Raw genomic sequence first — 53552 nt, 5'->3', positions numbered from 1 at the left:
TCCCCGCCCTTGATGACGTGGAGGCCCATGCCCTCTCCGGATGGGAAGATCGCGAGCACCACGTCATAGGCGGTGATGACGGCGCGAAGCGCTTCGGCCTTGTCTTCGGCAATTTCGACGAAGACGCGAACATCGGCAGCGAGTTCACGCAGCTCGTTAAAATCCAGCACTTTGAGTTACTCCAACGCAACGATACTGAGAGGAGCTTGGAGGCGTTAGGTTACCGAAGTCTCAACGGCGCATGCCCGGTCACAGGTTTCTCGACCAGGCGCCCCGCGAGGCGATAGACAAGCGGGCATTGCCGCCCGCTCGGCAATGCGCCGGCACGGAAAGAACGTCTGGAACGGGGAGGGACGAAGCGCGCCTCATACCCCTAAGGGCGTCACACGATGCGCGCGTGACTTATGCGCGCTTTATTTGGCGTATCCCTGGGAGCGGAGCCACGCGATCTTGCGGTCGCCGTTGATCCAGTCGTCGGCATCTGCCTTGCTGGTGAAGCCCTTGATTTCGCGCTGTTCGCTGTCCGGGTAATCCGCCAGGATTTTCCAGTCGTTGTCTGCAATGCGGACGGTTTTGAAGGTCACTTTTGTTTTTGCCATGCCGCATTATGCAGGAGATGACCGGAAAAGAGAACCTGCCTTGTGACGGTCACCCGCGCGGCCCCAGGCGCAGAGCTGGGGGCCAGCCTGGCCGGCCGTGTGCGGCCGGGGCCCCCCGAAAAGGCGAAAGCCCCGCCTGGGGAAAGCGGGGCTCTCTGATGGGGGTGAAGCTTGGGGACTTCAAAGAGTTAGACGCCTCAGGGAGAAAATGGTTCAAGGCGGAAACGGCGCAAGCTGCGGCATCTTTGCCGCGGCGTCCGCCCCTCCCGCAGAACCCCCTGCTTGCGTTTTGGGCGTCGATGGGTTCTAAGCCCCGTCACTTCATGAAAGTTGGCATGAATCAGAAGCGCGTTGCGCGGTTGGACCGCGTCCTGAGCAAAGCCTGCTCGCGCGCACAGAAGGAAATTCAGACATGGCGAAGATGACCAAGACTCAGTTGATTGATGCAATTGCCGAGGGCACGCAGCTGTCGAAGAACGACGTGAAGTCGGTCATCGAGTACATGGCGACCGTCGGCTACAAGGAGCTCAACGAGTCCGGCGAGTTCGTCATTCCCGGCTTCGTGAAGATGTCGGTGGTGAACAAGCCGGCGACCGAAGCCCGCATGGGCGTCAATCCCTTCACTAAGGAGCCGATGCAGTTCGCCGCGAAGCCGGCGAGCAAGTCGGTCAAGGCCTCGCCGCTGAAGGTGGCCAAGGACTCCGTCTAAAGATTCGCGTTTTCGTTGCGGCGGCCGCTTTTCGCGGAGCGCCGCAATGATTGCTTGCTTGTGCTGAACCAATAAGGAACTCTCTTAGGGAACTCTCGGCCGTCGTCAGGCTTTGCTTCCGAAAGGGAGAAATCACATGACTGGTCTCAGCGAAGTAGAGATTCGAAACCGCGCCTATCACCTCTGGAAGGAGGCCGGCGAGCCCGCGGGCACGATGGACACCTTCTGGTACGAGGCCGAAAAGGAGCTTCTCGCCGAGCGGACCAAGCAAAGCGAAGTCCCGCCCGGGATGACCGACAATCTGCCGGTCTGACTTTGCCGGTCTAAGAGGCGGACAGAGTCGAGCGTCGACAGCTCTCAAAGCAGCCACCCGGCGTAACGCCCGGGTGGCTGCTTTGCTGTTCGGGCCATCGCTTGGATGGCGGCCGCCTCAAAGAAAAACCCCGGGCTTAGGGACCGGGGCTCTTCAAGCTGGTCGGCCGCGTCGCGACATGCCGCCAGCACCACTGCATTCGGCTTGACAACGCGATACGAAAAAAATCGTTCCGGCTGCTACTCCGCCGACACGGACACGTCGATGATCGCCGGCGTATCGACCTGGCGCTCGCGCCAGACGACGAGATCGCATTTGGGATTGAGCCACTGATACTCGGAGCCGCGCGCCTTCAGATGCGCAAGCGCTGCATCATGTGCGGCGGTCTGGTCCGGCGCCTCGACCATGATTTCCACGGTCTCCTCGATCTGACGCACCACCTCGACGGCGTAGTATTTTCTGGTCACGGTCCCTCGCTCCGGAATGACTAACGGGGAGGGCGATGGCGCGTTCCCCAAAAGAAAAACCCCGCGCTTTCGCACGGGGCCTTCCTGGCTGGCTGCGATGGGATTTCAGCGCCGCGCCGCCGGCCGCGTTCTCGAACTTAAGGTTGAAAACCCAAAAAGCAACCGCGCCGGCGCGCGGAAGGCTCAAGGTGATGCGGCGAGCGAATTTCGCGGGGAGGGGCTGGACTTGTTGTTCCTAGTTTGTTCTAGTGGGGCATCTCTTTTGGCGGTGACCAATGTCTCTTGGGAGGTGCCTATGACTGTCGAGAAACAACGCGAAGTGATCAGGCTCTGGAATCAGCTCAGGAAGCTCGAAGGTCCGGCCGCGGAAGAACTCCGCATCCAGATCCTCGAATGCTTTTCGGGGAGGGATCTGTCGGGGAAGGAGACGGTGAAGCGAGCGGCGTGATGAGCGTCGCACGGCGTCGATGATAACAGGCCATCGCGCCTGCCTTCACCGATCGTTAGGAATCGTTTTGCGCTGATCCCTCGACTCCGATTCGTTCTTTGCGAACGAAATGGAGTCGGATGCAGAACAAGCCGTGGCTTCTGTGTCGATGCGGGACACGCCTCTCCAAACCAAGCCGGCGTGATGCTTGGCACAGTCCTGTTCGCCTGTCCTTCGCTACGAGATCAGGCGAGGGAGACGCGACATGGATGCGTGCTGGTTTCTCGAGATGTTCGCCGAGATCGCAAAAGTGTTTTGGTACGACCGGCACCCGCGCTTGCGCAAAGGCAGGCCGTCGGTGCCGCAGGTGCCACCGCGATCGAAATCCGAAGACGCGATGTGAGCGCGCGACCGTTGGCGATGATGCGATCGTTTGCGCACAAACGAAGTGTTAAGACTTGCTTCGCGCCGATTTCTGCGATTCCGATTCGTTCTTCGAGAACGAAAGGCAGGTGAAGCTGGAACAAAGCCGGACGGCGGATCGCCAGAAGCTCCGCAGCCTCGGCTTCGCGCGAGCTTGAAGCGGCTCGCCGAGTTCTGACGACGCTTGGCCAACTCCTAACGGAAGATTGCCGCGAAGCCGATAACCCTATTCGGTTAGGTTAAAAGCCCAATCGCGTTGCGCTTGCCGCTGCTTGGGATAGGTGTGTCTGGCGAAGGCGCGCTCCGACTTTGCCAACAAGCGACTTTGCCAACAAGCAATTTTGCCAAGAACGAATTCATGACACCTTTTTCAGAACCGAGCTTTTATCAGGGCGATCGCCACACCTACCGGCGCGTCGCCATCGTCGGCACGCTATTTTGCCTGGCTTTCGTGGTGATCAGCATCTCGCTGCGGCCACAGCTCGAGGACACGCGTGTCGCGGTCAAGGCCGACAGGCTGATGCGCACGGCGGGCCAGCCACCGCACACGAATTAACGGTCGTCGCCGGCGATCTGATGGTCGGCGCAATTCCCGGGGCACGCGGTGCCATGTGAGGCGAGCGCCACGAAACCGGCATAACCGGACAGGTTGAGCAGGACTTCGAGCCAAACGGGCATGTCGGCCTCTTTTCTCCTTGAAGGCTACGGCAACGTGCGCGCGAAGCGCATGTTCCCGGACAAGACGGACTGGCGCCTCAAAGCGGGGTGGTGGGGTCGAGCCGCCGGCCGAGGGTGCCTACGGACTCGCTCGACGGCTCTTCCTTAAGGAACTCGGCAATGGCCCGCGCCAACTCGCCGTCGCTCATCGGCGTCGGCGGCGGGCGCAGCGTGCCGACACCGAAACTGCGGACGATCTCGTCGTAATGCTGATCGCCGGATCTGGGAACCAGCCTGCGGATACGGGCCAGCAATTTGGATATCGGCACTTTATCCTCCTAGGCGCTCCCCGCTGGCAGCAATTGGGCTGCGTTGCCAATTTGCCGTCCGTGAAACTGAAAACCCCGCCAGCATTGGTGATGCTGACGGGGTCTTCGTGCTGTTGCCTGAACCGGATGGCGGAGGCGTCCGCACTTGAACAGACAATTCGCGGAACGCGCGGCGGTTCCATGCGTGGCGGATTTAATCCGAGCTCGGTTCCACAGCCTTGCGCGCAACCATCGCAACGCGCCGGCGTTGTCTATGCGAGATACGAAGGAGGAGATTCATGATGAGGAAGACACTGGCAGTTCTGGCTACCGTTGCGGCCGTCGGCGTGACCGCGGTCGCGGCGCCTGCGCCTGCCGAGGCGCGCGGCCGCGGCATCGGTCCGGGCCTCGCATTCGGCCTCGCCGCCGGCGCCATCACCGCGGGCGCCGTCGCCGCGTCCCATCCTTATGGCTACGGCTACGGCCCGGGGTATGGCTACTATGGCGGCCCCGCCTATGCTTACGGCCCCGGTCCGTACGCCTATTACGGCGATGGACCGTACTACCGCCGCCACCATTATTACCGTCACTGGTAACGGCGGACCAAATGAAAAGCCCGGAGCAATGCTCCGGGCTTTTTTCATGCTCGGTGATCTGCTGTCGTTACGGCCAGAGCGAAGGCCGCTCCACCTTGCGCGCGTTGTCGAGCGTCGACACGAAATACTCGTCACGCTCGCGCTTGAATTTTTCCTGGGTGGCACGGAAGGCGGCGACACGGGCGGCGATCTCTTCGCGTTCGCGGATTTTACGTTGTTCGTCCTCGGTCATTTCAAATCCCCTCTGCACGTGAGTATGTGTCCTACTGAACTCAAGCACTGCCGCCGCAATCACGTTGAGTCGCGTCAACACATGCATTGGCGCTTCTGATTGGGGCGTCAATGGGGAGGAGGCATTGCAGGATTGTGATAAGCGAGGGTCGGAAAAAATTGCCGACCACGTCGTGCGCCGCAGTGGATAACCGCGTCAACAATCTTGTCGCTTGCGCATGTTGCAGCTAGCGCAAAAAACAAATCAGCAAAACCGATCGGCCAAGCCAATCGGCAAAGCAAAACGGGAGGCCGCGTTGATTGCATCGGATCTTCGCAGCGGCGTCGAGCGTCTCGGCGACATGATCGCCGAAGCCAAACGGATCGTGCCGTTCACCGGCGCCGGCATCTCGACCGAGTGCGGCATCCCCGACTTCCGCTCGCCGGGCGGAATTTGGACGCGCAACCGCCCGATCCCATTCGACGAGTTCGTCGCCAGCCAGGAGGCGCGCGACGAATCCTGGCGCCGGCGCTTCGCGATGGAGGAGGTCTTTGCGGCGGCCAGGCCCGGCCGCGGCCATCGCGCGCTCGCCTCGCTCTACCGTGCGGGCAAGGTTCCCGCGATCATCACCCAGAACATCGACAATCTGCACCAGGCCTCCGGCGTCGCGAGCGACCACGTGATCGAACTTCACGGCAACACCACGTATGCGCGCTGCATCGGATGCGCTCAGGCCTATCCGCTCGATTGGGTGAAGCGCCGCTTCGACGAGGAGGGCGCCGCGCCCAACTGTACCGTGTGCGACGAGCCGGTGAAGACCGCCACGATCTCCTTCGGCCAGATGATGCCCGAGGACGAAATGCAGCGCGCGACCGCGCTGTCGCAAGCCTGCGACCTCTTCATCGCGATCGGTTCCTCGCTGGTGGTATGGCCGGCCGCGGGCTTTCCGATGATGGCGAAGAGATCAGGCGCACGTCTGGTGATCGTCAATCGCGAGCCCACCGAGCAGGACGACATCGCCGACCTCGTGATCCGCCACGACATCGGCGAAACGCTCGGACCCTTTGTCGGTAATTGAGGCAGCAATTTGATTCGCGGCTGTGCAAGCTGTTCATAGGTTCCGCCGAATCTCTTTTTTGTCTATGCCTCGCAACCGGGAGTGTTATCTTTTGAGTCGAAAGATTCGCGTCGCGTCGAGTTGAGAAGATTCTCTAAAGACGCGTGATTCGGCGCCGCCATTCAGGCGGGTTGCATGGCATGTGTGGGGTCCGGGGTTATGGGGTCGTCCGACGGATTTGAGTCCAAGAAGGTCGGAGTTCCCGCGGTGGGTGAACACGGCGGTGGCGGTCGCGACAGCGCTCTCAGTCCATTCACCGGACTTGGTGAGAGCAGCGCCAACCTCGTCGAGGTTCATGGCGTCATCAAATGGTTCGACGCCTCAAAGGGCTACGGCTTCATCGTTCCCGACAATGGCTGGCCCGACGTGCTCCTGCACGTTACCGTGCTTAGGCGCGACGGCTTCCAGACCGCCTACGAGGGCGCCCGCATCGTCGTCGAGTGCATCCAGCGCGCCAAGGGCTATCAGGCGTTTCGCGTCGTCTCGATGGACGAGTCGACTGCGATCCATCCGGCGCAGATGCTGCCGCCGCGCACTCATGTCACGGTCACGGCGACCAGCGGGCTGGAACGGGCCCAGGTCAAATGGTTCAACCGGCTGCGCGGTTTCGGCTTCCTGACCTGCGGCGAGGGCACGCCCGACATCTTCGTGCACATGGAGACGCTGCGCCGCTTCGGCATGACCGAGTTGCGGCCCGGCCAGTATGTCCTGGTCCGCTTCGGACCCGGCTCCAAGGGCATGATGGCGGCCGAGATCCATCCCGAGACGGGATCGCCGGTCTCGTCCCACTAATTCCATTCTCGCGATCGTGAGCAGAGGCGCGCTGGCTGGCCGGCGCGCCTCTGGCTTTTCCGGCGACCGCCACGTAAGGACTGGTCCAGTCCCACGCCTCGAGAGCCATCCATGAATTTCGATCGAAAGGCCATCTTCGCCGTTGCGAAGGGCTGGCTTGCCGCCATCCTCGTCATCGCCAGCTTTGCCGTCGCGAGCGCGCCCGTCCGCGCCGCCAGCTTCCAGCCGCTCGAGATCGTCACCAGGAACGGCGTGCAGGTGTTCTTGGTGGAAATGGCGACCACCGAGGAGGAGAAGCATACCGGCCTGATGTACCGCAAAGAACTGGCGGACGGCAAAGGCATGCTGTTCGACTTCAATCCCGAGCAGGAGGTGTCGATGTGGATGGAGAACACCTATGTCTCGCTCGACATGATCTTCATCCGTGCCGACGGTCGCATCCTGCGCATCGCCGAGAACACCAAGCCGCTGTCGACCAGGATCATCTCGTCCCAAGGGCCAGCGCGGGCTGTTCTGGAGGTGGTGGCGGGAACGGCGCAGAAATACGGCATCCGCCCCGGCGACCGTGTTGGCCACCCGCTGTTCGGCAGCAAGTAGGCGGAAGGGGCTTATTGCCCCGTCCTGACGGTCTTTTGGGAAGCTTGCTGGTGCCTTTGGAAGGCTTGCTGGCGCTTTGGGAAGCGTGTATCGACGGGGCTCGCCGGACATTCGGGGTATAGCGCAGCCTGGTAGCGCGGCAGTTTTGGGTACTGCAGGTCGTTGGTTCGAATCCAGCTGCCCCGACCAGTCCGGAGGTGGGTCGGAACCGCACCTCAGAACAACAGCCAATCGGCGAGGCGACAGGCGATCCAGGCGAGCGCAGCTCCAGCCGAGCATGGCGATCCCGGCCAAGCCGACACGGCGCGTTCCGTGCCGACGCCCGGAGCTGCCAAAGCCTTACTAAACCCTCGGCGCTCATTCCCCGCGCAACGCGACTTCTGCGCGATTTTTCAAGGCATTGGGCGGGTCGGACGGGGGGAAATCGTAAAACTTTGTCGAACCTTTAGGCGTCGTTCTAGACATATAGGTGTTGGGGGATTTCAGCGCCCAATGCCTAACGGACGCCGCCAAGCGATGATATTCCGCTTGCGCGGCGTTACGCTTTTCCGACCATCAGTTCGTCGCGTACCAGCCGAACGGAAACGGCAGGAACGGCCAGGCCAGCTGATTGTCGTTGGCGGCTTTCCGGGACTCTTGCTCCGGCGTCTTCGCCGGCAGAGCAGGCGGCGTCGATCGCAGCGCCAGGCGCAGACATGCACATTGCAAATTCATCGTGGTGGCCCCCGCCCGTCAATCGTTTTCAAAAATTCGCGTCAGCCTGGAAATCACCGCGCGTCCTCAAAACGACGCGCTCATTCTCAAATCGCACACAGTCTAGGAAAATCGGCGACCGCTTTCAACCGGTCTTACCGTGCGCTCACAGGAAGTAAGGTTGATCGGTTAGGTTAAGGGCGAGCGGTTGTTGCGGCCGCCTTCGTGACTGTTATCAGATCGATCCGGCTTGCGATGGCTGCCTGAAATTCGTGCTCACACGGCATCACAGTTCGTCGCAGCGCTCGTATCCCGTGAGTACTGCATCATGTCTTTCGATCGCAACGTCCGAACCATCGGTCCGCAGGCGAGCTGGACCGATATCTGGCACCTCTGGACCGTGTTCGTGCCGCGCCGCTCGATCAACGGGCAGCTGGTTTACGGCAAGGTCTGGCGCCGCCACGACGGCCGTGACTGGATCTACAAGAAGTTCACCGAGTACGACAGCGAAGCGGCGGCCTGACGCGGCGTCGCTGGGATCCGGCGCGGTATCGCTGCTGCCCTTCAAGCGGCCTTTGCGGCCGCAGGCTTGGGCGGCGGCGGCTTCAGCGGCTTGTCCTGCTTCTTCGACCAGGAGATGTAATAGGCCACCGTCGTCATGATCGCGATGCCGGCGACGCTGACGAAGATCTGCGCGAACAGCGAGCCCGAGCTCATCGACAGCTCGAAATGACCGACGAAGGACAGGAACACGCCGACGCAGAACACGGCGAGCGACTGCTGGCCGCACACGATGATGGGGTCGAACCCTTTCCATTCCAGGCCCGGCCAGTCCTTCGGCACGAAGCGGATCACCAGGATCACGATCACGACGAAATGGATGAAGCGGTAGGGCGCGAGGTTGGTCTTGTCGTTCGGGTTGAACGCCGAGAACAGCCATTCCGGGAACATGCCGCCGATGATCGGGAAACGACCAGCCATGGTCATGACCAGCGCGAACAGCATGTAACCGAGACAGAGCCAGAGCGTGACCGGCGCATTGATCAGCGCCATCGAGCGGCGCGCGCCGCCCAGGGCGCACCAGGCGCCGAACACGAACAGCACCTGCCAGGCATACGGGTTGAAGTACCACTGTCCGGCCGGATAGGCATTCAGGTTCAAGCCGAAATGGCGAGCGGTCAGCCACAGCACGATGGACAGTGCCATCGTCAGGTCCGGCTTGCGCAGCATGAACCAGAGCACCGGCGGAAACAGTCCCATCAGCACGATATAGAGTGGCAGCACGTCGAGATTGAGTGGCTTGAAGCGAAGGAACAGGCCCTGGCGCAGCGTCTCGGTGGCGTTGTCGACCAGGCCGGCGACGTTGAACTCGTTGATCATCTCGGAATCGCCGAAGCGCAGCGCCAGATAGCTGATCGAGGCGATGTAGATCACGAACAGGATGATGTGGGCGACGTAGAGCTGCCAGACCCGCTTGGTCAGCCTCGTGGCGCCGACCAGGAAGCCGCGCTCGAGCATCATCCGTGCATAGACGAAGGATGCGGTGTAGCCGGAGATGAAGACGAACAGATCGGCAGCGTCGGAAAAGCCGTAATTGCGGGTGGTGATCCAGTTCACCACGTTGTCGGGGATATGGTCGAGGAAGATCGCCCAGTTCGCAATGCCGCGAAACAGGTCGAGCCTGAGGTCACGGCCCTTCTCGGGGAGCGTGGCGTTGATGTTCAGGAAGGACATGCGACGGGAGCTTTCGGAGGGGACGGACAGGGAGATGTCAACGAAGCAGGGCCGCCGGGCGAGACCCCGGCGCGGAAGGCGGGTACGCAATTGTCACGATGCAGCATAATGATTATACCCATCGGCGAGCCATCCCGGGGGCCGGAATCACCGATCAGTTCCCAAAAGGTGTCTCTATACTATGCCCGCGGTTTCCACCAACTGCTACCGTGACGCATCGAAATCGAACGAAAAGACGAACAAGAGGCCCGGACCATCCATGACCGCACGCATTTTCAAGCCCGCCAAGAACGCGATGCAATCCGGCCGGTCCAAAACCAAGGAATGGCAGCTCGACTATGAGCCCGAGCAGCCGCGCGCGGTCGAGCCGCTGATGGGCTGGACCTCGTCCGGCGACATGAAGCAGCAGATCACGCTGCACTTCCACAGCAAGGAAGAGGCGGTCGCCTATTGCGAGCGCAAGGGCATCGCCTACCAGGTCATCGAGCCGAAGGAATCGGTGCACCGTCCGGTCGCCTATGCGGACAATTTCTCGTTCCGCCGCGGCGAGCCCTGGACGCATTGAGGGCGGGCCACGCGTCGAGACTCGCGTCATGCCCAGGCTTGCCGTCTTCGCTGAAGCTTCGCCTGCCCAACACCGAATGCCCGGCGAAGCCTTGGCGGAGCCGGGTCCCGGGCATCCACGTTTAGCCCCCGTAAGAGCCTGCGGCTGGCCGGAATAAGCTCGGACAACCACGCGGGTTCTTCCCATCGTCCTGCCCTTGGCAGCCATTCCGCCCCGTGCTTCGCTGCCTCGCATGAGGCGACCATGACGAGGTGGGCTATGGCGGGGCGTGACCAGCTCGACGGCGTCGATCTGAAAATACTCTCCGAATTGCAGCAGGACGGGCGGGTTCGCAACAACGAGCTGGCGCTGCGCGTCGGGGTGTCCGGGCCCAACTGCGTGAGGCGGCTGAAATCGCTGTTCAGCCGCGGCGTGATCCGGGCGGTGCGCGCCGTCATCGACGAGCGGCTGCTCGGCTACGAGGTGGTGTCGTTCGTCTCGATCCAGCTCGGCAGTCAGGCCCAGCCGGTGCTGGCGGCGTTCGAGAGCTCGATCGCCGCAATCCCGCGCATCCAGCAGTGCTGGCGGATTTCGGGCGACACCGACTATCTTCTCAAATGCGTGGCGCCGAGCGTCGAGAGCATGCGCCAGCAGCTCCTGCATTTCGCAGCGATGCCGAACGTGAAGAACGTCCGCAGCTTCCCGGTGTTGGGCGTGGCGAAGGACGTGCCGCTGCCGTTGCAGGAGATCGTGGCGGCAGGATAGTTCGGCGGGGACGGGTGCCAAAGTGTGGCTCGCACAACGAAATCCAAAACTCCGAAGGCGCGGGAGTGATCGCCTTGCCGGGGATACAGGTTCGGATAAGACGGATAAAACATAAGTAACTCACCTAACTGTGACATGTGATTTGCGAAGTCCTGCAATGCGCCGAGCCGTGATTGCCGGTTCCTGGCGCCAGCCTACATGCGAGCTGTGAACCTCAGCCTGCGTCGCATGCCGAGGCCTCTTTTGTGGGACCCTGAAGCAGGAAAAGACAACATGACCTTGACCTCGAAGACGTTCGTCGCATCCGCTGCGACGCTGTTTGCATCTGCGTTTCTCATGATGACCGCGCCGGCTGCCCAGGCAGAAGACTACTGCATCACCAATGGCGCCCAGGCCGCACACGGCTGCGGCTATCCGACGATGGAGGCCTGCCGGGCCGCGGCCGGCGGCATCGGCGGCTCGTGCTCGCAGAGCGGCGGCGCGAAGACTTCGACGGACGCGCTGGCCTTCCAGCCGAAGCAGACGCAGTCGCGCACCAAGCTTCGTCCGGGCGGGCAGACCAACTCGAACTGATCGAGACTGGTTTCGAAATGTTGCGGCCTCCGAGTTGGATCTCGGAGGCCGCAACAGCATGACAGCCCGCGCGTCAGCGATACCGTCAGCGATACCTGCCGCGAAACTCGCGCGGTGAGGCGCCGGCCCAGGTGCGGAAGGCGCGGGAAAAGCTCTTCTCGTTGCGGAAGCCCGCGATCTCCGCGATCCGCTTGATCGGGCTACGACCGCGCATCAGCTCCTGCTTGGCGAGCTCGAATTTTGCCTCTTCCTTGAGATCGCGCAGCGAGGTCGCTTCATCGCGCAGGCGCCGATGCATGGTGCGGGTAGAGAGTGCCAGCTCGGTTGCGACATCCTCGGCTCCGAGGCTGCGTCCGCGCGCATTGCGGAGCACGCGGCGAACGCGCTCGACCAGGAGCCGGTCACGCCGATAGGGCAGCACCGTCAGCCGCAGCGCGCCCTTGAGCATGTTGTCGAGGTCCGCCGCGCTACGGGTGAGCGGCAGCGACAGATAATGCTTGTCGAAGGTGATGGAAGCTCGGTCCGCATCGAAGCGGATGTTTCGGCAAAAGATGGTCGGATAGACCGAGATATGGCCGGGCTCGGGGTACGGAAATTCCGCGGCGCGGAGCGCGATCCTGGAATCCACAGCCCAGCAGGAAAAGCCGAGAACATAGCGGAGCAGGGTGACCAGGCAGAATTCGCGTAGAGGTCCGAGGTCAGCCAATTCGCGGATGGACACGACCGCGGTCTCCTTGCCCACCGCGAGATCGAGCAGCACGTCCTCCGTAAGCAGACGGTGGTGCCGGCACCAGCGCTTGAGCGCGACCTCCAGCGTCGGGGCGGTGATGGAGGCGCGGCACAGCATGCCGTAGGTGCCGAAGGGCAGCCGCCGCGAGAACCAGCCGAGCGCCTCGTCATCGAGCTCGCGCATGGCGTGGCCCGCGAGCGCCTCGAACTGACCGGCCGTGACCCGCCCATCCGGAGAATTGACAAGGTCTGGCGTTACCTGACCCCGGCTCAGCGCCTCGGTCGGATCGCGGCCGTAGCGTTCGTAAGCGGCAACGACGCCGCGGACGAAGGCGGCAGGGGTCACGGCGCGGCGCGGGATCGCGGTTGCGACTTGAAAAGGCATCGGACATCCTCTGGGAAAATCCTCGCCAAGTTTGGCGGAAAATGCAACCTTTTCGACCGCAGAAGGGCCCCGATGCCGCTAGGTTCGGTCCCCAAAAGACGGAGGAATCGCCTTGAATATCCCGAGCATCGATTTCGATCTGGGCGAAGACATCAGCATGCTGCGCGATACGCTGCGCGCCTTCGTGGAGGCGGAGATCGCCCCGCGTGCCGCCGATATCGAGAAAGCCAATCTATTCCCGGCGGACCTCTGGAAGCGCCTCGGTGACCTCGGGCTGCTCGGCATGACCGCGCCGGAGCAATATGGCGGCTCCAACATGGGCTATCTCGCCCATATCGTCGCCATGGAGGAGATTTCGCGCGGCTCGGCCGCGGTCGGGCTCTCCTACGGCGCGCACTCCAACCTCTGCGTCAACCAGATCCGCCGCAACGGCAATGATGCGCAGCGCGAGCGCTATCTGCCAAAGCTGATCTCCGGCGAGTTTGTCGGCGCGCTCGCGATGTCCGAGCCCGGGGCCGGCTCGGACGTCGTCTCGATGAAGCTGCGCGCCGACAAGCGCGGCGACCGCTATGTGCTCAACGGCTCGAAGATGTGGATCACCAATGGCGGCGATGCCGACGTGCTGGTGGTCTATGCCAAGACCGATCCGGAAGCGGGCCCGCGCGGCATGACCGCCTTCCTGGTCGAGAAGGGGACGAAGGGCTTCAGCCACGGCCAGCATCTCGACAAGCTCGGCATGCGCGGCTCCAACACCTATCCGCTGTTCTTCGACGAATGCGAGGTGCCGGAGGAGAACGTGCTTGGCAAAGTCGGCGAGGGCGTCAGGGTGCTGATGTCCGGCCTCGACTATGAGCGCACGGTCCTCTCTGGCGGGCCACTCGGGATCATGGCGGCCTGCATGGACGCGGTGGTGCCCTACATGCACGAGCGCAAGCAGTTCGGGCAGCCGATCGGCGACTTCCAGCTCATGCAGGGCAAGCTTGCCGACATGTACGCGACCTGGCAGGCCACGCGCGCCTATGTCTATGCGGTGGGGCGTGCCTGCGACCGCGCCGATCACGCGCGCAGCTTGCGCAAGGACGCCGCCGCTGCGATCCTCTATTCCGCCGAGAAGGCGACGTGGATGGCGGGTGAGGCGATTCAGGCGCTGGGCGGGGTCGGCTACACCTCCGAATTTCCGGTCGGACGCCTGTGGCGCGATGCAAAGCTCTACGAGATCGGCGCCGGCACCTCGGAGGTCCGGCGCATGCTGATCGGTCGCGAATTGATGGCTGAGACGGCTTAAAACCTTCACGCAATTGGAATCAACATGCCGCTCCATTCCAGCATCGATACGTCTTCGTCGGACTTTGCGCGCAATTCTGAGGCCATGCGCACCCTCGTCGCGGATCTGCGCGAAAAGCTGAGCCAGGTCGCCGGCGGCGGCGGCGAGGTCTCGCGCAACCGCCACACCTCGCGCGGCAAGATGCTGGCGCGCGAGCGCGTCGACCTCTTGATCGATCCCGGCACCGCGTTCATGGAGCTGTCGCCGCTCGCGGCCTATGGCCTCTATGGCGGCGACGTGCATTCGGCGAGCGTCGTCACCGGGGTCGGGCGCATCGCGGGTCGCGAATGCGTGATCGTCGCCAACGACGCCACCATCAAGGGCGGCACCTATTATCCCATGACCGTGAAGAAGCATCTGCGCGCGCAGGACGTGGCGCGGCAGAACAATCTTCCCTGCGTCTACATGGTCGATTCCGGCGGCGCCTTCCTGCCGCTGCAGGACGAGATCTTTCCGGACGAGCGTCACTTTGGCCGCATCTTCTACAACCAGGCCCAGATGTCCTCGCAAGGCATCCCGCAGATTGCCATCGTGATGGGCTCCTGCACCGCCGGCGGCGCCTATGTTCCCGCGATGTCGGACGAGAGCATCATCGTGCGCAATCAAGGCACGATCTTTCTCGGCGGGCCGCCGCTGGTGAAGGCCGCCACCGGCGAGGTGGTAACTGCCGAGGAGCTCGGCGGCGCCGACGTGCATTCGCGGCAATCGGGCGTGACCGATCATTATGCCCAGAACGACGCGCACGCGATCGGCATCGCCCGCCGCATCGTCGGCACGCTGAAGCCATCGGTACGACCAAACCTCAACATGCATCCGCCGCGTGATCCCTTGTTTGCGGCGGCGGAGATTTACGGCGTGGTGCCCGTCGACGGGCGCAAGCCGTTCGACGTGCGCGACATCATTGCGCGCGTCGTTGATGGTTCCGAGTTCGACGAGTTCAAGAAGCTCTACGGCACGACGCTGGTGTGCGGCTTCGCCCACATCTGGGGTTTTCCGGTCGGCATCATCGCCAACAACGGCATCCTGTTCAGCGAGAGCTCGCTGAAGGGAGCGCATTTCATCGAGCTGTGCTGCCAGCGCGGCATTCCGCTGGTGTTCCTGCAGAACATCACGGGCTTTATGGTCGGCAAGAAATACGAGGCCGGCGGCATCGCGCGCGACGGCGCCAAGCTGGTGACGGCCGTGGCGACAGCGTCGGTGCCGAAGTTCACCGTCGTGATCGGCGGCTCCTACGGCGCCGGCAATTACGGTATGTGCGGACGCGCCTACTCACCACGCTTCCTGTGGATGTGGCCGAACGCGCGCATCTCGGTGATGGGCGGCGAGCAGGCCTCGATGGTGCTGAGCCAGGTCCGCCGGGACAATATCGAGGCCAAGGGCGATAGCTGGTCGAAAGAAGACGAAGATAAATTCCGCGAGCCGATCCGCGCACAGTATGAGAGCCAGGGGCACCCGTATTACGCGACCGCGCGGCTCTGGGACGACGGCGTGATCGACCCGGCCGATACAAGGCTGGTGCTCGGCCTCGGCCTCTCGGCGGCGTCGAATGCGCCGATCGAGCCGACGAAATTCGGCCTGTTCAGGATGTGATGCGATGGACCGCTCAAAGCTCTACCGCCGTTTTCGCACCCTCCTGATCGCCAACCGCGGCGAGATCGCCTGCCGCGTCATCCGCACCGCGCGCGCCATGGGCCTGCGCACGGTCGCGGTCTACTCCGAAGCGGACCGCGACGCGATGCATGTCGCGCTCGCCGACGAGGCCGTGCTGCTCGGGCCCGCACGTGCCCGCGACAGCTATCTCAACGTCGAGCGGCTGATCGAGGCCGCGCGCAAGACCGGCGCGGAGGCGATCCATCCTGGCTATGGCTTCCTGTCGGAGAATGCCGAGTTTGCGCAGGCCTGCTTCGATGCGGGCCTGGTCTTCGTCGGCCCGACCGCTGCGATGATGACGGCGATGGGCTCGAAGTCCGGCTCCAAGGCGCTGATGGAGAAGGCCGGCGTACCGCTGGTGCCCGGCTATCACGGCGAGGCCCAGGACGATGCGACACTGGCGAAGGCCGCCGAGAAGGTCGGTTTCCCCATTCTGGTGAAGGCCTCCGCTGGCGGCGGCGGCCGCGGCATGCGCATCGTTCGCTCGGCGGATGAACTCGCGCCTGCGATCGTCAGCGCGAAGCGCGAGGCCAAGGCCGCGTTCGGCGACGACCGCATGCTGATCGAAAAATACGTCGACAATCCCCGCCACATCGAGGTGCAGGTGATCGGCGACAGCCACGGCAATCTGCTGTCGCTGTTCGAGCGCGAATGCACGCTGCAGCGCCGCCACCAGAAGGTGATCGAGGAGGCGCCGTCGCCGACGCTCAATCCAGCCCAGCGCGAGACGGTCTGCGCCGCTGCGCGAAAGGCCGCCGGTGCGGTGAGCTACGTCGGTGCCGGCACGATCGAGTTCGTCTCCGACGGCAAGGACGTGTTCTTCATCGAGATGAACACGCGCCTTCAGGTCGAGCATCCCGTGACCGAGCTGATCACCGGCATCGACCTGGTCGAGTGGCAGCTCCGCGTCGCCTTCGGCGAAGCCCTGCCGCTCAAACAAGATCAGATCAAGCTCAACGGACATGCCGTCGAGGCTCGGGTCTACGCGGAGAACCCGACCAAGAACTTCATGCCGTCCGTTGGAAAGATCTCGACCTGGCGGTTGCCCGCGGAAACCGGCGGCCTGCGCATCGACGCTGGCTATCGCGAGGGCGACGCCGTCTCGCCGTACTATGATGCGATGCTAGCGAAGATGATCGCCTGGGCGCCGACGCGGGATGTCGCGATCGAGAGGCTGAACCGCGGGCTTGAGGACTCAGACGTTCGCGGCATCGTGACCAATATCCCGTTCCTCTCCGCACTGATCACGCATCCGAAGGTGCGGGCGAACGCGATCGACACCGGGTTCATTGAGCGCGAGCTGTCGGTCCTGACGCAGGCCACGCCAGCACCGGGCGAACTCGAGCTCTGTGCCGCGGTGGCCGCTGTCATCAATGACGAGCGGCAAGCCGCGCAGGCGGAAGGGAATTCGCCTTGGCAGACCTTTGGCTGGATGCCGGTCGGCCGCCGCCAGCGCAACTTTGCGTTTCGCGTTGGCCACGGGCCGGAGCAGAAGGTTAGGCTGAACTACGGCAGCGGCCCGTCCACACTGGTGATCGGTGAGCGCGAGCTGGCGTTCACGACCGTGGTGAAGGACGGCGGCTTCGATCTGACGCTTGACGGCGTCAAAACGTCGGTCGCGGCCGTGATCGACGGCCATGAGCTGTATTTGCGCACGCGCAACGGGCGATTCGACCTGCATTGGGTTGATCCGTTCGGCGGCGAGATGGAGGAGCAGGCCGGCGCGGACAAGATCGCGGCGCCCTTGCCGGGCACCGTCGTCGCCGTGCTGGCGGAGGAGGGCGCCAAGCTCGAGAAGGGCGCGCCGATCCTGACGCTGGAAGTAATGAAGATGGAGCAGACGCTGCGCGCGCCCTATGCCGGCGTGCTGAAGTCCATCAAATGCAAGGTCGGCGACATCGTCCAGGAGGGCGTCGAGCTCGCGGTGGTCGAGCCTTCCGGAGAATGAGATGAGCGATCAGGTCCGCATCATCGAAATGGGGCCGCGCGACGGCCTGCAGAACGAGAAGACGGCGGTCAGCGTCGAGGCCCGCATCGCCTTCATCGGGGCGCTGGTCGCGGCCGGCCTCAATACGGTCGAGGTCGGCGCCTTCGTCTCGCCCAAGGCGATCCCGCAGATGGCGAGCTCGGACGCCGTGCTGCGCGGCGTCGGCCATTTGACCGGTGCCGAATTCCACGTGCTGGTGCCGAACGAGAAGGGCTATGACGCCGCGCGCGCGGCCGGCGCCAGGATCGTCTCGGTGTTCGCCGCTGCCTCCGAGGGCTTTTCGCGGGCCAACATCAATTGCACGGTCGCGGAGTCCATCGAACGGTTCAAGCCGGTGCTGGCCCGCGCCAAGGCCGACGGAGTCAGGGTGCGCGGCTACATCTCCTGCGTGCTGGGATGTCCCTTCGACGGCGAGATCAAGCCGAAAGCCGTCGTCGATCTCGCCACCACGCTGTGGGATCTCGGCTGCTACGAAATCTCGCTCGGCGACACCATCGGCGTCGGCACGCCTGATAAGGCCAAGGAGATGTTGCGCGCGGTCGCCGCCAACATTCCCGCCGCCAAGCTGGCAATGCATTTCCACGACACCTACGGCCAGGCGCTGGCCAATCTTTACGCCGGCCTGGAGCAGGGCGTCCGCGTCATCGACGCTGCCGCCGGCGGTCTCGGCGGCTGTCCCTACGCGCCGGGCGCGACCGGCAACGTCGCGACCGAGGATGTCGTCTACATGCTCGAAGGCATGGGGATCAAAACTGGCGTCGATATGGACCAGTTGCTGGCGGCCACGAACGAGATGAGCGGCGTGCTGGGCAAGCCGCCGGTGAGCCGCGTGGCGTCCGCACTGAACGCGAAGAGGAAGCGCGCTGCTTCCTAATTCTCCGTCATTGCGAGCGCAGCGAAGCAATCCAGAATATTTCCGCGGAGGGTTTCTGGATTGCTTCGTCGCAAGGGCTCCTCGCAATGACGACTAAGAGAGCTTTCGTTGGATCAAGCCGCCTTCAGCCCGACATCCGGCAGGCGCGGCCGGCTCTTGAGGGCCTTGGCCATCATCGCCTCGACATCGGCCTTCTCCTGCGGCAGCAGCGCGAGGCGCGGCGGGCGCGTCAGCGCGGTGCCGCGGCCCATGATGTGCTCGCACAGCTTGATGCACTGGACGAGGTCCGGACGCGCGTCGAGATGCAGCAGCGGCATGAACCATTCGTAGAGCGGCATCGCCTCGGCAAGGCGTCCTGCCTTGGCCAGGCGAAACAGCGTCTCGCCTTCGCGCGGGAAGGCATTCGACATGCCGGAGACCCACCCCACGGCGCCCATGGCGATGCTCTCGACGATGACGTCGTCGAGACCGGCGAACAGCACGAAGCGATCGCCGACCATGTTCCTGGTGTCGATGAAACGCCTTGTGTCGCCGGAGGAATCCTTGAAGCAGACGACGGTCTCCACGTCGGCGAGCGTGGCCAGGATGTCGGGAGTGACGTCGTTCTTGTAGATCGGCGGATTGTTGTAGAGCATCACCGGCAGGTCCGTCGCGGTGGCGACGGCACGGAAATGCGCGGCGGTCTCGTGCGGCTTGGACGAATAGACCAGGGCCGGCATCACCATCACGCCGTCGATGCCGACGCGCGCGGCCTCCTTCGTGGTTTCAACGGCGAAGGCCGTGGTGAATTCGGCGATACCGCACAGCACGGGCACACGGCCGGCCGCGACGGACTTCGCCGTCTCCATGATCGCGACCTTCTCCTTGCGCTCCAGCGAGGTGTTCTCGCCGACCGAGCCGCAGACGATCAGGCCGGAGACGCCGTCACGGATCAGCCCGTCCATCACCTTTGCGGTTGCGTCGATGTCGAGCGAGAGATCGTCGTGGAATTGCGTGGTGACGGCTGGGAAGACGCCTTCCCAGGAAACACGGCGGCTCATGGTTGTACTCCGAGTGGATTTTGCCGGCGGGGGCTGGATCCGCCGGGTGTTTTGAACGGGATGGCGGGTGAGATCAGAGCGTGGCGCCGACCTTGCGCAGCTCGGCGAGCACAGGTGCCTTGGGCAGCCAGATCTTGTCGAACTCGGCAATGACAGCTTCGGTATCGCCGGCCGGCACCTGGCGGATCGGGATCGGCGCGTTGCGGAAATTCTCGATCAGCGCGGGCTCGTTGGAGGCCAACTCGTCGATCTGCGCGTCCAGCGTCGACTTGACGGTCTTGGCGATCAGCTCGCGATCAGCGGCGGGGAGCGTCTGCCACACCCGGCCCGAGACCACTGCGGCCATCGGCATGAAGACGGCGTTCATCTGCAGGATCACCTTCGAGACCTTGTCGAAGCGCTGGTTCCAGGAGAATTCAAGGTCCGCCTCGAGGCCGTCGACCTGACCGTTGGCCATCGCATCGAATACCTGCGGCGTCGGGATCGGCGTTGGCGCGGCGCCGAGCGAGGAATAGAAATCGCGATAGACCGGGGTCGGATTGATGCGCAGCTTCATGCCCTTGATGTCGGCGAGCGAACTCAGGTCCTTGGAGGAGAACACCGCGCGCATGCCGGTGATGCCCCAGCCGAGCCCGATGGTGCCGGTCTCCTGCGGCAGCACCTCGAACAGTTTGATGGCCGCCGGATGCCGCACGAATTTCGCGACCGCGGGCGTCGAGCGGACGATGTAGGGCGCGTTGATCGCTGCGATGTGCGGCACACGCGAGCCGAGCTCCGCGGCCTGGATGAAGCCCATGTCGAGGGCTCCGGACTGCAACTGTTGCATCATCGCGGGCTCGTTGCCGAGCTGGCCGGAGTGGAACACGGTCAGGGTCAGGCGGCCGTTGGTAGCGGCCTTGAGATCTTCGCCGAACTTGAGCGCAGCCTTGTTCCAGGAATGGCCGTTGGGGGTAACCAGGCCGAGGCGGAATTCCTTGGCCTGGGCGAGCGCCAGCGACGGCGCAAACACCGATGCGGCGGCGCTGGCTGCGAGAAAGCGGCGGCGTGAAAGCGGCATGGTCGGGCTTCCTTTTGGACGGGCCTATTTGATGAGGATCAGCGAGAGCGACGGATAGAGCGAGAGCAGCACCAGCAGGACGCAGGAGATGACGAAGAACGGCAGCGTCACCATGAACATCTTGCCGGGCTTGGCGCCGGTGACGGCGGCCGCGACGAAGAAGCAGAGCCCGACCGGCGGCGACAGCAGGCCGAGCACGAGGTTGATCACCACCACGACGCCGAAATGCCTGGGATCGATGTGATAGACGTCGGTTGCAACCGGCAGCAGGATCGGTACCGTCATGATCAGGCCGGGAATGCCGTCGATCACCGTGCCGATTACCAGCAGGATCACATTGCAGATCAGCATGAAGCTGATCGGATCCTTGGCGGCCGTCTGAATCCAGGCGGCGGTTTCCTGCGGCACCTTGCCGAAGATCAGCACCCAGGAGAACACCGCCGCGGCGGCCACCAGGAACAGCACGATCGCGGCATAGATCGCGCTTCGCAGCATCATCTGCGGCAGCTGCGAGAATTCGAATTCCCTGGTCCAGTATTTTCCGACCAGGATCGCGGCGACTGCGCCCACAGCGGCGGATTCCGTCGCGTTGGCGAGGCCGCCCAAGATGGTGCCGACGATGACGATCGGGATAAGCAGCGTCGGCGAAGTCCGCAGGATCGTCATGACGCGCTGGCGCGGCGTCTGATAGTCCGCGCGCGGATAATTGTAGACGTACCCCATCAGCGCGATGACGACGCAGAACATCACGGTGAGGATGACGCCCGGCACGATGCCGGCGATCAGCATGTCGCTGACCGAGACTTGCGCGAGCACGCTGTAGACCACGAACATCACCGAGGGCGGGATGATCGGACCGAGCATGCCGCCATAAGCGGTCAAGCCTGCCGCGAAGGTCTTGTCGTAGCCCTTCTTCTCCATCTCCGGCACCATGATCTGGGCCATGATCGCGACCTGTGCGGTCGCAGACCCCAGGATCGAGGAGATGAACATGTTGGCGAGGATGTTGACGTAGGCGAGCCCGCCCTTCAGCGAGCCGACGAACGCCATCGCCATGTCGACGATGCGCCGCGTGATGCCGCCGCCGTTCATGATCTCGCCGATCAGGATGAAGAGCGGAATGGCGATCAGGCCGTAGCTGTCGACTCCGCCGAACAGCTGGAGCGGATAGGACTGGAACAGCACCGGATTGCCTGATGCCGCGATGTAGACCAGGCCGGCAAGGCACAGGCAGAGGCCGATCGGCACGCCGACCAGCATGATGGCGAGGAAAGCTGCTGACGTGATCATCAGTTGACCCCGTCGAGCTCGGAAAGTGCAAAGCCCTTCGGCGCCGTGCGCGGGACCAGTTCGAGATCTTCCAGCAAATTGGCGAGACCATGCACGGTCATCGAGACCGCGAAAATCGGCAGCGTCAGATAGAGCACCCAGGTCGGCCAGTTCAGCGTCTGGGTATGCTCCGTGTAGAGGAAATTGAAGGTCTGGGCCGCCAGCTTGCGCCCGTCGAAGCCGGCGCGGGCGAGGCCAATCGGGTCCATCCAAAGCACGCAGGTGACGATCAGCGCGAGGCCGAACACCACGACGAGGCCGGTCGAGATCACCTTCGCGATCTTCTGGGCGCGGGGCGACAGACGTTCCGTCAGCATCGTCACCGCGAAGTCCAGTCGCAGCCGCGTCATCGCGGAGGCGCCGACGAATGTCAGCCAGACCACGCAATAGACCGCGGATTCGTCGATCCAGTAGATCGGGAAATGCGAGTAGCGGGTGACGACGTTGACCAGGATCAGGCCGGTGAGCAGGTACATCAGGCCCATCAATGCGATGCGCTCGACGGCGAGCAGGGCGCTGGAAGCGCGGACGACCATGCGTCGAACGCTGAACGCGCGCGTAGCCGGCATCGTCTGCTCGATCATGAAGAGGCCCCATTGCCCGCAAGATTTGTCGTGCGATAGCCGAATGTATAATTTATACATTTTAGCTGTCAAATGGAATTGCGGCTGCGTCGAAGGCGTGCCCGCACTTTTTGCGGGGACGAGATGACCTCAACATGCAAGACAGGGACCGTTCCGGCCGGCCGAGTCGGAGAGGGACGGAAGATCGGATGAAAGTGCCTCTGAAGCATCGCACCCTGTCGGCTGCGATCGTCGACCAGCTCCGGCAGGCGATCCTCGACGGCAGCTATCCGGCCGGATCGCAGCTGCGGCAGGATGCGCTTGGTGAGACCTATGGCGTCAGCCGCATTCCGGTGCGCGAGGCGCTGTTCCAGCTCGAGGCCGAGGGGCTGGTGCGGATCGTGCCGCAGAAGGGCGCCATCGTCTCCGAGCTGTCGCTGGACGAGATCAACGACGTATTCGACCTGCGCCGCATCCTGGAGCCGCGCCTCCTGGCGCAGTCGGCGCCGCATTTCTCCGCGGACGATTTCGACGCGCTCGATGACATCCACAGGCAATTCGAAAAGGCCATCAAGGCCAAGAATGTCAGCGACTGGGGCCAGCTCAACGCCGACTTCCATCTGGCGCTTTATATGCATGCCCCGCAGCCACGCACCCGCGCGATCGTGCTGTCACTGCTCCAGACCAGCGACCGCTACACGCGCCTTCAGCTCTCCAACACCAAGGCGATGGGGACCGCCGAGAAGGAGCACGCCCATCTGATCGCGCTCTGTCGCGCGCAGAAGGTCGAGGAAGCCTGCCGGTTTTTGGAGCGGCACATCGAAGCCGTGCGTAAGGATCTGTTGCAGGTGGTCGGTGGCAGCACGATCGCGCCGAAGGGGCGGCGGAAGAGCGAGTCGTAATCGACGCGCTGGTAGGGTGGGCAAAGCGAAGCGTGCCCACCACTTTTCGCGGAATCAAGGAGAGATGGTGGGCACGGCGCTGCGCGCCTTTGCCCACCCTACAGCAATTGCGCTTGCCGCTACCTGCTCCCGTCCGGCCCCATCACCAGGTCCGGCAGCGCGGTCGAGATGCCCGGCACAAAGCACAGCAGCAGCACCGCGAGCATCATCAAGAGCACGAACGGCAAGGTGCCCCAGATCACCTCGCGCAGGGGAATATCCGGCGCGACGTTGCGGATGACGAAGATGTTGAGGCCGACGGGTGGATGGATCAACCCCATCTCCATCACGATGGTCATGACGACGCCGAACCAGATGATATCGAAGTTCGCTGCGCGGAGCGGCGGCAGGATGATCGGCGCGGTCATGAGAATGATCGAGACCGGCGGCAGGAAGAAGCCAAGCACGACGACCATGACGAGGATCGCGAACAAGAGGCCCCAGCGCGGCAGGTGCATCGCGACGACGGATTCGGCGGCCGATTGCGAGATGTGGAGATAGCTCATCACGTAGGAGTAGAGCAGCGACATGCCGATGATCATCATCAGCATGGTCGATTCCCGGATCGTTGATTTCAGGATCGGAGCGAGGTCACTCGGCCGCCACACGCTGTAGATCGCCGCGATCAATGCCAGCGCCAAGAGGCCGCCGAGGCCGGCAGTCTCCGATGGCGTGGCGTAGCCGCCATAGAGCGCGATCATGACGCCGGTGAGCAGCAGCACGAAGGGGATCACGCGCGGGAGCACGCTGAAGCGTTCCGCGAGCGTGTACTCGTCGCGGGCGAGGATCGCAGCTTCCGGGCCGCCGTTCTTGTAGATCGCTTCGGCCGCGGCATATTCCTGGCGGAAGCGGATCACGGCGTAGATGCCGAACAGCGAGACCAGCAGCAGGCCGGGCCCGATGCCGGCGAGGAACAGCCGTCCCAGCGATTTTTCGGCGGCGACCGCAAACAGGATCATGGTGATCGACGGCGGCAACAGAATGCCGAGCGTGCCGCCGGCGGCAATGATCCCTGCGGCAAAGCCGCCGGAATAGCCGCGCTTGCGCATCTCGGGGATGCCGGCCGAACCGATTGCCGAGCAGGTCGCGGGCGAAGAGCCCGCCATCGCCGCAAACAGCGCGCAGGCGAACACATTGGCGACGCCGAGGCCGCCCGGGACGCGGTGCAGCCAGGCGTGCAGGGCCGAGTAGAGATCCTGGCCGGCGCGCGACTTGCCGATCGCGGCGCCCTTCAGGATGAAGAGCGGAATCGACAGCAGCGTGATCGAGGCCATTTCCTCGTAGACGTTCTGCGTCACCGTATCGAGAGAGGCGGCGGGCATGTAGATGCCCATGAACACGACCGCGACCGCGCCGAGCGCGAACGCGATCGGCATGCCCGAAAACATCACGACCAGCGTCGCGATCCCGTAGGCGAGGCCGATACCGAAAACGCTCATGAACGCCTGGCTCCAGCGAAAGGCAGCGCAAGCTGCACGAGGATCTGGACGCAGAGCAGGCTCATGCCGAACGCCATCAGCGAATAGGGGATGGCCAGCGGCGGCGACCACATCGAGTTCGAGACCTGGCCGTCGACATAGGCTTCATGCGCCAGCGTCCAGGACTTCCAGGCGAAGAAAGCGCAGAACAGAAGCGTCACCGCGTCGACCAGCCAAAGCCTGATCCGGTTCGCCAGCGGCGAGAGCAGGCCGACGAAGGCCTCGATGCCGATGTGACCGCGGTTCTGCTGCACGTAGGCGGCCGTCATGAAAGTCGCGCCGACCAGCAGGAACACCGCGGCCTCGTCCTGCCAGTAATTGGCAGCCTTGAACAAGGCGCGGCTCAGCACGCTATAGCTCAGGATGGCGCAGGCGGCGATCAGCGCAATCGCGGCGAACACGACGATGATGTTGTTGAGGATGGCGAGACCGCGATCGATCGCCGCCGCAAGGCCGGTGCTTGCGGCAGCGTTTGCCTGGTCGTCACGATCCGGAAGCGGACCGTGGCTCATGCGGCGACGTCGGTCGCGAGCTTGAGCAGGTTGGCCGAGGTCGCGGTCTTGGCGCCGTAGTCCTTCCAGGCGGTGTCGCGGGCGATGTCACGCCACTTGCCGACGGTCGCGGCATCGAGCGCCGAGACCTTGGCGCCGGCCTTCTCGTAGACCTTGGCGACCTCGACGTCGTCGTCCTGCGCGCCCTTGCGGCCGAAGGCTTCGAGCTCGGTGCCGACCGCGAGCAGGACGTCCTGCTGGTTTTTCGGCAGCTTGTCGAAGATCGCCTTCGACATCATCAGCGGTTCGAGCATGAACCAGTAGGACGCGCCAGCGCCCGAGGTCAGCGATTTCGCGACCTCTTCGAGGCGGAACGAGATCAGGCTGGTCGAGGAGGTGATGCCGGCATCGCAGGCACCCGTCTGCATCGCTGCGTAGATTTCGTTCGAGGGCACCGACAGCACCGAGGCGCCGGCGGTCTGCAGCACCATGTCCATCTCGCGAGAGCCGCCGCGCACCTTGAGACCCTTGGCATCTTCGGGGGCCACGATCGGCTTGGAGCGGCTGGCGACGCCGCCAGCCTGCCACACCCAGCTGAGCAGGATGATGCCCTTGTCGGCGAGGAAGTCGGTCAAGGCCTTGCCGACCGGCTCCTTCTTCCAGCGCATGCCCTGGTCGTAGGTGGTGACGAGGCCCGGCATCAGGCCGATATTGGTTTCCGGCAATTCGCCGCCGGCGTAGGGCATCGGGTAGAGGCTGATGTCGAGCGCGCCCTTGCGCATCGCGGAGAACTGCGCGTTGGTCTTGATCAGCGAGGAGTTCGGATAGATCTCGGCGGCGATGTCGCCGTTGCTGCGCTTGGCGACTTCGGCGGCGAACATGCGGCAGAGGCGGTCGCGGAAATCGCCCTTGTCGACGGTGCCGCCGGGGAACTGATGCGAGATCTTCAGCGTGGTCGCGGCATGCGCGGTGCCGGTGCCGAAACGGAGAATGGCGGGTGCGGCGACGGCGGTCGCGATCAGGTGGCGGCGCGTGAGCATGGCGTGATTCCCTAGGACGGTTCTTGGACGGTTCTTGGACGGTTTTTTGGACGGTTCTTTGGAGGGTTCTTGTTTGCCGTGATTTTGGTCTTCGAGACCGCGTTGAGGCTCATCCTAGCCGGTCTTTTAGACAATGTTCTCTAGTCTGATAGTTCGAGACCGAATGCCGCGGCAAGTGTTCGTCATGCTGCGTTGCACACTCCTGATCTCCTACATCCGCAGAACCAAGGATGGCGGCGGGCCCGCAGAAATTTATCAGCGGTCGCGTAACAACGCCCCGTGGCAATCCGTCGAGATCAGATAGCGGCGTCCGTCGCTGACAAACACATCTCGAAGGGAAGACCAGTCATGACCATTCGTACCCGCATCGCGCTCGGCGTTTCGGCGGCCGTTCTCTCGCTCGGCCTCGCGCTGTCGCCGGCCGCCTTTGCCCAGGACAAGATGGGCAAGGATGACGGCATGATGAAAAAGGACACGATGTCCAAGGACGGCATGAAGAAGGACACCATGTCCAAGGACGACGGCATGAAGAAGGACACGATGTCGAAGGACGGGATGAAGAAAGACGACGGGATGATGAAGAAGCACTGATCTTCCATCGTTGAGGAGGCGCTTGCGCCAGGCAGGCGCGCGCCAAAAATCCGGGGGCGGTCACGTAGACCGCCCCCGGATATTGTTTCAGTCCAAATTCAATTGAACGTGACTTGCGAGCGCTAGACTTGCGAGCGTCAGACTTGCGAACGTTACTTGCGCTTTGCCTTGCGGGCGGCGTAGCGGGCGTCTCGCTTGGCCTTTTGATCGGCCTCGGCTTCGGCCGCCTTCGCGACGGCTTCTTCGGCTTCGCGGGCGATCCGCGCGGCCTCGAGCGCGGCAGCCTCTTCCTGAAGGCGCTTCTGCTCGGCCTTTTCCGTCTCGCGCGCAGCCTTTGCCTCGGCGCGCTTGGCCGCAAGGGCCTCGCGCTCCGCACGCTTCGCCACAACCGCGGGATCATCCGGCCCCGGCTGCGACTTGAATTTGTTCAAAAGGTTTTTGCGTGCTTCCTGTGCCGCCTTTTGTCGGTCGGAGAAGCCTGGTTCCCTAAATCCACTCATCGGCGAACCTTGTCATCCTCGCTTTCGATCCTACATCACTGCCTGTTGGTACGTCGGCTGGGCATAGCGGGCGCCGCGCGACGCAGATGCGTGTACATCGGCGCGCGCCGTGATGCCACCTATAATCGCAGCCGATCAGGTAGACGAAAATCGCCGCCCCCGACGATCTCTCGTAGCCCCGAAAAACTGCCGAATTGTGATGTCCCTCATAAGGGGGCACCAGGGCGGTGCCTAGCGTCCGCCCGGGTATGAGACGCGGAGCACGGGTATGACGATCTCAAGACTGAGCCTGAAGGCGCTCGCAATCGCCGTCGCGGTGGCAGCTCTGGCCGGCGCCGCGCTGCTGCTCGCTGGCCCGCAGCCGATCGAAAGTGCTGTCCTGGGTGCAGATTGGGAATGCACCCAGACCGCGTTTGTACTTACGACCTGCGCACCGAGGGTCCAGCAGGCGATCCCGGCGGTCGAAACCTCGCGCAAGGAAGCAATCCGGCCGACCCGAGGCTAACCGGGAGAAGAGGCTAACCGGGAGAAGCTTGGGCCGGATGTGACGCCACGCCGCACAAGTGATAAAGCCCGCTCGCCCCCGTGATCGGTCTGCCATGTCCAAGTCCGAAGCCAATTCCGAGCCTAAGTCCGAAGCTAAGCCCGAACCGGGCGCTAAGCTCAAATCCCTTCCAAAACCTCAATCCGGTGACAACCGCCGCGGCGCCATCGCCGGCTTGATCATCGCGATCGTGATCCTCGGCGTCGGCTGGTGGCTCGCCCGCGATCTCACCTCCGCGAGCAAGATGCAGGACTGCCTAATGTCCGGGCGAAGCAACTGCAATGTGATCGAGCCGGCCCGCTAGAGGCACTCCAGAGGGGCCCGCCCGGACGAAAAAATGTCGTGATCTTAATTATTTGTAACGGGACTTGGGCGACCAAAGCAGGTCAGTCATGTCAGCCGGCATCAGCTCAGCGCGAGCCGAATCGTCTATCGCGCCAGGCATCACGGCCATTGACGGCAATCGAGAGAGTAGGGGGCAAGCACGCATGAGTGCGTCCAGTCGCATCAAGATCATCATTCCCTTGGTTTCGGCCATGGCATTGCTCGCCGTCCCGGCGCAAGCTCAGGACGCTAGGCCGCCGAGAGACGCCGCCCAGCCATCGGCCGGGCCAGGCGCCGGCGCGCCGCCTCAGAACATGCACAAGGGTCCGCCGCCGCAGCAGGCTGTCCGGCCCGCGCCACAGGCCGGCCAGCCCCACGCTGGCGGTCCGGGTCATGCAGGTCCAGGTGCAGGCCCTGCGCCGCGCAATGCCGGCGGTCCGCCGCCCGGACGCAATTACGCCAGGGGTCCCGCTCCGGCTCGCGATTGGGGCGGACACGCCTATCGCGGCCATCTCGCCTGGGATGGCGGACGCTGGCGCCACGAAGTCCACAACGGCCGCTCCGGCTGGTGGTGGGATGTGGGCGGCGCGCGGTATTATTATCCGCAGCGGATGGAGGGGCCCCCGGCCTACATTTCGGAGGATTATTACGACGACGTGCCGGTAGCCTACGCCCCGCCCGTCGCCTACGAACCTCCGCCGCCGGCCGACGCCGGTGCGAGCGCGCTTGGCGGCGCCATCGTCGGCGGCGTGCTGGGCGGCCTGATCTCGGGCAACGCCTCAGGTGCGGCCGCAGGCGCCGTGATCGGCGGTGCCACCGGCGCGATCGCCGGCGCGACGGCTGCTTCGCGCCCCGGCTACTATCTGGCCCAGGGCAACTGCTACTACCGCTATCCGAGCGGCCAGTATGTGCAGGCTGATCCCCGCGCGTGTTACTGAGCACCCCGGGCGAGACCTGAAGCGAAGAGGCGGGCCAAGAGCCCGCCTCATTTCGTTTTGGCGCTGACCGTCAGCTGGCCGAGAATTAGTAAGGGCGATCACCCCGCGCGTCAGGACACCAGCCAGCTGAAGAACGCGATCGCGGCCCAGACCAGGCCTGCGATCCAGGCCAGCATCACGATACCGATGGTCGCAAGATAAGCGATGCCGAGCGGGTCGGATCGTTCGCGTCGCGTCGGGACGGCAATTTCGGCTGCGGCTTCTTGAGTCATGACGGGAATATCTCCCAAGCCTTCTCGCTCTCTGGGAGCGCTGACGACTGTTTAGCGGAGACGCCGGGCGCCGGCTGTGACGCACTTCACAGATCGGCGGGCATCAAGCCCACAATGGTTGTCGCTCGTTCGACAGATGCGTGAGTTGGATCGCGTCGCAAATCCACGTGGACGGCATTAACCCCGCAATCATACGGACGAAATTGCCACGCGCTTGTCCAGATCGTCCGGCTAGAATTGGCTTCATGTGTACCAAGTACGATCCACAGCATGAAGCCGAGGCGGCGATGAAGCGCGCCGTGGCGGCCGAAGGTCCCGACCGGCAACGTCTCATCGAGCTGGCCCTGGCCTGGCATCAACTCGCCCGCGACCGGCGCGAAGAGCGGACGGACTGACGCCACGCTCTTACGAGAGAACCGGTATTCACAGAAAAACCCCGTGCTCGGGGGGACAAGCACGGGGTTCTCGAGAGCCGATCGGGGCTGGCAAATCGGCACCACTGAATTTCGAACGCGCCGATCGCAGGTTCGTTCCCCGCCCCCTCAATTCTTTTCGCGCCAGAACGCCGCCATCGACGCCCATCGGCTGCGGCCGTGCTCGTGACGCTCGACGCCTGACGCGAGCCGCCGAAACGCTACATTAAGACTCGTTCGGACTACGATTTTCCGATCGCGATTCGTTTCGGGGAACGAAGCGGAGCAGGACCGTGAACAAACAAAAAGTCCCCGAAGGGCTGCACTGTGTCAGGCAGCTTCCGACTTCGGCACCGCGTCGGCATTCACCGAAAGCTTGACGACATCGCCTTCGACGGCACCCACATATTTCGTGTCGATGTAATGATGATGGTCCTTGTGACCTTCCGGGCTGTCCTTCCGCGTCAGCTTGATGCGGTTGCCCTCAACGCGGTCGACGGTGCCGACAGGTGCGCCGTCCTTGCCGATGATCTTCATATGCTCTCTGATCTCGCTCATGCTGTTCTCCTTGTGCAGTGTCAACGGCGAGGACCGGTCTTCGTTGCAAGGATGAGCGGGGCCGACTGTCTGGAGCCAATGCGTTCGCCGAACGTTGAAAGGCAGTCGCAATTGCCAAGATCCGCATCAAGACCCTTATCAAGATCCGCATGGAGACCACCGAGGCCTATCTCGAACGAAAGCACAGGGAAATCGGGCTGCTGAACGATTGCCTGAGGAGCCCGCTGCATTTGGCTCGTCCGCAGTCGGTCGACGAGGTCGTGGACTCCAAGTTTCAGCTCGCCGCCGCGCTACGCGCGGAACATGCGCTGCAGGACTGGAAGGCGACGGAAACGGCCTGGTCGCACGCGGCGTCTCCCAGCAGCGGTCCGTTCGTGTTCAGCTACGATTATCAGCGCGCTGACCTCAAGGTGCGCGGTCCCTCGTTCTATGAACTCGAGCGGGGCTGCGGGAGCGAGGCGATCTATACCGCCTCCGGCATGGCCGCGATTTCCGCGCTGCTGCTCGCGTCCGCACGAACCATCGGCAAGGCAGAGGTCGTGGTGCTGGAGGGCACCTACGGCGAGACACTGGAGCTGATCGAGAGCCTCGTTCCCCATTTACGGCTTGTCACCGCCAGGCTCCCGCTGGGCGAAGCGTTCGCTGCGGCGGCCTCGCCGCGGCTTCTCCTGCTGGATTCATGCGCCCCTGCCGGAGCGTTCGAAGCGGCTCTGCGTTGCGACGGTTCGGGGCTCGACCTGTTGATCTTCGACACGACATGTTTCGCCGGCAGATCCGGGCGCATCCGGCGCGTCCTGAGATGGGCGGCGCGATGGGACATTCCCGTCGTGTTGGTGCGAAGTCACAACAAGCTGGATTCGCTCGGCGTGGAATATGGCCGGCTCGGCTCTGCCGTCTTCGTGCATTGGAGCCGGAAGGACCTAAAGGCAGGCCAGCTGCTGTCCGAAAGTCTGGCGGCGGAAACCCGCAATGCCGTCCGGCTTCTCGGCGGCGCGGCGCTGCCGGCGCACTTCCCGCCATTCGTGGGCTCAGCGGCCTATTGGGCCCTGACGAAAAGGCGGGTCGCGGCAATCCTGCGCAACGGTCGCCACACGGCGCGGTATTTCGCCTCCGAACTCGCTTCGCTCTCGGCCGAGCTGCATTTCACCCACGGCCTCTATGTCACGCTTCGCGGCAGGCGCGCCCTCGATGAGGCGACCGCGCGGCAGGCCGCCGAAGACATGAGCCGCGACCTGAGCGGCAAAGGCTTCCCCATTCGCCACGCCGGTAGTTTTGGTTTTGATTTCGCGGCGACCGAGTGGTTTCACGACGCGACTACGGATCGGTACAGCGTCCGGGTCGCCGTGCCGGATTTGCCGACCGGGTTGTGGAAGAATCTTGCGGCGGCGATCGCCGAATGGTGGGCGGCGAATCAGTGAGAGCTCTGACCTGAATGAAAAATCGTCCCAGCTTCGACTGAGTTTCGCGACTCCAGGACAATTGGTCGACACCCCGGCTGATTTAGCGCGGCGCCTGTTTCAATCGATCGCCAGGCATTCTTCCACGGGAGGCCTCTGGTGGTCGCGACGCGCCCACGCCTGAACGGCGAACGCGAGTTGATGCTGACTCACTGCGGCGTCCGCGATGGAAGCCCGCGCCGTCGCGATGGGCTTTGTGATCACACCGGAGTTCACGACGCCCGCGTCAACTGCCAGGAACGATATTGCCACGATCGCCACCGCCGATGCGATAGCCATTCTCGTCAAGTCGGATAGTGGCATCGAAGTCCTTATCGGGCGCACGTCGCTCCGCGGATAGATAGGGCTCGTTTGCCCGGATCAAAGGCCGGAGCGAGGCGGCCCACGCGTTCGTGAAGGGCGGATTCTGCAGGTGCGCGCCGTAGATCGGGACCACGATCAACGTTTGAGACTGAAAATGGCGATCCCGGCAGGAATCGAACCTGCAACCCTCAGAGTAGAAATCTGATGCTCTATCCAGTTGAGCTACGGGACCGTCTTGAGCCGCCCTGTTGGGGGCCGGCTGTTCATCTACCATGCCATTATGAAAAATATCGTCTTTCGCCAAGCCTGAACCGAACCGTTTTCCTCGAAGCCGCGACAAAGCGGAACGGTGGGGTGTCAGGGTGCCGGGTTGAGCGGCAGCGGACCGGACGATGGATCACATCGCCGGGAACGCTGATCAGCTTCCGGGACACGGCCGCCGGACGACTGGTCGGGTATTGCTGCGCCATCAGGACGGCGTGCGCGGCGATAGCATGATCGGTCTCCTCTGGGCGTGCCTTGTCATGGCGAATGCGACGGTTTGCACCTTTGGTTCCATCGCCTTGAGTCCGTCACCTTTCCGCGCATTTCATGCGACAAGCGGCGTTCGTCCGCGATTTCCGGGAGTCCATCCATGATCGGTCTTGTTCGCGCCGTCACACTCTGCGCCACGCTGGCGTTCGGCCTTAGCGTAGCGCAGGCCGCCGACAAAGCCTTCAAGCGGGACGATCTCGCCGATTCCGCGATCAAGCTAGAGGCGCAGATCAAGGGCGAGGCGGGGCCGGTCGCCAAGTCCGGCGCAAGTTTGCGCACCGACGCCGATGCTGCCTTCCGGCGCAACGACTATCGCACCGGCCTGTCGGTGCTCGGCCAGATCGCGGCGACCACGCCGGAGGACGCCGGCAACTGGCTGCGGCTGGCGAAAGTCATCTTCCAGATATCGCCGAAGAGTTCGAGCGAGCAGACGTTCCTGCTGGAGCGCGCCTCGACCGCCGCCTACATCGCCTACCAGCGCGCCGGGAATGCGGGCGAGGAGGCCGACGCGCTCGCGGTGCTAGGAAAGTCGCTGTCCGAACGCAAGCTGTGGCGGCCGGCGCTGGATGCGCTGCGGCTGTCGCTCGACATGCGCGAGGTCGCCGATGTCCGCGGCCAATATGAAAAGATGCGCGACGAGCACGGGTTTCGGCTGCTCGATTACACCGTGGACTCGGACTCCGCCAGTCCACGCGCCTGCTTCCAGTTCTCGGAGGAGCTGGCAAAACGCACCGATTTCGCGCCGTACCTCGCGCTGGCGGGCCAGGACAAGCCGGCTTTGTCGGCCGAGGGCAAGCAACTCTGCGTCGACGGGCTCAAGCATGGCGAGCGCTACAACATCAATTTGCGCGCCGGCCTGCCGTCCACCGTGAAGGAAGGCCTGCCGAAATCGGCCGAGTTCAACGTCTATGTGCGCGACCGCAAGCCCTTCGTGCGCTTTACCAGTCGCGCCTATGTGCTGCCGAGGACCGGCCAGCGCGGCATTCCCGTCGTCAGCGTCAACACGCCAGCCGTCAACATCAACGTGTTCCGGATCGGCGACCGCAATTTGATCAACACGGTGGTCGACAGCGATTTCCAGAAGACGCTGTCGAAATACCAGCTCAGTGATCTCGGCGGCGAGCGCGGCGTGAAAGTCTGGACCGGCGAGCTCGCGGCCGCGATGACGCTGAACCAGGACGTCACCACCGCATTCCCGGTCGACCAGGCGCTCGGCGAACTCCAGCCCGGCGTTTATGTGATGACGGCCGCGGCCAAGGGGCCGGGCTCGGACGACGACAACCAGCTCGCCACCCAATGGTTCATCGTCTCCGATCTCGGCGTCACAGCCTATTCCGGCAATGACGGCATCCACGTCTTCGTGAATTCGCTGGCCTCGACCGATCCGGTCGGCAAGGCCGAGGTGCGGCTGGTCGCGCGCAACAACGAGATCCTGGCCACCCGCAAGACCGATGAGAGCGGCCATTTGCTGTTCGAGGCGGGGCTTGCGCGCGGCGAGGGCGGCCTGTCGCCGGCGATGCTCACCGTGACCGGTGAGAAGGCCGACTATGCCTTCCTCAGCCTCAAGTCCTCCGCCTTCGACCTGTCGGACCGTGGCGTTTCGGGCAGGGCCGTGCCTGCGGGCGCCGACGCCTTCGTCTATGCCGAGCGCGGCGTCTACCGCTCCAGCGAGACCGTCTATCTCACCGCGCTGCTGCGCGACGGGCAGGGCAATGCCGTCACCGGCGGGCCGATGACCCTGGTGATCGAGCGCCCTGATGGCGTCGAATACCGCCGTGCCGTGCTGGCCGACCAGGGCGCCGGCGGGCGCACCCTGTCCGTGCCGCTCAACTCGGCCGTCCCGACCGGGACCTGGCGGGTGCGCGCCTTCACCGATCCGAAGGGCTCTTCGGTCGGCGAGACCACTTTCATGGTCGAGGACTACGTCCCTGACAGGATCGAATTCGACTTGTCCGCCAAGGACAAGCTGATCAAAGCTAACGCTCCAGTGGAGCTTAAGGCGGACGGTCATTTCCTCTATGGCGCGCCGGCCTCGGGTCTGGCGCTCGAAGGCGACATGCTGGTCGCGCCCGCGTCCGAGCGGCCAGGCTTTGGCGGCTACCAGTTCGGCGTCGCCGATGAGGAGACCACCTCGAACGAGCGCACGCCGCTGGAGAACCTGCCGGAAGCCGACGCCAATGGCGTTGCGACCTTCCCGGTCACGCTCGACAAGCAGCCGGCCTCGACGCGGCCGCAGGAGGCGCAGATCTTCGTCCGCATGGTCGAGACCGGCGGCCGCGCCGTGGAGCGCAAGATCGTGCTGCCGGTCGCGCCTGCTGCCGCCATGATCGGCATCAAGCCGCTGTTTGGCGACAAGAACGTCGCCGAGGGCGACAAGGCCGAGTTCGATGTCGTGTTCGTCTCGCCCGAGGGCGAGAGGCTTCGCCGCGACGGCCTGCGCTACGAGCTCCTGAAGATGGAATCGCGCTACCAATGGTATCGCCAGAGCAATTACTGGGAGTACGAGCCGGTCAAATCGACATCGCGCGTCTCTGACGGCGACGTGACCGTTGCCGCGGACAAGCCGTCGCGGATTTCGCTCACCCCACGGCCCGGCCGCTACCGGTTGGACGTGAAGTCGAACGACGCCGACGGCCCGGTGACTACGGTGCAGTTCGATGTCGGCTGGTATTCCGACGGCAGCGCCGACACGCCGGACCTCCTGGAGACCTCGATCGACAAGCCGCAATACGCCTCGGGCGACACGATGACCGTGTCGGTCAATGTCCGCAGCGCCGGTAAGCTGACCGTCAACGTGCTCGGCGATCGCCTGCTGACGACGCAGACCATCGACGTCAAGGAAGGCACCGCCCAGGTGAAGCTCCCGATCGGCAAGGACTGGGGCACCGGCGCCTATGTGGTGGCGACGCTGCGCCGTCCGCTCGATGCGGCCGCGCAACGCATGCCGGGCCGTGCCATCGGCCTCAAATGGTTCGGCATCGACAAGCAGACCCGCACGTTGCAAGTGAAGCTGACGCCGCCGGCTTTGATCAGGCCGAATGCGATGTTGAAGATCCCGCTCAAGCTTGACGGACTCAATCCGGGCGAGGACGCCAAGATCGTCATCGCCGCGGTCGACGTCGGCATCCTCAACCTCACCAATTACAAGCCGCCGGCGCCGGACGACTATTATCTCGGTCAGCGCCGCCTGAGCGCGGAGATCCGCGATCTCTATGGGCAACTCATCGACGGCATGTCGGGCACGCGCGGGCAGATCAAGTCCGGCGGCGACGCCGGTGCCGCCGAGCTCCAGGGCTCGCCGCCCGCGCAAAAGCCGCTCGCGCTCTATTCGGGCATCGTCACCGTTGCCGCCGACGGCACAGCGGAAGTGAGCTTCGACATTCCGGAGTTCGCCGGCACCGCGCGCGTGATGGCGGTGGCGTGGACCGCGACCAAGCTCGGTCGCGCCAACACAGATGTGGTGATCCGCGATCCCGTCGTGCTGACCACGACCTTGCCGCGCTTCCTGCTCAACGGCGACCACGGCACGGTCAATCTCGAGATCGACAATGTCGAAGGGCAGGCCGGCGACTACGTCATCAACGTGAAGACGGGCGGGCCAGTGAAGATGACCGGCAATCCCGCGACCACGGTCAAGCTCGCCGCCAAGCAGCGCAACTCCTTCTCGCTCGCTATCGACGCGACGGCGGCGGGGCAGGCGACGCTCGACGTCGACATCAAGGGGCCGAATGGCCTGGCGCTGGCGCGCCATTATGCGCTCGACGTCAAGGCGGCGACGCAAGTCCTGGCGCGGCGCTCGATCCGGACGCTTGCGAAGGGTGAGAGCCTGACGTTGACCTCGGATATGTTCGCCGATCTCGTACCGGGCACCGGCAGCGTCTCGGTCTCGGCCAGCCTGTCGACTGCGCTCGATGCGGCGACGATCCTCAAAGCGCTCGATCGCTATCCCTATGGCTGCTCGGAGCAGATCACCAGCCGGGCGATGCCGTTGCTCTATGTCAACGATCTCGCGGCCGGCGCGCATCTGGCCATGGACACCGAAGTCGACCAGCGGATCCGCGACGCGATTGAGCGGCTTTTGGCCCGTCAGGGCTCCAATGGCTCGTTCGGACTGTGGTCGGCGGGCGGCGACGATGCGTGGCTCGACGCGTACGTGACCGACTTCCTGACCCGCGCCCGCGAAAAGGGCTTTGTGGTCCCGGACGTGCTGTTCAAGACCGCGCTGGATCGTATCCGCAACTCCGTCGTCAACGGCAACGAGCCGGAGAAGGACGGCGGCCGCGATCTCGCTTACGGCCTCTACGTGCTGGCGCGCAACGGTGCAGCGCCGATCGGCGACCTCCGCTATCTCGCCGACACCAAGCTCTCCAACCTCGCAACTCCCATCGCGAAGTCGCAGCTCGCCGCGGCGCTCGCGTTGGTCGGCGACCGCAACCGTGCGGAGCGGGTCTATGGCGCAGCGCTCGACAGTCTCGCGCCAAAACCGGTGCTGGAGTTCGGCCGCACCGACTACGGCTCGCAGCTCCGCGATGCCGCAGCGCTGGTGTCGCTTGCCAGCGAAGGCAACGCGCCGAAGGCGACGCTGACGCAGGCGGTGTCGCGGGTCGAGACCGCGCGCGGGCTAACGCCCTACACCTCCACGCAGGAGAATGCGTGGCTGGTGCTGGCGGCGCGCGCGCTCGCCAAGGAGAACCTGTCGATGGAAGTCGACGGCCAGCCGATCAAGACCGCGCTGTACCGCAGCTACAAGGCTGTGACGCTGGAGGGCAAGCCGCTGAAGATCACCAACACCGGCGATGCACCAGTGCAGGCGGTGATCTCGGTGTCGGGCTCGCCGGTGACGCCGGAGCCCGCGGCGTCGAACGGCTTCAAGATCGAGCGCAGCTTCTTCACGCTCGACGGCAAGCCTGCCGATATCAGCAAGGTCAAGCAGAACGACCGCTTCGCTGTGGTGTTGAAGATCACCGAGGCCAAGCCCGAGTACGGCCACATCATGGTGTCCGACTATCTGCCGGCGGGCCTTGAGATCGACAATCCGAAACTGGTTTCATCGGGTGACAGCGGCACGCTGGGCTGGATCGAGGATGGCGAAGAGCCTGAGGATACCGAGTTCCGCGACGACCGCTTCACGGCGGCCGTCGACCGCGCCTCGGATTCCAAGGCGGTCTTCACGGTGGCCTATGTCGTGCGTGTGGTCTCGCCCGGCAAATACGTGCTGCCGCAAGCCTATGTCGAGGACATGTACAATCCCTCGCGCTACGGCCGCACCGGGACCGGCACGGTCGAGGTGCGGGCGGCGAAGTGAGTGAAATGAAAGCCGAGCCACATACTCAGTCGTCATGCCCGGGCTTGTCCCGGGCATCCACGGACTTAGGTGCTATTGGCAAGAACGTGGATTGCCGGGACAAGCCCGGCCATGACGGAGCGCGGGGCTGGGGTCGACGCGCCCTGTCGATAGCCGCCTTCGCGTTTATCCTCGCCATCGTCGGCTTCGTCGCGTGGGTTTACTCCCTCGGCCCGCTGCCTTTCGACGAAGCCCGCCAGGTCTCCACCACCATCGTCGATCGCAACGGCAAGCTGCTGCGCGCCTATGCGATGGCGGACGGGCGTTGGCGGCTGCCGGTCGAGACAAAAGCGAACGTCGATCCGACCTATCTGAAACTGCTGCTCGCCTATGAGGACCAGCGCTTTTACGCACATGACGGTATCGACCCGCTGGCACTGGGGCGCGCTGCGTTTCAGCTTGGGACGCGCGGCCACATCGTCTCGGGCGGCTCGACCATCTCGATGCAGCTCGCGCGGCTGATGGAGCCGCGGCGGCAGCGCTCGCTCTATGCAAAGCTGCGGCAGATGGTGCGTGCGATCGAGATCGAGCGCAGCTTGAGCAAGGAGCAGATCCTCGACCTCTATCTGGCGCTCGCGCCTTACGGCGGCAACCTCGAAGGCATTCGCGCCGCCTCGATCGCCTATCTGGGCAAGGAGCCAAAGCGGTTGTCGCTGGCTGAAGCCGCGTTGCTGGTAGCGCTGCCACAATCGCCGGAGACCCGCAGGCTCGATCGCTATCCCGATGCGGCGCGCAAAGCGCGTGACCGCGTGCTCGACCGCATGGTCGAGGAGCAACAGATCAGCCTCGACGATGCGAAGCAGGCCAAAGCCGTACCCGTGCCGAAACTGCGCAAGCCGATGCCGATCCTGGCGCCGCACGCCTCCGATGCGGCGCTTGCGACGGTCAAGGACACGCCTGTCATCAAGCTGACGCTGGATGCCAACCTGCAAAAGGTGCTGGAGCCGCTGGCGCGCGATCGTGCCATTGCGCTGGGGCCGAACATCTCGGTCGGCATCATCGTCGTCGACAATGAGAGCGGCGACGTGCTCGCGCGCGTCGGCTCGGCAGATTACTTCGATGATCGCCGGGCAGGGCAGGTCGACATGACCCGCGCGATCCGCTCGCCGGGCTCGACGCTGAAACCTTTCATCTACGGGCTCGCCTTTGAGGACGGCTTCGTTCATCCCGACAGTCTGATCGACGATCGGCCCGTGCGCTTCGGCTCCTACGCGCCGGAAAATTTCGACATGACGTTCCAGGGCACCGTGCCGGTGAAGAAGGCGCTGCAGCTGTCGCTGAACGTGCCCGCGATCGTGCTGCTCGACCGCGTCGGCGCGAGCCGGCTGGCCTCGCGGCTGCGCCAGGCCGGTGGCAATCTGGTTCTGCCCAAAGACGAGGCGCCGGGACTTGCCATGGGCCTTGGCGGCGTCGGCGTGACGCTACAGGATCTCGCCCAGCTCTATGCGGGCTTCGCCCGGCTCGGCACCACCAGGCCACTGCGCGAGATCATGAGCGAAAGGGACGACCGCGAGCCGCTGCGGCTGCTCGATCAGGTCGCGGCCTGGCAGGTCGGCAATGTGCTGCTCGGCACCCCGCCGCCGGAGAACGCGGCCCACAACCGCATCGCTTTCAAGACCGGCACCTCCTACGGCTACCGCGACGCCTGGTCGATGGGCTTCGACGGCCGCATGACCATCGGCGTCTGGGTCGGCCGGCCCGACGGCGCCCCGGTTCCAGGCCTGATCGGGCGCGTCGCCGCCGCGCCGATCCTGTTCGACGCCTTCGCCCGCACCGGCAAGACGCTCCTGCCGTTGCCGAAGCCACCGAAGGGGACCCTGGTTGCTAGCAACGCCAAGCTGCCGTTGCCCTTGAGGCGGTTCCGCCCGGTCGGGGATCTGGTGCGGACGGGGGGCGAGCAGGCCCTGCACATCCAGTTTCCGTTGAACGGCTCGCGGATCGACGTCGATCGCTCAGGAGGCGAGGCGGGTGCAGCCATGCCGGTCAAGGTCGCCGGCGGTGTCCTGCCCATGACCGTCATGGTTAACGGAACGGCGCTGGGCGAGATCGACGGACGGCGCCAGCGGCTGATTGATCCGCCCGGTCCCGGCTTTGCGCGGCTGACCGTCATCGACGCCACGGGCGCCGCGGACACAGTTGTCATTCGAATTCAATGACTCTGCCTCAAGCGGTTGTGGCGATGGCGGTTTCAGCGTAAGCGGAACCGATGGCCGAGACCTACCCAGCACCCCGTTTTGGAGCTCCCCGCGAGCCGAAATCCCCGGTGAATCCGGGCAGCCGGCTCGTGTCGATGTTCGATATCGCCACGGCCAGCCACGTCCGCGCGGTGAGCTTCCTGCTGCTGTGCGCGCTGTTGCTATTCCTGCCGGGCTTCTTCACGATTCCGCCGGTTGACCGCGACGAGGCGCGCTTTGCGCAAGCCACCAAGCAGATGGTCGAGAGTGGCGATTATGTCGATATCCGCTTCCAGGAGGACGTCCGCTACAAGAAGCCGGTCGGGATCTACTGGCTGCAATCGGCAGCGGTCGAGACGGCATCGGCGCTCGGTCTGCCGAAGGCCGAGTTGCGGATCTGGGTCTACCGGCTGCCGTCGCTGATCGGCGCGATCGGTGCCGTGCTCATGACCTATTGGACGGCGCTCGGCTTCGTCACGCGGCGCGCCGCGGTGCTTGCAGCCCTTCTGATGTGCGCCTCCGTGCTGCTCGGCGTCGAGGCGCGGCTTGCGAAGACCGACGCCATGTTGCTGTTCTGCGTGGTCGCCGCGATGGGCGCGATGGGACGGGCGTATCTGTCGTGGCAGCGCGCCGAGGACGAGACGCATCCGCCCTGGAGCTGGCCCGCGATCTTCTGGACGGCTCTCGCTGTCGGCATCCTGATCAAGGGCCCGCTGATCCTGATGTTCGCAGGCCTGACCATCGTCGCGCTCGCGATCCAGGACCGCGATGCCTCCTGGCTCTGGAAGCTGCGCCCGCTCTGGGGCCTGATGTGGATGCTGGTGCTGGTGCTGCCCTGGTTCGTCGCGATCTTCTGGCGCGCGGGCGATGCCTTCTTCGCCGATTCCGTCGGCGGCGACATGTTGAGCAAGTTGGGCGCGCAGGAATCCCACGGCGCGCCGCCCGGACTGTATCTGGTGCTGTTCTGGATCACGTTCTGGCCCGGCGCGCCGCTTGCGGCAATGGCCGCGCCCGCGGTCTGGCGCGCGCGGCGCGAGCCCGGTGCGCAGTTCCTGCTGGCCTGGCTGGTCCCGTCCTGGATCGTGTTCGAGGTGGTGCTGACCAAGCTGCCGCATTACGTGCTGCCGCTGTACCCTGCGATCGCGATCCTCACCGCGGGCGCGCTGGAGCGGCGCGTGCTGTCGTGGTCCTGGCTGATGCGCGGCTCGGCCTGGTGGTTCGCAATCCCCGTGGGCGGCTCGATCATCGCGGTCGTCGGCGCGGTGATGCTGACGCGGCAGCCTGCTTTCGTGGCCTGGCCGTTCATCGCGGCCTCGCTGATTTTCGGCCTGTTCGCCTGGTGGCTTCACGACAACAACCACGCCGAGCGCTCGCTGCTCAACGCGCTGGTCGCCGCCCTGATGCTTGCGGTGACGGTCTACGGCATCGTGCTGCCGTCGCTGACACCGCTGTTTCCGAGCATCGAGATCGCACGCGCACTTCGCAACGTCACCTGCGTCGGCCCGAAGGCGGTCGCGGCCGGCTATCACGAGCCTAGCCTCGTCTTCCTGACCGGCACGCAGACGGTGCTCACCGACGGGTCGGGTGCGGCGGATTTCCTGCGGCAGGGGAGCTGCCGTTTCGCGCTGATCGAGCAGCGTTCGGAGCGCGGCTTCGTGCAGCGCGCCGAGGCGATCGGGCTGCGCTACAAGGTTGGTACCCGCATCGACGGCTACAATTTCTCGCAAGGGCGTGCGATCTCGATCTCGATCTTCCGCTCGGAAGGCACCGAGTAGGATGTCGGCACCAACCGACATCGCGCCGCGCGCGAGCTATCCCGCGCAATTGCTTGCCCTGACGGGGCGCGCTTTGGCGCAGCTCGTGCGTACGCCCTCGCATTCGCGCCGCGCCGAGGCCGCGGGGAAGCTGGCGCGGCATTCGCTGTGGCTCAGTGCGGCGGGCGCAGCCCTGGTCATCGCGCTGATGGTCGTGTTCGACCTGACCGAGATCCAGCTGATGCCGGCGCGTGGCACGCCCGGTCTGTGGCCGATCCGCATCCTCACAGATTTCGGCAAGGACGAGTATGTGCTCTCGATGCTCGGGGGCGGGCTGGTGGTGCTGGCGCTGGTTGCGGCGGGATTGCGCGGGACAAGCCGCGCGTTGCTGCTCGGCCTCGGTACGCGGCTGCAGTTCATGTTTCTGTCTGTTGCCCTGTCGGTCTTCGTCGCCGAGATCCTGAAATATCTCATCGGTCGAGGGCGTCCGTTCGTCGGCGGCAAGGCCAATCCATTCAACTTCATACCGTTCGAGGGGACGGGGGCCTATGCCAGCCTGCCGTCGGGGCATGCGGTGACGGCGTTCGCGCTGGCGTTTGCGGTCTCTGCGCTATGGCCGCGCCTGCGCGTATTCATGTTCACTTACGCGATCGTGATCCTGCTGACGCGACTGGTGCTGCTCGCGCACCACCCGAGTGACGTGGTGGCCGGCGCCCTGGTCGGCACGGTCGGCGCCATGGCGGTGCGCTACTGGTTCGCGGCCCGCAGGCTCGGCTTTGCCATCCGTGCCGACGGCACCATTGTGCCTCTTGCGGGGGCGGTCTCGGGCCGCCTCAAAAGGGTTGCCCACGGGGCATCCGCCCCATAAAAGCGGCTGCCTGCCGGGCCCCGCCGGTTCCCGAGCCAAGCCAATTCCAACCACGAGCTTCGATTTGTCGTCCCAGCCTTCGGTTTTCCAGCCCTCGGTTTCCATCGTCGTTCCCGTGCGCAACGAAGCCGACAACATTGTGCCGCTGATCGAGGAGATCGGCGCGGCGCTCGACGGCCGCTGGGCCTATGAGATCATCTACGTCAATGACGGTTCGACCGACGCGACCGGCGAACGGCTCGGCGCGGTCATGAAGCAGCGGGACAATCTGCGCCAATTGCGCCATGCCAAATCAGGCGGCCAATCCGCGGCCGTGCGCAGCGGCGTGCGTGCGGCACGCGGCGCGATCGTGGCGACGCTCGACGGCGACGGGCAGAACAATCCGGCCTTCCTGCCCGACCTGATCGCGGCCGTCGAGAACGGAAGCAAGGTCGGACTCGCCGCCGGACAACGCGTCGGCCGCAAGGATACCGGCTTCAAGAAGTTCCAGTCGCGCGTCGCCAACGGCGTCCGCAACGCGATCCTGAAGGACGGTACGCGCGACACCGGCTGCGGCCTGAAGGCGTTCCGGCGCGAGGTGTTCCTGATGATGCCCTATTTCGACGGGCTGCATCGCTTTTTGCCGGCGCTGGTGCGCCGCGAGGGCTACGAGATCGCCTATGTCGACGTGATCGACCGGCCGCGCCGCTCCGGCGTGTCAAACTACGGGTTCTTCGACCGGCTGTGGATCGGCATCATGGATCTCGTGGGCGTGTGGTGGCTGATCCGCCGCAAGAAGCCGACGCCGGATGTGACTGAGGTGAAGGCATGATCATCCAATACGGTCAGGCGCTGAGCAACTATTTCTACGACGTCTTCGTGGCCAAGTTCGACTTCTGGCTCGCGTTCGGCCTCGTCGCGCAGCTGTTCTTCACGGCGCGCTTCCTGGTGCAGTGGATCGCGAGCGAGCGTGCCGGCAACAGCGTGGTGCCGATGGCGTTCTGGTTCTGCTCCATGGGCGGCGGGCTGATGACGCTGGTCTATGGCGTCGTCAAGCGCGAACCCGTGATTATCCTCGGCCAGGCGCTGGCGACCGTCATCTATATTCGCAACATCATGCTGATCGTGAAGAACCGCGGCCGGGCGTCAAAGACGCTGGAGCGCTGATCCACGCTAGCGCGGCACCACTGACGCCGCGCCTGAGGCGGGCAGGGCGGCCGTCTCCGTCTCGGTCCTGCGATGGGGCTCGCCGGCCGCGTCGAGCACGGGATAGGCGACCGAGCAGATATGCGAGTGAATCCGGCGCAGGTCCCGCAGCACGTCGAGATGCAGCGACGTGGTTTCGATGGTCTCGGGGCGGCCCTCGCGCAGGCGGTCGAGGTGGCGCTCGACGGCGGCAAGCTCGGTATTGCGCAGCGCCGTCTTCTCCACCAGCAGCTTGCGCGCCTCGTTGGCGTCGCCCGACATGAAGACACCGAAGGCGATGCGCAGCGAATCCATCGTGCGCTTGTGGAAGGCGGCGAGCTCCTCGGCGCCCTCGGGCGAGAACTGGAAGCGGCGCTTGATCTTCTTGGTGGCGAGCTCGCTCAAGCTCTTGTCGATGATGTCGCCGATATGTTCCAGATTGATGGCGAAGGAGATGATCTCCATGGCGCGCCGGCCCTCGCTCTCGTCGAGGCTGCCGCGCATGAGTTTCGTCACGTAGAGCTTGATGGCTTCGTCGAGGCCGTCGACGATGTTGTCCATCTTCGAGACCTGGTCGACCAACGCGCGGTCGCCGCTCATCATTGCCGCCATCACCTTGCGCAGCATGATCTCGACGAGATCGCCCATGCGCAGGGTTTCGCGGCCGGCATCGGCCAGCGCCAGCGACGGCGATTCCAGCGCGGTCTCGTCGAGATAGCGCGGCCGGGCCGGATCGGCCTCCTGAACACGATCGGGCAGGAGCCGGGTCAGCAGGCGCGACATGGTATCGAGCAGGCCGATGAAGATGATGGCCGTTCCGACGTTGAAGGCGATATGAAATGCCGCCGTCATCCTGGCAAGATCCGGCTGCCAGGCGTGCATGTGCTCGGCGATCGGGCCCAGGAAGGGCAGGACGAGCGCGATCCCGATCACGCGATTGACGAGATTGCCCACCGGCAGACGATAGCTGGCGGGATCGTCACGCTTGGCGCCTTCGAACACAGGATTGATGGCGCTGCCGAGATTGGCGCCAAGCACCAGTGCGAGCGCCGCGTAAGGCGAGATGAACTGCGAATAGGCTAGCGACATGATCAGCAGCACGCTGGCGACGCTCGAATGCACCGCCCAGGTGACGAGCGCCGCGATCACGATGCACAGAACGGGATCGCCCGTGATGGAAGCCATCACGACGCGGACGCCCGGCGCGTTCTCGGCCGGCGCCAGCGTGTCGAGCAGGATGTGCAGCGACAGCAGCATCAGTCCGAGGCCGATCAAGACACGGCCGACGTCCTTGATCCGCGAGCGCGGACCCACGCGGAAGGCGACCAGTCCGAGCACGAACAGGACCGGCGCGACGGCGGCGATGTTGAACGACAGCACCTGCACGATCAACGTTGTGCCGACATTGGCGCCGAGCATGATGGCGAGCGCGGTGACCAGGCTGAGCAGGCCCTCGGCTGCGAACGAGCTCGTGAGCAGCGCGGTCGCGGTGCTGCTCTGGAGCAGCGCCGTCAGCCCGAGACCGGCGGCAAACGCGTTGAAGCGATTGCCAAGCGCCTTGCCGAGCAGCCGTCGCAGGTCCGGGCCAAAGGCGCGCAGAATCCCGCTGTGGACCATGTGCAGGCCCCACAGCAACAGCGCCACGCCGCCCATCAGATCGAGCAGTACCAACGTTCCCATGCTCCGTTTCCGGATTGGAGTCGATTGGTGAAGGCTAGCGCCAAATGCTTGAGGTTCAAACCATTTCTTGGCGCAGGGGCGTCAACGTTTGCAGCGGCCACGCGTTCCTGCGGCGCGCGTTGGCGCGTCCGCAGGCGCGATGCCTTGTGAGCAGGCTCACATTGCTGCCTTGAGGGCAGCGAAGCCGCGATCGAGGTCGGCCTTGAGGTCGTCGACGCTTTCGAGCCCGATATGCAGACGCAGGGTGGGGCCGCCCGGCGCCCACTTGGTCGCGGTGCGATAGGCGTCGCAATCGAAGGGAATCACCAGGCTCTCGAAGCCGCCCCAGGAGAAGCCCATGCCGAACAGTTTGAGCGTATCGAGCATGGTGTCGACCGCCTTCTGCGGCGCCGGCTTCAGGACGATGCTGAACAGACCCGACGCGCCCGTGAAGTCGCGCTTCCAGATCGCATGGCCCGGATCGGTCTCGAGCGCCGGATGCAGCACGCGCGCGACCTCGGGTCGGCTCGCAAGCCAGCGCGCCATGTCGAGCCCGGAGCGATGATGCTGCGCCAGCCGCACCGATAGCGTACGCAGGCCGCGCAGTGCCAGGAAGACGTCATCGGGACCGGCGCAAACGCCGAGCAGGCGGATGCCTTCGGCGATCTGCGGCCAAGCCTTGGCATTGGCCGAGATGGTGCCGAACATGATGTCGGAATGGCCGCCGATATATTTGGTGGCGGCCTGCATGCTGATGTCGACGCCCTGTTCGAGCGAGCGGTGATAGAGCGGCGTCGCCCAGGTGTTGTCGTCGATGACGAGCGCGCCGTGCGCATGCGCGACCTCGGCGATGGCGCGGATGTCCGGCATCTCGAACGACTGCGAGCCGGGCGCCTCGACCAGAACGGCGCTTGTGTTGGGCTTGAACAGCTTGTCGATGCCGGCGCCGATCATCGGATCGAAGTAGGTGGTCTCGACGCCGTAGCGGGTGAGCATGCCGTTGCAGAAATTGCGCGAGGGCCGATAGACGTTGTCGCAGACCAGGAGGTGGTCGCCGGCCTTCAGCACCGAGAGCAGGGTGGTCGAGATCGCCGACAGCCCCGACGGCACGATGCCGACGCCGGCGCATTGCGGCCCCTCCAGCGCCATCAGGGTCTCCTGGAACGCACGGGTCGTCGGCGTGCCGTGCCGGCCGTACTGGAACTCGCCGCGATGGGCGTGCAGGTCCTCGGCGGTCGGATAAAGCACGGTCGAGCCGTGGAAGACGGGCGGGTTGACGAACCCCTTCTGCGCCTTGGTGTCGCGGCCGGAGGTGACCAGCCGGGTCTCGGCGTGCTGTTCGGAGGGGTGTGAGGAATCCATGCGTCTGCTTTCAAAAGCGCGTTTCCACCAGGCGCGCTGCGCCCGCGGGCTGGCCGAAAGGCCGCTGTTGTTAATAACAGAACACAGAAGAGTCCCGTCAACCCCTTGACCCGGCACGCCAGTCGTTCTGTTATCGCAGGTGCTATTCAGTCGCCGCATGTTGAGGGGCCTGCCGCGACCTTCGATCCATCGCCTGACCGGACCAAGCGCCACAGCCGTAACGGCGGGCGCCATCGGCGGGGATTAAGGTAGGGCCTCCCGGGATCGGCGGGTGATCGGCAAGGTTTTCCAGCATGACTCTTGCAAGGCTGCTCTTGATACGGCTAGCCCTGGCAGAGACGATCGCAAAGACAACGTTCCTGACCTTGAGACGACTTTGAAAGGCCCAAAGCCCATGAAACGCGTAACCCTGGCTCTCACTCTCGCTCTCGCCGCCGGCCTGACTGCCCAAGCCGCCGATGCGCAAACGCTCAAGACCGTCAAGGACCGGGGCATGCTGTCCTGCGGTGTCAGTCAGGGCCTGCCCGGCTTCTCCTCGCCGGACGACAAGGGCAACTGGACCGGGCTTGACGTCGACGTCTGCCGCGCGATCGCCGGGGCGATCTTCAACGATCCGACCAAGGTCAAGTACGTGCCGCTCTCCGCCAAGGACCGCTTCACGGCGCTGCAATCCGGCGAAGTCGACGTGCTGTCGCGCAACACCACCTGGACCATCTCTCGCGACACCTCGCTCGGCGCCAACTTCACCGGCGTAACCTATTATGACGGGCAGGGCTTCATGGTGAAGAAGTCGCTCAAGGTGAACTCGGCGCTCGAGCTCAACAGCGCCTCGGTCTGCGTCCAGACCGGCACCACCACCGAACAGAATCTCGCCGACTACTTCAAGGCCAACAACATGAAGTACGAGGTGATCGCGTTCGGCACCAACGACGAAACGGTCAAGGCCTACGAGGCCGGACGCTGCGACGTCTTCACCACCGACCAGTCGGGGCTGTACGCCAACCGCCTGAAGCTTGCCAATCCCGGCGATCACATGGTGCTGCCGGAAATCATCTCGAAGGAGCCGCTCGGACCAATGGTGCGCCACGGCGACGACCAATGGTTCGACATCGTGAAATGGACGCTGTTTGCCATGATCACCACTGAGGAGCTCGGCGTGACCGCGAAGAACGTCGACGAGAAGACGAAACAGGAAAATCCGGAGTTGAAGCGCGTCCTGGGTACCGACGGCAATTTCGGTGAACAGCTCGGCCTGAGCAAGGACTGGGTGGTGCGCATCGTGAAGGCCGTCGGCAATTACGGCGAAGTGTTCGACCGCAACGTCGGCGCAGGCTCGCCGCTCGGTATCAATCGGGGTCTCAACAATCTCTGGAACAAGGGCGGTCTCCAGTACGCGCCGCCGATCCGCTGACCCCGCCTGATCCGCGCTCGCGGCGATGAGCATCGAGGCTCGCAAACCCCCGCCCCAGATCGCGCTGAAGATTAGGCGCGTGCTGGGAGGCAAGACAGGCTGGAACGGCATCGCCGTCCAGTTTGCCTTCGCTGCGGTCCTGGGCTGGATTGCCTATGAAATCGTCTCCAACGCCCGCGCCAACCTCGAGAACCAGCACATTGCCGCGGGCTTCGGTTTCCTCGCGAACAACGCCGGTTTCGACGTCAATCAGACGCTGATCTCGTATACCGGCTCGGACACGTTTCTGCGCGTGTTCCTGGTCGGGCTCCTCAACACGCTCGTGGTCTCGGTGGTAGGCATCGTCTTTGCCACCGTGATCGGCTTCATTGTCGCGCTGTGCCGGCTGTCGCCCAACTGGCTGCTCGCGCGCATTGGCGAAATCTATGTCGAGATCATCCGCAACCTGCCGGTGCTGTTCCAGATCCTGTTCTGGTATCTGGCGGTGCTCGCGGCCTTGCCCAATCCACGACAGAGCATTTCGCTGCTCGGCATCGCCTTCGTCAGCAATCGCGGTCTCGTCATTCCCCGCCCGATCGGCGAGAGCGGCTTCGAGGCCTTTCTTGCGGTGCTAACGCTCGGCATCGTGGCTTCACTGGCACTGCGCATCCATGCGCGCCGGGCGCTGTTCCAACGGGGGCAAATGATCCGGATCTGGCCCTATGTGCTGGGCCTGCTGTTCGGACTGCCGCTTGTCACCATGCTGGTAGTGGGTCTGCCCTTCACCTTCGAGCTGCCGCAGCTCAAGGGCTTCAATTTCGCAGGTGGCTCGCGGATCATCCCGGAGTTCGTGGCGCTCACGTTGGCCTTGTCGACCTATACGGCTGCCTTCATCGCCGAGATCGTGCGCGCGGGTATCCTCTCCGTCCATAGCGGGCAGATGGAGGCGGGATCGTCGCTGGGTCTGAGCCGGGGCACCACGCTGCGGCTGGTGGTCGTGCCGCAGGCAATGCGCGTCATCGTTCCGCCGCTGACCAACCAGTACCTCAACCTCACCAAGAATTCGTCGCTGGCTGTCGCGATCGGTTATCCTGACCTCGTGTCCGTGTTCGCCGGCACGTCGCTAAGCCAGACCGGGCAGGCCATCGAGATTATCGCCATGACGATGGGTGTCTATCTCCTGATCTCGCTGATCACCAGCGCCGTCATGAGCGTCTACGGTTGGCGCGTCAGCCGGAGTCTCGGCGCATGAGCGATATCACCTCGTCCAGCTTCGTCCGCCAGGATCTTCTCCATGAGCGTCCCGCGCCGGTGAAGACCACGGGTTTCATCGGTCTGGTGCGCACGCGCCTGTTCAACTCGCCGACCAACATCCTGCTCACGATCGTCGGCGCCTTGCTGCTGTGGTTCACCATCATTCCATCCGTCAAATTCCTGATGGTCGATGCGGTCTGGACCGGCAAGGATCGTACGGCCTGTCTCGCCGAGAACGCCGGGTTTGCGGTCGGCGCCTGCTGGCCCTACATCCAGGCCAAGCTGCCGCAACTGATCTACGGATTCTACCCGGAAGCCGAACGCTGGCGGGTCAACCTCACGCTCGCCCTGTCAGTCGTCCTGTTGGTGCCGTTGCTCATTCCGCGGCTGCCGTCGAAAGGATTGAACGCAGGCCTGTTCTTCTTCGCGTTTCCAGTGGTCGCATTCTTTCTGCTGCATGGCGGCGGCATCAAGGGATTTGGCCTGAGCTGGACCGCTGACCTGCTGCAATTGTTCGACGATAGCATCATCGGCGCCGGGCAGGCTCTGCTCGGTCTCGGCAAGACGTCCTCCGCCGCACCGCTGTTGTGGGTCGTCGGCAATGTCATCGCGCTCGTGGGAACCGCGATCTACTGGCTGATCTTTCCGCTGACCTGGCTGCGAGATCAGCTGCAGGGGACAGGCCAGTCGGTCTGGGCCGATTTCGCCATCACCGCCGCGATCGTCTCCCTGATCGCCTTCGTTCTCGGCGGCGGCCTCCGCACCGGGGGGCGGGCCCTGACATCCAGCATCGTCACCTTCGCCGCCATCGCAATCGTGATCAAGCTGATGGGGCTCGATCACGGCGGATTGCCGATCGTGCAGACGAACCTGTGGGGCGGACTTCTGGTGACGCTGGTGGTCTCCGTCACCGGCATCGTCACCTCCCTGCCGATCGGCATTGCGCTGGCGCTTGGCCGCCGCTCGACTATTCCGCTGATCCGGATCTTCTCGATCGCCTTCATCGAGTTCTGGCGCGGCGTGCCGCTGATCACCGTGCTGTTCTTCGCCACCTACATGCTGCCGCTGTTTCTCCCGGGCAATTTCACGGTCGATGGTCTCGTGCGTGCGCTGATTGGCATTTCGCTGTTCACGGGCGCCTATCAGGCCGAGAACGTCCGCGGCGGGCTGGCCGCGATCCCGCGCGGGCAGGGCGAGGCGGCCGCGGCATTGGGGCTGTCCTGGTGGAAGACGACCTCGCTGATCGTGCTGCCGCAGGCGCTGCGCCACGTCATTCCGAACCTCGTCAACAGCTTCATCTCGCTGTTCAAGGACACGTCGCTGGTCTCGATCGTGGCGCTGTTTGATCTCCTGGGCTCGCTGCGGGCGTCGTTCTCGGATCCGAAATGGTCGTCGCCGTCGACCGCGTTCACCGGGTTCGCCTTCGCCGGAATCATCTACTTCATCTTCTGCTTTGGAATGTCGCGCTACTCGCTCTTCGTCGAGCACCGCCTCAACGCTCACCGCCGCAACTGATCGAGGTCACCATGTCCGACCCCATCGTCAAGATATCCGGCCTGAACAAATGGTACGGCGAGTTCCACGTGCTGCGCGACATCGACCTTGCGGTCGAAAAGGGCGAGCGCATCGTGATCTGCGGCCCCTCCGGCTCGGGCAAGTCGACGCTGATCCGCTGTATCAACGCGCTCGAGGAGTTTCAGGAAGGTGAGATCGTGGTCGACGGTATCGAGCTCGGGCCGAACCTGAAGCACGTCGACGCGGTACGGCGCGAAGTCGGCATGGTGTTCCAGAGCTTCAACCTGTTTCCGCACCTCTCCGTGCTGGACAATTGCACGTTGGCGCCGATCTGGGTGCGCAACATTCCCAAGAAGGACGCCGAGGCGGCGGCGATGAAGTTTCTGGAGCGGGTCAAGATTCCGCACCAGGCCAACAAGTTTCCGGGACAGATGTCCGGCGGTCAGCAGCAGCGCGTCGCGATCGCCCGGGCGCTGACGATGAACCCGAAGGTGATGCTGTTCGACGAGCCGACCTCGGCGCTCGACCCCGAAATGGTCAAGGAGGTGCTGGACACCATGGTCGACCTCGCCGAGGAGGGTATGACCATGCTGGTGGTCACCCACGAGATGGGCTTTGCCCGCGAGGTCGCCAACCGCGTGGTATTCATGGACGCGGGCCAGATCATCGAAGCCAACACGCCCAAAGAGTTCTTCGCGGCCCCGCAGCACGCCCGCACAAAACTGTTTCTGAGCCAGATCCTGCGCTGAGCGCCTGCAATCCGGTGGCGTCGCGGGTCTAGCCGGCCCGCCAGCTTGGCACCATGCGAATCGGCCAACCTCTTTTCGGGCCATCCTCCGGAGAGAGACTTTGCAGAGCAGCGCCGGCGCGCGCGCATTCCAGAACGCGCGATTGCAAAAGAAATTGAAGAAGCAGGCCGACGCGCTCATGTCCGCCGCGGTTCAGGCGCTCGGGCAGGGCCGACACGCGGAGGTCGAGACACTCTGCCGCCGGATTTTGACGGAGGTTCCGGATCATTTCGACGCCGCGCACCTGCTCGGCCTGCGCGCGTATGATGGCGGGCGGCTCGAGGAGGCGCAACAATTGCTCGAGCGCGCGACGGCGCTCGATCCGCGTTCGCCCGATGCCCATGGTAATCTCGGGGCAGTGTATTTCACCCTCCAGAAGTTTCAGGACGCTCGCGCATGCCAGGAGAAGGCGATTGCGCTGAAGCCGAATTCTCCGATCGCCTTGACCAATCTCGGCAATACGCTGCTGCACATGGGCCTCGCCGAGCAGGCTATCGAGCTGCACGAACGCGCTATCAGGCTGAAGCCGGACTATGCCGATGCATTTTGCAATCGGGGCATGGCGGAGCTGATCGAAGGCCAGTTCCAGCGCGCCAAGGGGAGTTTCGATCGCGCCCTCGCTTTTCAGCCGCGCCACGCGGAAGCGATCACGGGCAAGGGCATGGTATGCATCGAGCTCCGGCACTACGAAGAGGCGGCCGCAGCCATCGCAGCAGGGCTCGCGATCAAGCCGGACTCACCGACAATTCTGGCGCAGCGCGGACGGCTCAATCTCGATCTGTCGCGGCTGGAGCAGGCGCTCGCGGACTTCGATGCAGCACTGGCACTTTCACCAAGGCTCGAAGTCGCCTTGCAGGGGAAGGCGCAAGTCAACATTCTCAAGGGCAACACGGCCGGGGCGATTGCGGCGGTCAAGACGTTGCTCGAGGGAAATCCGCGGTCGGACATCGGAATTGCGCTTCTGGCTTCCTGCTATGCCAGTCAGGGAGACATTGCGACCGCGCTCGAACATCTCGATGCGGGGCTGGCAATCGCGCCTGATTATGCGGACTTGATCGGGCGCAAGATATTCTTTCTGGATTATCTCCCCGAGGCCGATTTTGCGGTCCAGCAGGCTGCACGAAAGCAGTGGTGGGACGCGATCGGCGCCAAATTGCCGCAAAGGGCGTTGTCGCCCAGCAAGCTTGATCCGGACAAGCGGATCTTGATCGGGTATGTCGCGTCCGAATTCAGGAACCACTCGGCGGCGTTCGCTCTGTTGCCGGTGCTGCGCCATCATGATCACGCCAGGTTTGAGATCGTCTGTTATTCGTGCTCGCCGGTACGGGATGAGATAACGGACGAATTCAGGTCGATGGCGGATGTCTGGGTCGACGCCTGGCAGATGTCGGATGACGAGTTGGCCGATCGTATCCAGGCCGACAAGGTCGATA

Annotated in this window: 56 protein-coding genes and 2 tRNA genes (1 of these 58 running past the window's edge); 37 read left to right on the top strand and 21 right to left on the bottom strand. The window is 64.1% G+C overall.

Annotation, left to right across the window (positions count from 1 at the left end):
• Together AC0L3J_RS04375 and AC0L3J_RS04370 are read right to left on the bottom strand one after the other, a co-directional pair.
• On the bottom strand, positions 1–170 hold the 5' portion of the coding sequence (locus AC0L3J_RS04375) for a hypothetical protein (RefSeq protein ID WP_473346122.1). Its footprint begins 133 nt before the window's first position; only the first 170 of its 303 coding nucleotides appear in the window; the start codon lies at positions 168–170; its stop codon lies beyond the left edge, outside the window.
• Between the two features lie 243 nt (positions 171–413).
• Entirely contained in the window at positions 414–599 is a 186-nt protein-coding gene (locus AC0L3J_RS04370) for a hypothetical protein (RefSeq protein ID WP_007591378.1), read from the bottom strand.
• Positions 600–1011: 412 nt separating this feature from the next.
• Here AC0L3J_RS04370 and AC0L3J_RS04365 point away from each other — a divergent pair, with 412 nt between their 5' ends.
• Together AC0L3J_RS04365 and AC0L3J_RS04360 are read left to right on the top strand one after the other, a co-directional pair.
• Positions 1012–1308: an HU family DNA-binding protein gene (locus AC0L3J_RS04365; RefSeq protein WP_007591377.1), complete on the top strand. Its 297-nt coding sequence runs from the start codon at positions 1012–1014 to the stop codon at positions 1306–1308.
• Between the two features lie 136 nt (positions 1309–1444).
• Positions 1445–1621, top strand: coding sequence for a DUF2934 domain-containing protein (locus AC0L3J_RS04360; protein ID WP_084462276.1), 177 nt, complete (start codon positions 1445–1447; stop codon positions 1619–1621).
• Between the two features lie 239 nt (positions 1622–1860).
• Here the strand turns inward: AC0L3J_RS04360 and AC0L3J_RS04355 are convergent, their stop codons facing one another.
• Positions 1861–2088: a hypothetical protein gene (locus tag AC0L3J_RS04355; protein WP_473346121.1), complete on the bottom strand. Its 228-nt coding sequence runs from the start codon at positions 2086–2088 to the stop codon at positions 1861–1863.
• A gap of 97 nt (positions 2089–2185) precedes the next feature.
• Between AC0L3J_RS04355 and AC0L3J_RS04350 the strand changes: the two genes are divergently transcribed.
• From AC0L3J_RS04350 to AC0L3J_RS04340, 3 genes are all read left to right on the top strand, one after another.
• The gene (locus AC0L3J_RS04350) at positions 2186–2536 is read left to right on the top strand and encodes a hypothetical protein (protein WP_473346768.1); all 351 of its coding nucleotides are present in this window, start codon (positions 2186–2188) and stop codon (positions 2534–2536) included.
• Positions 2537–2780: 244 nt separating this feature from the next.
• Positions 2781–2918 carry a hypothetical protein gene (locus AC0L3J_RS04345; protein ID WP_354237395.1) on the top strand — a complete coding sequence of 46 codons (138 nt, stop codon included), beginning with the start codon at positions 2781–2783 and terminating at the stop codon, positions 2916–2918.
• 378 nt (positions 2919–3296) lie between these two features.
• A complete protein-coding gene (locus tag AC0L3J_RS04340) occupies positions 3297–3494 on the top strand; it encodes a hypothetical protein (protein WP_456764433.1) in 198 nt (65 codons plus the stop codon).
• On the opposite strand, the gene AC0L3J_RS04335 is transcribed toward AC0L3J_RS04340, so the two are convergent.
• Both AC0L3J_RS04335 and AC0L3J_RS04330 read right to left on the bottom strand, forming a co-directional pair.
• Positions 3491–3616 (bottom strand): hypothetical protein, encoded by a 126-nt coding sequence (locus AC0L3J_RS04335; protein ID WP_473346120.1) that lies wholly within the window; start codon positions 3614–3616, stop codon positions 3491–3493. The two genes, AC0L3J_RS04340 and AC0L3J_RS04335, sit on opposite strands and share 4 nt — an antisense overlap.
• 77 nt (positions 3617–3693) lie before the next feature.
• Entirely contained in the window at positions 3694–3924 is a 231-nt protein-coding gene (locus AC0L3J_RS04330; protein WP_473346119.1) for a hypothetical protein, read from the bottom strand.
• 281 nt (positions 3925–4205) lie between these two features.
• On the opposite strand from AC0L3J_RS04330, the gene AC0L3J_RS04325 reads away from it, so the two are divergent.
• Positions 4206–4499: a hypothetical protein gene (locus AC0L3J_RS04325; protein WP_247398192.1), complete on the top strand. Its 294-nt coding sequence runs from the start codon at positions 4206–4208 to the stop codon at positions 4497–4499.
• Between the two features lie 67 nt (positions 4500–4566).
• Here the strand turns inward: AC0L3J_RS04325 and AC0L3J_RS04320 are convergent, their stop codons facing one another.
• Entirely contained in the window at positions 4567–4731 is a 165-nt protein-coding gene (locus AC0L3J_RS04320; RefSeq protein ID WP_007610153.1) for a hypothetical protein, read from the bottom strand.
• A 295-nt stretch (positions 4732–5026) separates the two neighbouring features.
• Between AC0L3J_RS04320 and AC0L3J_RS04315 the strand changes: the two genes are divergently transcribed.
• The 5 genes from AC0L3J_RS04315 to AC0L3J_RS04295 all read left to right on the top strand — a co-directional run bounded on the left by AC0L3J_RS04315 (position 5027) and on the right by AC0L3J_RS04295 (position 8432).
• Positions 5027–5788, top strand: coding sequence for an SIR2 family NAD-dependent protein deacylase (locus AC0L3J_RS04315; protein ID WP_473346118.1), 762 nt, complete (start codon positions 5027–5029; stop codon positions 5786–5788).
• A gap of 198 nt (positions 5789–5986) precedes the next feature.
• The gene (locus AC0L3J_RS04310; protein WP_018457757.1) at positions 5987–6619 is read left to right on the top strand and encodes a cold-shock protein; all 633 of its coding nucleotides are present in this window, start codon (positions 5987–5989) and stop codon (positions 6617–6619) included.
• A 111-nt stretch (positions 6620–6730) separates the two neighbouring features.
• Positions 6731–7216: a DUF192 domain-containing protein gene (locus tag AC0L3J_RS04305; protein ID WP_473346117.1), complete on the top strand. Its 486-nt coding sequence runs from the start codon at positions 6731–6733 to the stop codon at positions 7214–7216.
• Between the two features lie 112 nt (positions 7217–7328).
• Positions 7329–7405, top strand: a tRNA-Pro gene (locus tag AC0L3J_RS04300).
• An 832-nt stretch (positions 7406–8237) separates the two neighbouring features.
• The gene (locus AC0L3J_RS04295; RefSeq protein ID WP_473346116.1) at positions 8238–8432 is read left to right on the top strand and encodes a hypothetical protein; all 195 of its coding nucleotides are present in this window, start codon (positions 8238–8240) and stop codon (positions 8430–8432) included.
• Positions 8433–8473: 41 nt separating this feature from the next.
• Here the strand turns inward: AC0L3J_RS04295 and AC0L3J_RS04290 are convergent, their stop codons facing one another.
• Positions 8474–9643 carry an OpgC domain-containing protein gene (locus AC0L3J_RS04290; RefSeq protein ID WP_473346115.1) on the bottom strand — a complete coding sequence of 390 codons (1170 nt, stop codon included), beginning with the start codon at positions 9641–9643 and terminating at the stop codon, positions 8474–8476.
• A 259-nt stretch (positions 9644–9902) separates the two neighbouring features.
• Between AC0L3J_RS04290 and AC0L3J_RS04285 the strand changes: the two genes are divergently transcribed.
• From AC0L3J_RS04285 to AC0L3J_RS04275, 3 genes are all read left to right on the top strand, one after another.
• Entirely contained in the window at positions 9903–10208 is a 306-nt protein-coding gene (locus AC0L3J_RS04285; protein ID WP_473346114.1) for an ETC complex I subunit, read from the top strand.
• A gap of 258 nt (positions 10209–10466) precedes the next feature.
• On the top strand, positions 10467–10952 hold the full coding sequence (locus tag AC0L3J_RS04280) for an Lrp/AsnC family transcriptional regulator (RefSeq protein WP_456769635.1): 486 nt from the start codon (positions 10467–10469) through the stop codon (positions 10950–10952).
• A 273-nt stretch (positions 10953–11225) separates the two neighbouring features.
• Positions 11226–11525: a DUF3551 domain-containing protein gene (locus AC0L3J_RS04275; protein WP_106943518.1), complete on the top strand. Its 300-nt coding sequence runs from the start codon at positions 11226–11228 to the stop codon at positions 11523–11525.
• An 85-nt stretch (positions 11526–11610) separates the two neighbouring features.
• On the opposite strand, the gene AC0L3J_RS04270 is transcribed toward AC0L3J_RS04275, so the two are convergent.
• Complete coding sequence (locus AC0L3J_RS04270; RefSeq protein ID WP_473346112.1) at positions 11611–12639, bottom strand: AraC family transcriptional regulator; 1029 nt, start codon at positions 12637–12639, stop codon at positions 11611–11613.
• Positions 12640–12796: 157 nt separating this feature from the next.
• On the opposite strand from AC0L3J_RS04270, the gene AC0L3J_RS04265 reads away from it, so the two are divergent.
• Genes AC0L3J_RS04265 through AC0L3J_RS04250 form a run of 4 tightly spaced genes read left to right on the top strand, consistent with a single transcriptional unit; the run spans position 12797 to position 18474 of the window.
• Positions 12797–13924 (top strand): isovaleryl-CoA dehydrogenase, encoded by a 1128-nt coding sequence (locus tag AC0L3J_RS04265; RefSeq protein ID WP_473346742.1) that lies wholly within the window; start codon positions 12797–12799, stop codon positions 13922–13924.
• Between the two features lie 24 nt (positions 13925–13948).
• Positions 13949–15553 carry a carboxyl transferase domain-containing protein gene (locus AC0L3J_RS04260; RefSeq protein WP_473346111.1) on the top strand — a complete coding sequence of 535 codons (1605 nt, stop codon included), beginning with the start codon at positions 13949–13951 and terminating at the stop codon, positions 15551–15553.
• A 4-nt stretch (positions 15554–15557) separates the two neighbouring features.
• The gene (locus tag AC0L3J_RS04255) at positions 15558–17561 is read left to right on the top strand and encodes an acetyl/propionyl/methylcrotonyl-CoA carboxylase subunit alpha (RefSeq protein WP_473346110.1); all 2004 of its coding nucleotides are present in this window, start codon (positions 15558–15560) and stop codon (positions 17559–17561) included.
• 1 nt (position 17562) lies between these two features.
• On the top strand, positions 17563–18474 hold the full coding sequence (locus AC0L3J_RS04250; RefSeq protein ID WP_473346108.1) for a hydroxymethylglutaryl-CoA lyase: 912 nt from the start codon (positions 17563–17565) through the stop codon (positions 18472–18474).
• Positions 18475–18587: 113 nt separating this feature from the next.
• Here AC0L3J_RS04250 and AC0L3J_RS04245 read toward each other — a convergent pair whose 3' ends face one another.
• The 4 genes from AC0L3J_RS04245 to AC0L3J_RS04230 all read right to left on the bottom strand — a co-directional run bounded on the left by AC0L3J_RS04245 (position 18588) and on the right by AC0L3J_RS04230 (position 22469).
• Positions 18588–19514, bottom strand: coding sequence for a dihydrodipicolinate synthase family protein (locus AC0L3J_RS04245; RefSeq protein ID WP_473346107.1), 927 nt, complete (start codon positions 19512–19514; stop codon positions 18588–18590).
• Between the two features lie 73 nt (positions 19515–19587).
• The gene (locus AC0L3J_RS04240; RefSeq protein ID WP_473346106.1) at positions 19588–20571 is read right to left on the bottom strand and encodes a TRAP transporter substrate-binding protein; all 984 of its coding nucleotides are present in this window, start codon (positions 20569–20571) and stop codon (positions 19588–19590) included.
• A 24-nt stretch (positions 20572–20595) separates the two neighbouring features.
• The gene (locus AC0L3J_RS04235; RefSeq protein ID WP_473346105.1) at positions 20596–21861 is read right to left on the bottom strand and encodes a TRAP transporter large permease; all 1266 of its coding nucleotides are present in this window, start codon (positions 21859–21861) and stop codon (positions 20596–20598) included.
• Positions 21861–22469: a TRAP transporter small permease gene (locus tag AC0L3J_RS04230; RefSeq protein ID WP_473294195.1), complete on the bottom strand. Its 609-nt coding sequence runs from the start codon at positions 22467–22469 to the stop codon at positions 21861–21863. The genes AC0L3J_RS04235 and AC0L3J_RS04230 overlap by 1 nt, the downstream gene beginning before the upstream one ends.
• A 203-nt stretch (positions 22470–22672) precedes the next feature.
• Between AC0L3J_RS04230 and AC0L3J_RS04225 the strand changes: the two genes are divergently transcribed.
• Complete coding sequence (locus AC0L3J_RS04225) at positions 22673–23365, top strand: GntR family transcriptional regulator (RefSeq protein WP_473294158.1); 693 nt, start codon at positions 22673–22675, stop codon at positions 23363–23365.
• Positions 23366–23484: 119 nt separating this feature from the next.
• On the opposite strand, the gene AC0L3J_RS04220 is transcribed toward AC0L3J_RS04225, so the two are convergent.
• From AC0L3J_RS04220 to AC0L3J_RS04210, 3 genes are read right to left on the bottom strand one after another with little or no spacing between them, the layout of a single operon-like run.
• Positions 23485–24843 carry a TRAP transporter large permease gene (locus tag AC0L3J_RS04220; protein WP_473346103.1) on the bottom strand — a complete coding sequence of 453 codons (1359 nt, stop codon included), beginning with the start codon at positions 24841–24843 and terminating at the stop codon, positions 23485–23487.
• Positions 24840–25394, bottom strand: coding sequence for a TRAP transporter small permease (locus AC0L3J_RS04215; protein ID WP_473294159.1), 555 nt, complete (start codon positions 25392–25394; stop codon positions 24840–24842). Before AC0L3J_RS04215 ends, AC0L3J_RS04220 begins: the two co-directional genes overlap by 4 nt.
• Positions 25391–26413: a TRAP transporter substrate-binding protein gene (locus AC0L3J_RS04210; RefSeq protein WP_027517813.1), complete on the bottom strand. Its 1023-nt coding sequence runs from the start codon at positions 26411–26413 to the stop codon at positions 25391–25393. Before AC0L3J_RS04210 ends, AC0L3J_RS04215 begins: the two co-directional genes overlap by 4 nt.
• Positions 26414–26761: 348 nt before the next feature.
• Here AC0L3J_RS04210 and AC0L3J_RS04205 point away from each other — a divergent pair, with 348 nt between their 5' ends.
• Entirely contained in the window at positions 26762–27004 is a 243-nt protein-coding gene (locus AC0L3J_RS04205; protein WP_007591301.1) for a pentapeptide MXKDX repeat protein, read from the top strand.
• A 152-nt stretch (positions 27005–27156) separates the two neighbouring features.
• Here AC0L3J_RS04205 and AC0L3J_RS04200 read toward each other — a convergent pair whose 3' ends face one another.
• Positions 27157–27504 carry a DUF6481 family protein gene (locus AC0L3J_RS04200; RefSeq protein WP_007591299.1) on the bottom strand — a complete coding sequence of 116 codons (348 nt, stop codon included), beginning with the start codon at positions 27502–27504 and terminating at the stop codon, positions 27157–27159.
• A 268-nt stretch (positions 27505–27772) separates the two neighbouring features.
• On the opposite strand from AC0L3J_RS04200, the gene AC0L3J_RS04195 reads away from it, so the two are divergent.
• The 3 genes from AC0L3J_RS04195 (at position 27773) to AC0L3J_RS04185 (ending at position 29310) form a co-directional block, all read left to right on the top strand.
• The gene (locus tag AC0L3J_RS04195; RefSeq protein ID WP_247286132.1) at positions 27773–28009 is read left to right on the top strand and encodes a hypothetical protein; all 237 of its coding nucleotides are present in this window, start codon (positions 27773–27775) and stop codon (positions 28007–28009) included.
• Positions 28010–28103: 94 nt separating this feature from the next.
• Positions 28104–28352 carry a membrane protein gene (locus AC0L3J_RS04190; protein WP_473346101.1) on the top strand — a complete coding sequence of 83 codons (249 nt, stop codon included), beginning with the start codon at positions 28104–28106 and terminating at the stop codon, positions 28350–28352.
• A 184-nt stretch (positions 28353–28536) separates the two neighbouring features.
• Positions 28537–29310: a hypothetical protein gene (locus AC0L3J_RS04185; RefSeq protein ID WP_473346099.1), complete on the top strand. Its 774-nt coding sequence runs from the start codon at positions 28537–28539 to the stop codon at positions 29308–29310.
• A gap of 110 nt (positions 29311–29420) precedes the next feature.
• Here AC0L3J_RS04185 and AC0L3J_RS04180 read toward each other — a convergent pair whose 3' ends face one another.
• Entirely contained in the window at positions 29421–29582 is a 162-nt protein-coding gene (locus AC0L3J_RS04180; protein WP_007610185.1) for a hypothetical protein, read from the bottom strand.
• Positions 29583–29827: 245 nt separating this feature from the next.
• On the opposite strand from AC0L3J_RS04180, the gene AC0L3J_RS04175 reads away from it, so the two are divergent.
• Complete coding sequence (locus tag AC0L3J_RS04175; protein ID WP_197031201.1) at positions 29828–29977, top strand: hypothetical protein; 150 nt, start codon at positions 29828–29830, stop codon at positions 29975–29977.
• Between the two features lie 348 nt (positions 29978–30325).
• Here AC0L3J_RS04175 and AC0L3J_RS04170 read toward each other — a convergent pair whose 3' ends face one another.
• Positions 30326–30553 carry a DUF2171 domain-containing protein gene (locus AC0L3J_RS04170; protein ID WP_063994351.1) on the bottom strand — a complete coding sequence of 76 codons (228 nt, stop codon included), beginning with the start codon at positions 30551–30553 and terminating at the stop codon, positions 30326–30328.
• A gap of 149 nt (positions 30554–30702) precedes the next feature.
• On the opposite strand from AC0L3J_RS04170, the gene AC0L3J_RS04165 reads away from it, so the two are divergent.
• Complete coding sequence (locus AC0L3J_RS04165; RefSeq protein ID WP_473346097.1) at positions 30703–31971, top strand: hypothetical protein; 1269 nt, start codon at positions 30703–30705, stop codon at positions 31969–31971.
• A gap of 205 nt (positions 31972–32176) precedes the next feature.
• Positions 32177–32350, top strand: coding sequence for a hypothetical protein (locus AC0L3J_RS04160; RefSeq protein WP_473346096.1), 174 nt, complete (start codon positions 32177–32179; stop codon positions 32348–32350).
• 118 nt (positions 32351–32468) lie between these two features.
• Here the strand turns inward: AC0L3J_RS04160 and AC0L3J_RS04155 are convergent.
• A tRNA-Arg gene (locus AC0L3J_RS04155) sits at positions 32469–32545 on the bottom strand.
• A 402-nt stretch (positions 32546–32947) separates the two neighbouring features.
• On the opposite strand from AC0L3J_RS04155, the gene AC0L3J_RS04150 reads away from it, so the two are divergent.
• From AC0L3J_RS04150 to AC0L3J_RS04125, 6 genes are all read left to right on the top strand, one after another.
• Positions 32948–38152, top strand: a complete 5205-nt coding sequence (locus AC0L3J_RS04150; protein WP_473346095.1) for an alpha-2-macroglobulin family protein — start codon at positions 32948–32950, stop codon at positions 38150–38152.
• A gap of 86 nt (positions 38153–38238) precedes the next feature.
• Entirely contained in the window at positions 38239–40347 is a 2109-nt protein-coding gene (pbpC, locus tag AC0L3J_RS04145; RefSeq protein WP_473346093.1) for a penicillin-binding protein 1C, read from the top strand.
• A gap of 50 nt (positions 40348–40397) precedes the next feature.
• Positions 40398–42140 (top strand): ArnT family glycosyltransferase, encoded by a 1743-nt coding sequence (locus AC0L3J_RS04140; protein ID WP_473346092.1) that lies wholly within the window; start codon positions 40398–40400, stop codon positions 42138–42140.
• A gap of 1 nt (position 42141) precedes the next feature.
• Positions 42142–42987: a phosphatase PAP2 family protein gene (locus AC0L3J_RS04135; RefSeq protein ID WP_473346090.1), complete on the top strand. Its 846-nt coding sequence runs from the start codon at positions 42142–42144 to the stop codon at positions 42985–42987.
• Positions 42988–43051: 64 nt separating this feature from the next.
• Positions 43052–43798: a glycosyltransferase family 2 protein gene (locus AC0L3J_RS04130; protein ID WP_247360934.1), complete on the top strand. Its 747-nt coding sequence runs from the start codon at positions 43052–43054 to the stop codon at positions 43796–43798.
• Positions 43795–44133: a lipid-A-disaccharide synthase N-terminal domain-containing protein gene (locus AC0L3J_RS04125; RefSeq protein WP_027517911.1), complete on the top strand. Its 339-nt coding sequence runs from the start codon at positions 43795–43797 to the stop codon at positions 44131–44133. Before AC0L3J_RS04130 ends, AC0L3J_RS04125 begins: the two co-directional genes overlap by 4 nt.
• 6 nt (positions 44134–44139) lie before the next feature.
• On the opposite strand, the gene AC0L3J_RS04120 is transcribed toward AC0L3J_RS04125, so the two are convergent.
• Together AC0L3J_RS04120 and metC are read right to left on the bottom strand one after the other, a co-directional pair.
• The gene (locus AC0L3J_RS04120) at positions 44140–45831 is read right to left on the bottom strand and encodes a Na/Pi cotransporter family protein (RefSeq protein WP_473346088.1); all 1692 of its coding nucleotides are present in this window, start codon (positions 45829–45831) and stop codon (positions 44140–44142) included.
• Between the two features lie 156 nt (positions 45832–45987).
• On the bottom strand, positions 45988–47172 hold the full coding sequence (gene metC / locus AC0L3J_RS04115) for a cystathionine beta-lyase (protein WP_473346087.1): 1185 nt from the start codon (positions 47170–47172) through the stop codon (positions 45988–45990).
• Between the two features lie 394 nt (positions 47173–47566).
• Here metC and AC0L3J_RS04110 point away from each other — a divergent pair, with 394 nt between their 5' ends.
• From AC0L3J_RS04110 to AC0L3J_RS04090, 5 genes are all read left to right on the top strand, one after another.
• Positions 47567–48583: an amino acid ABC transporter substrate-binding protein gene (locus AC0L3J_RS04110; RefSeq protein WP_473294173.1), complete on the top strand. Its 1017-nt coding sequence runs from the start codon at positions 47567–47569 to the stop codon at positions 48581–48583.
• Positions 48584–48608: 25 nt separating this feature from the next.
• On the top strand, positions 48609–49814 hold the full coding sequence (locus tag AC0L3J_RS04105; RefSeq protein ID WP_473346085.1) for an amino acid ABC transporter permease: 1206 nt from the start codon (positions 48609–48611) through the stop codon (positions 49812–49814).
• Positions 49811–51331 (top strand): amino acid ABC transporter permease, encoded by a 1521-nt coding sequence (locus AC0L3J_RS04100; RefSeq protein WP_473346084.1) that lies wholly within the window; start codon positions 49811–49813, stop codon positions 51329–51331. Before AC0L3J_RS04105 ends, AC0L3J_RS04100 begins: the two co-directional genes overlap by 4 nt.
• 11 nt (positions 51332–51342) lie before the next feature.
• Positions 51343–52080, top strand: coding sequence for an amino acid ABC transporter ATP-binding protein (locus AC0L3J_RS04095; protein ID WP_247286117.1), 738 nt, complete (start codon positions 51343–51345; stop codon positions 52078–52080).
• 100 nt (positions 52081–52180) lie between these two features.
• A partial coding sequence (locus AC0L3J_RS04090; RefSeq protein ID WP_473346082.1) for a tetratricopeptide repeat protein occupies positions 52181–53552 on the top strand: 1372 nt, incomplete at its 3' end.

Source organism: Bradyrhizobium sp. Kon37, assembly GCF_055807535.1.
The sequence above is the reverse complement of the archived record's forward strand: the minus strand, read 5'-3'. Positions and strand labels throughout refer to the sequence as shown.

What these genes read in the sequence shown, in the direction of transcription:
- AC0L3J_RS04270 (WP_473346112.1), bottom strand. Translation starts at nt 12,639, where the DNA reads ATGCCTTTTCAAGTCGCAACCGCGATCCCGCGCCGCGCCGTGACCCCT.
- AC0L3J_RS04110 (WP_473294173.1), top strand. Translation starts at nt 47,567, where the DNA reads ATGAAACGCGTAACCCTGGCTCTCACTCTCGCTCTCGCCGCCGGCCTG.
- AC0L3J_RS04245 (WP_473346107.1), bottom strand. Translation starts at nt 19,514, where the DNA reads ATGAGCCGCCGTGTTTCCTGGGAAGGCGTCTTCCCAGCCGTCACCACG.
- AC0L3J_RS04185 (WP_473346099.1), top strand. Translation starts at nt 28,537, where the DNA reads ATGAGTGCGTCCAGTCGCATCAAGATCATCATTCCCTTGGTTTCGGCC.
- AC0L3J_RS04125 (WP_027517911.1), top strand. Translation starts at nt 43,795, where the DNA reads ATGATCATCCAATACGGTCAGGCGCTGAGCAACTATTTCTACGACGTC.
- AC0L3J_RS04325 (WP_247398192.1), top strand. Translation starts at nt 4,206, where the DNA reads ATGAGGAAGACACTGGCAGTTCTGGCTACCGTTGCGGCCGTCGGCGTG.
- metC (WP_473346087.1), bottom strand. Translation starts at nt 47,172, where the DNA reads ATGGATTCCTCACACCCCTCCGAACAGCACGCCGAGACCCGGCTGGTC.
- AC0L3J_RS04100 (WP_473346084.1), top strand. Translation starts at nt 49,811, where the DNA reads ATGAGCGATATCACCTCGTCCAGCTTCGTCCGCCAGGATCTTCTCCAT.
- AC0L3J_RS04295 (WP_473346116.1), top strand. Translation starts at nt 8,238, where the DNA reads ATGTCTTTCGATCGCAACGTCCGAACCATCGGTCCGCAGGCGAGCTGG.
- AC0L3J_RS04140 (WP_473346092.1), top strand. Translation starts at nt 40,398, where the DNA reads ATGGCCGAGACCTACCCAGCACCCCGTTTTGGAGCTCCCCGCGAGCCG.
- AC0L3J_RS04340 (WP_456764433.1), top strand. Translation starts at nt 3,297, where the DNA reads ATGACACCTTTTTCAGAACCGAGCTTTTATCAGGGCGATCGCCACACC.
- AC0L3J_RS04265 (WP_473346742.1), top strand. Translation starts at nt 12,797, where the DNA reads ATGCTGCGCGATACGCTGCGCGCCTTCGTGGAGGCGGAGATCGCCCCG.
- AC0L3J_RS04160 (WP_473346096.1), top strand. Translation starts at nt 32,177, where the DNA reads ATGGAAGCCCGCGCCGTCGCGATGGGCTTTGTGATCACACCGGAGTTC.
- AC0L3J_RS04310 (WP_018457757.1), top strand. Translation starts at nt 5,987, where the DNA reads ATGGGGTCGTCCGACGGATTTGAGTCCAAGAAGGTCGGAGTTCCCGCG.
- AC0L3J_RS04170 (WP_063994351.1), bottom strand. Translation starts at nt 30,553, where the DNA reads ATGAGCGAGATCAGAGAGCATATGAAGATCATCGGCAAGGACGGCGCA.
- AC0L3J_RS04120 (WP_473346088.1), bottom strand. Translation starts at nt 45,831, where the DNA reads ATGGGAACGTTGGTACTGCTCGATCTGATGGGCGGCGTGGCGCTGTTG.
- AC0L3J_RS04305 (WP_473346117.1), top strand. Translation starts at nt 6,731, where the DNA reads ATGAATTTCGATCGAAAGGCCATCTTCGCCGTTGCGAAGGGCTGGCTT.
- AC0L3J_RS04190 (WP_473346101.1), top strand. Translation starts at nt 28,104, where the DNA reads ATGTCCAAGTCCGAAGCCAATTCCGAGCCTAAGTCCGAAGCTAAGCCC.
- AC0L3J_RS04370 (WP_007591378.1), bottom strand. Translation starts at nt 599, where the DNA reads ATGGCAAAAACAAAAGTGACCTTCAAAACCGTCCGCATTGCAGACAAC.
- AC0L3J_RS04195 (WP_247286132.1), top strand. Translation starts at nt 27,773, where the DNA reads ATGACGATCTCAAGACTGAGCCTGAAGGCGCTCGCAATCGCCGTCGCG.
- AC0L3J_RS04135 (WP_473346090.1), top strand. Translation starts at nt 42,142, where the DNA reads ATGTCGGCACCAACCGACATCGCGCCGCGCGCGAGCTATCCCGCGCAA.
- AC0L3J_RS04345 (WP_354237395.1), top strand. Translation starts at nt 2,781, where the DNA reads ATGGATGCGTGCTGGTTTCTCGAGATGTTCGCCGAGATCGCAAAAGTG.
- AC0L3J_RS04175 (WP_197031201.1), top strand. Translation starts at nt 29,828, where the DNA reads ATGTGTACCAAGTACGATCCACAGCATGAAGCCGAGGCGGCGATGAAG.
- AC0L3J_RS04230 (WP_473294195.1), bottom strand. Translation starts at nt 22,469, where the DNA reads ATGCCGGCTACGCGCGCGTTCAGCGTTCGACGCATGGTCGTCCGCGCT.
- AC0L3J_RS04280 (WP_456769635.1), top strand. Translation starts at nt 10,467, where the DNA reads ATGGCGGGGCGTGACCAGCTCGACGGCGTCGATCTGAAAATACTCTCC.
- AC0L3J_RS04285 (WP_473346114.1), top strand. Translation starts at nt 9,903, where the DNA reads ATGACCGCACGCATTTTCAAGCCCGCCAAGAACGCGATGCAATCCGGC.
- AC0L3J_RS04210 (WP_027517813.1), bottom strand. Translation starts at nt 26,413, where the DNA reads ATGCTCACGCGCCGCCACCTGATCGCGACCGCCGTCGCCGCACCCGCC.
- AC0L3J_RS04235 (WP_473346105.1), bottom strand. Translation starts at nt 21,861, where the DNA reads ATGATCACGTCAGCAGCTTTCCTCGCCATCATGCTGGTCGGCGTGCCG.
- AC0L3J_RS04260 (WP_473346111.1), top strand. Translation starts at nt 13,949, where the DNA reads ATGCCGCTCCATTCCAGCATCGATACGTCTTCGTCGGACTTTGCGCGC.
- AC0L3J_RS04200 (WP_007591299.1), bottom strand. Translation starts at nt 27,504, where the DNA reads ATGAGTGGATTTAGGGAACCAGGCTTCTCCGACCGACAAAAGGCGGCA.
- AC0L3J_RS04350 (WP_473346768.1), top strand. Translation starts at nt 2,186, where the DNA reads ATGGGATTTCAGCGCCGCGCCGCCGGCCGCGTTCTCGAACTTAAGGTT.
- AC0L3J_RS04205 (WP_007591301.1), top strand. Translation starts at nt 26,762, where the DNA reads ATGACCATTCGTACCCGCATCGCGCTCGGCGTTTCGGCGGCCGTTCTC.
- AC0L3J_RS04250 (WP_473346108.1), top strand. Translation starts at nt 17,563, where the DNA reads ATGAGCGATCAGGTCCGCATCATCGAAATGGGGCCGCGCGACGGCCTG.
- AC0L3J_RS04105 (WP_473346085.1), top strand. Translation starts at nt 48,609, where the DNA reads ATGAGCATCGAGGCTCGCAAACCCCCGCCCCAGATCGCGCTGAAGATT.
- AC0L3J_RS04225 (WP_473294158.1), top strand. Translation starts at nt 22,673, where the DNA reads ATGAAAGTGCCTCTGAAGCATCGCACCCTGTCGGCTGCGATCGTCGAC.
- AC0L3J_RS04275 (WP_106943518.1), top strand. Translation starts at nt 11,226, where the DNA reads ATGACCTTGACCTCGAAGACGTTCGTCGCATCCGCTGCGACGCTGTTT.
- AC0L3J_RS04095 (WP_247286117.1), top strand. Translation starts at nt 51,343, where the DNA reads ATGTCCGACCCCATCGTCAAGATATCCGGCCTGAACAAATGGTACGGC.
- AC0L3J_RS04255 (WP_473346110.1), top strand. Translation starts at nt 15,558, where the DNA reads ATGGACCGCTCAAAGCTCTACCGCCGTTTTCGCACCCTCCTGATCGCC.
- AC0L3J_RS04360 (WP_084462276.1), top strand. Translation starts at nt 1,445, where the DNA reads ATGACTGGTCTCAGCGAAGTAGAGATTCGAAACCGCGCCTATCACCTC.
- AC0L3J_RS04240 (WP_473346106.1), bottom strand. Translation starts at nt 20,571, where the DNA reads ATGCCGCTTTCACGCCGCCGCTTTCTCGCAGCCAGCGCCGCCGCATCG.
- AC0L3J_RS04150 (WP_473346095.1), top strand. Translation starts at nt 32,948, where the DNA reads ATGATCGGTCTTGTTCGCGCCGTCACACTCTGCGCCACGCTGGCGTTC.
- AC0L3J_RS04215 (WP_473294159.1), bottom strand. Translation starts at nt 25,394, where the DNA reads ATGAGCCACGGTCCGCTTCCGGATCGTGACGACCAGGCAAACGCTGCC.
- AC0L3J_RS04365 (WP_007591377.1), top strand. Translation starts at nt 1,012, where the DNA reads ATGGCGAAGATGACCAAGACTCAGTTGATTGATGCAATTGCCGAGGGC.
- AC0L3J_RS04290 (WP_473346115.1), bottom strand. Translation starts at nt 9,643, where the DNA reads ATGTCCTTCCTGAACATCAACGCCACGCTCCCCGAGAAGGGCCGTGAC.
- AC0L3J_RS04165 (WP_473346097.1), top strand. Translation starts at nt 30,703, where the DNA reads ATGGAGACCACCGAGGCCTATCTCGAACGAAAGCACAGGGAAATCGGG.
- AC0L3J_RS04335 (WP_473346120.1), bottom strand. Translation starts at nt 3,616, where the DNA reads ATGCCCGTTTGGCTCGAAGTCCTGCTCAACCTGTCCGGTTATGCCGGT.
- AC0L3J_RS04320 (WP_007610153.1), bottom strand. Translation starts at nt 4,731, where the DNA reads ATGACCGAGGACGAACAACGTAAAATCCGCGAACGCGAAGAGATCGCC.
- AC0L3J_RS04180 (WP_007610185.1), bottom strand. Translation starts at nt 29,582, where the DNA reads ATGACTCAAGAAGCCGCAGCCGAAATTGCCGTCCCGACGCGACGCGAA.
- AC0L3J_RS04220 (WP_473346103.1), bottom strand. Translation starts at nt 24,843, where the DNA reads ATGAGCGTTTTCGGTATCGGCCTCGCCTACGGGATCGCGACGCTGGTC.